This window comes from Pseudomonas sp. GW456-L13 (genome assembly GCF_017350115.1).
Lineage (GTDB): Bacteria > Pseudomonadota > Gammaproteobacteria > Pseudomonadales > Pseudomonadaceae > Aquipseudomonas > Aquipseudomonas jessenii.
The window spans coordinates 346,029-403,699 of the sequence record NZ_JACNAS010000002.1 but is presented as its reverse complement, the minus strand read 5'-3'; the positions used below and the strand labels follow the sequence as shown (position 1 = coordinate 403,699).

The following is a 57,671-nucleotide window of genomic DNA, read 5'->3' as shown; positions in this document are numbered from 1 at the left end:
CCAGCGCTGGCGAAGGGCGTGATGAGAGTCCCTGCAACTGCAAAAAATAGGCTCAGGATGGAAAGACGGATATTCACGCTGGCAGACTCATAAAGTGTTGATAAGCCGTTCTGTAACGGACTGTTTCCTGAAAAGCGCGTCATTCTGGAGTATGGCTGAATAACTGTCGATGGTTGTTCAAGTAACAGGTGAAAGTCCTGAGAAACATGAAAAAAAAGTCATTTTCCGGCGGGCGGTCGGTGTTTCTCGCAGGCAAAAAAAACCCCGCCAGGGCGGGGTTCCTTGTCACGCTGACAGCGTGTGCGTTGAAACTCAGCTGTGCAGGGTTTCGGCGGCGTACAGGGTGTTTTCCAGCAGGCAGGCACGGGTCATTGGGCCTACGCCGCCCGGTACCGGGGTGATCCAGCCAGCGCGGGGCAGGGCGGTTTCGTAGATCACGTCACCGACCAGCTTGCCGTCGTCCTGGCGGTTGATGCCGACATCGATCACGATCGCGCCTTCCTTGATCCATTCGCCCTTGACCAGGCCCGGCTTGCCGGCGGCGACGACGACCAGATCCGCACGGCCGACATGGCCGGCCAGGTCCTTGGTAAAGCGGTGGGTGACCGTCACGGTGCAGCCGGCCAGCAGCAATTCCATCGCCATCGGGCGGCCAACGATATTGGACGCGCCGACGACCACGGCATCCATCCCGTAAAGGTCGACACCGGTGCTTTCCAGCAGGGTCATGATGCCTTTGGGGGTGCATGGGCGCAGCAGTGGAATGCGCTGGGCCAGGCGACCGACGTTATAAGGATGGAAACCGTCGACGTCTTTATCCGGACGAATGCGCTCCAGCAGCCTGGAGGCGTCCAGGTGTTCGGGAAGCGGAAGTTGAAGCAGGACGCCGTCGATTGCAGGGTCGTCGTTCAGGCGATCGATCAGCTCGGTCAGCGCTTCTTGAGTGGTTTCGGAAGGCAGGTCATAGGCTTGGGATAGAAAGCCGACCTCTTCACAGTCTTTACGCTTGTGCGAGACATAAACCTGAGAGGCAGGATCGCTGCCGACCAGGATCACCGCAAGGCCGGGCGTGCGCAGGCCTTGCTGGCGACGCTCGGTGACACGTTGGGCGATCTGCTGGCGCAGGCTGGCGGCGATCGATTTGCCGTCGATAAGTTGTGCAGTCATTGCGCGTGATTAACCATCGAGAGGGGAAAAAAAGAGAACGCATTCTCGCATGTCATGCGGTGAGGGCAAAGGCGCTTGGTCTGCAAATTCCCCTAACTCCTTTAATTAAATGAATTTTTTTTAAAAAGGATTTGACGACCTTCGGGGGGCTCTATACTATTCGTCGCACTTGTCGGGCACAGCCTAGCACTGGTTAGGAAGGTTGAGCAGGATTACGATTCTGCAAGACTGGAAAGCACTTAGTTTGTAGTCCTCCAAGGTTACAGCTAACAAGGCGCCCGTAGCTCAGCTGGATAGAGCATCCGCCTTCTAAGCGGATGGTCGCAGGTTCGAGTCCTGCCGGGTGCGCCATTAGGCAGCTTTGGCACAAGTAGCGCGATATGGTGGGCGTAGCTCAGTTGGTAGAGCACGGGATTGTGACTCCCGTTGTCGTGGGTTCGATCCCCATCGTCCACCCCATATTTCGAAAGGCGCCAGATTAACAGTCTGGCGCCTTTGCTTTAAAGGCTTCATCCGCGGATGTGGTGGAATTGGTAGACACACTGGATTTAGGTTCCAGCGCCGCGAGGCGTAAGAGTTCGAGTCTCTTCATCCGCACCAAATAAAGCTTCATTCAGGCATTTGGCCTGGCTGGAGCTTGATAAAGAAGTTGTTTGGCTTCTTTAACAGGCAATATGGTGGGCGTAGCTCAGTTGGTAGAGCACGGGATTGTGACTCCCGTTGTCGTGGGTTCGATCCCCATCGTCCACCCCATATTTCGAAAGGCGCCAGATTGAAAAGTCTGGCGCCTTTTTTGTTTCGGCGGCCGCAGGTTCCGGGTCGCAGGGGCGGGCGTTTCGTCGTATTTATGTTTCTCGATGATGCTGTCCTGCCCGCCGGCCTTGCTTGCGAGATCGGCTGTCAGGGAGATGATTGGCGACCTTCTCTATATAGGGAAAGGTTGGCGCAGAGCCCTGGCGTGATTGGTTGTATTTGCCATCGGGGCGAGGTGCATTCGTGCATTCGCACCTATAAATTGCCTGCTGCGTTTTTACCCGTTTTCAGTAGGGTGACTTCTTGAGTTTGACCCACTAGAATGCATGCCCTTGATTCTGGGGTCGGAAACGGCCGGCTAACGTCTGTGCAACGAGGAATATCCATGCAAGTTTCTGTTGAAAATACTACTGCTCTTGAGCGCCGCATGAGCGTCACCGTGCCGGCTGAGCGCATCGAGAGCCAGGTCAACAAGCGTCTGCAGCAGACCGCCCAAAAGGCCAAGATTGCTGGCTTCCGTCCAGGCAAAGTGCCAATGAGCGAAATCAAGCGCCGTTTCGGTGCTGACGCTCGCCAGGAAGCTGTAGGCGACGTGATCCAGTCTTCTTTCTACGAAGCTGTGGTTGAGCAGAAGCTGAACCCGGCTGGTCAGCCTTCGATCGAGCCAAAATCCCTGGAAGCGGGCAAGGACCTGGAATACGTAGCCGTATTCGAAGTGTTCCCTGAGTTCACCGTTGCCGGTTTCGAAGGTATCACCGTAGAGCGCCTGAGCGCTGACGTGTCTGATGCCGATCTGGACAAGATGCTGGACATCCTGCGCAAGCAGAACACCCGTTTCGAAGTGGCCGATCGCGCTGCTCAAAACGAAGACCAGCTGAACATCGATTTCGTCGGCAAGGTCGACGGTGAAGTGTTCGCTGGCGGTTCCGCCAAGGGTACCCAGCTGGTTCTGGGTTCCGGCCGCATGATCCCTGGTTTCGAAGATGGCCTGGTTGGCGCCAAAGCCGGTGAAGAACGCGTTCTGAACCTGACTTTCCCAGAGGACTATCAGAACCTGGACCTGGCTGGCAAAACCGCCGAGTTCACCGTGACCGTCAACACCGTTTCCGAGCCAAAGCTGCCAGAACTGACCGAAGAATTCTTCGCTCAATTCGGCATCAAGGAAACCGGTCTGGAAGGCTTCCGCGCCGAAGTTCGCAAGAACATGGAGCGTGAACTGCGTCAGGCGATCAAATCCAAGGTCAAGAATCAGGTAATGGACGGTCTGCTGGCCACCAACCCGATCGAAGTGCCAAAGGCTCTGCTGTCCAACGAAGTTGACCGTCTGCGCGTGCAGGCTGTTCAGCAGTTCGGCGGCAACATCAAGCCTGACCAACTGCCGGCCGAGCTGTTCGAAGAGCAAGCCAAGCGCCGCGTAGTACTGGGTCTGATCGTGGCTGAAGTGGTCAAGCAATTCGACCTCAAGCCTGACGAAACCCGCGTTCGCGAGATGATTCAGGAAATGGCTTCGGCCTACCAGGAACCTGAGCAAGTTGTGTCCTGGTACTACAAGAACGACCAGCAACTGAACGAAGTTCGCTCGGTTGTGCTGGAAGAGCAAGTTGTGGATACTGTTCTGCAGAAAGCTAGCGTGACCGACAAATCGGTCTCTTACGAAGAAGCAGTCAAGCCGGTAGAAGCACCACAAGCCGACTGATCACTTTTGCGGTAAGAAGCAAACACCATAAGCCAGCCTTCGTGCTGGCTTATGCGTATTCAAGACATAACTATTTGGGAGTGACTGCAGAGCATGTTCCGTAATTCGTATATTCAGCAGAACTCTGATATCCAGGCCGCAGGCGGCCTGGTCCCGATGGTTGTCGAGCAGTCCGCTCGTGGCGAGCGCGCCTACGACATCTACTCGCGCCTCCTCAAGGAGCGAGTGATCTTTCTGGTTGGCCCGGTAGAGGACTACATGGCCAATCTGATCTGTGCGCAACTGCTGTTCCTTGAAGCGGAAAACCCGGACAAGGACATCCATCTCTATATCAACTCCCCGGGCGGTTCGGTGACGGCGGGCATGTCGATCTACGACACCATGCAGTTCATCAAACCCAACGTGTCGACCACCTGCATCGGTCAGGCGTGCAGCATGGGCGCGTTCCTGCTGACGGCCGGTGCCCCAGGCAAGCGTTACTGCCTGCCGAACTCGCGTGTGATGATTCACCAGCCACTGGGCGGTTTCCAGGGCCAGGCGTCGGATATCGAAATCCATGCCAAGGAAATCCTCTTCATTCGCGAGCGTCTCAACACGCTGATGGCCCTGCATAGCGGGCGTACTCTTGAAGAAATCGAGCGCGATACCAACCGCGACAATTTCATGAGTGCAGAAGCCGCGCGTGAGTACGGGTTGATCGATGAAGTGATCAGCCAGCGCCCCGCTTAAAATAAGCAGCTCAAAATAAGGTTGGTCGGCGGGTCCGATCACCGGCGGGCTTGAAAAAGCCCGCAATAGCCTTCATCTTGTGTTGCAAGCCTATCGGATTTGGATCGAACGAATGACTGACACCCGCAACGGCGAGGACAACGGCAAGCTGCTCTATTGCTCCTTCTGTGGCAAAAGCCAGCATGAAGTACGCAAATTGATTGCCGGCCCCTCGGTCTTTATCTGCGACGAGTGCGTCGACCTGTGCAACGACATCATCCGCGAGGAGGTGCAGGAAGCACAGGCCGAAAGCAGCGCGCATAAATTGCCTTCGCCTAAAGAAATCAGCGGCATCCTTGATCAGTATGTGATTGGTCAGGAGCGTGCGAAAAAGGTTCTGGCCGTAGCGGTGTACAACCACTACAAGCGCCTGAATCAGCGTGACAAAAAGAATGACGACGTCGAACTCGGCAAGAGCAACATCCTGCTGATCGGCCCGACAGGCTCGGGTAAGACCCTGCTTGCCGAAACACTGGCCCGCTTGCTGAACGTTCCGTTCACCATCGCCGACGCAACTACCCTCACCGAGGCGGGTTACGTGGGTGAAGATGTCGAGAACATCATTCAGAAGCTGCTGCAGAAATGCGATTACGACGTGGAAAAGGCCCAGATGGGCATTGTCTACATCGATGAAATCGACAAGATTTCGCGCAAGTCTGACAACCCGTCGATCACCCGGGACGTTTCCGGTGAAGGCGTGCAGCAGGCCCTGCTCAAGTTGATCGAAGGCACGGTCGCTTCCGTTCCGCCTCAAGGTGGTCGCAAGCATCCGCAGCAGGAATTCCTGCAGGTCGACACCCGTAACATCCTGTTCATCTGCGGTGGCGCGTTCTCTGGTCTTGAGAAGGTCATTCAAAACCGTTCCACCAAGGGTGGCATCGGTTTCAACGCAGAAGTGCGCAGCAAGGAAGAAGGCAAGAAAGTCGGTGAGTCCCTGCGTGAAGTCGAGCCTGACGATCTGGTCAAGTTCGGTCTGATCCCGGAATTCGTCGGTCGTCTGCCGGTACTTGCCACGCTGGACGAGCTCGACGAGGCTGCATTGATGCAGATCCTCACCGAGCCGAAAAATGCTCTGACCAAGCAGTATGCCAAGCTGTTCGAGATGGAAGGCGTGGATCTGGAATTCCGGACCGACGCTCTGAAATCGGTCGCCAAGCGTGCCCTGGAGCGTAAAACCGGTGCCCGTGGCCTGCGTTCGATTCTCGAAGGTGTATTGCTCGACACTATGTATGAAATCCCCTCGCAATCGGAGGTGAGCAAAGTAGTGATCGATGAAAGCGTGATAGAAGGCAAGTCCAAGCCACTGTATATCTATGAAAACAGTGAGCCGACCGCCAAGGCTGCGCCAGACGCATAAGCGTCACGCAGCTTGAATAAAGAAGGGGCCTTCGGGCCCCTTTGCTATTTCGGGATCTGGCCTGCAGGAGCCGGCTTGCCAGCGAAGGCGGTCTTTGAAGGCGTATCCGGCCCGTCACAGCAGCATCCGTATGCTGCAATCTTTCAAGTGGTTCTTTTATCCGCTTGTTTTTTTCCTGGGCAGCCCCCATCTTGGTTTCAAGCTTACTTCCATCTGTTTACGGCCTTATGGCCGCCGTAGAGGCGAAATCATGAAGACAACCATCGAATTGCCTCTCCTGCCATTGCGTGATGTCGTGGTTTATCCGCACATGGTTATCCCGCTGTTCGTGGGGCGCGAGAAATCCATCGAAGCCCTCGAGGCTGCGATGACGGGTGACAAGCAGATCCTTCTGCTGGCCCAGAGAAACCCGGCTGACGACGATCCCGGTGAAGATGCCCTGTATCGCGTTGGTACGATTGCCACCGTTCTGCAGCTGCTCAAGCTGCCTGACGGAACGGTCAAGGTTCTGGTCGAAGGCGAGCAGCGGGGCGCTGTCGAGCGCTTCAGCGAAGTGGACGGCCACTGCCGTGCCGAAGTCTCCCTGATCGACGAAGTTGAAGCACCGGAGCGCGAATCGGAAGTGTTCGTTCGCAGCTTGCTGTCCCAGTTCGAGCAATACGTGCAGTTGGGCAAGAAAGTCCCGGCTGAAGTCCTGTCGTCGCTCAACAGCATCGATGAGCCAGGCCGCCTGGTGGACACCATGGCCGCGCACATGGCGCTGAAGATCGAACAGAAGCAGGAAATCCTCGAAATCATCGATTTGTCGGCCCGGGTCGAGCACGTTCTGGCGTTGCTGGATGCCGAGATCGATCTGCTGCAAGTCGAAAAGCGCATTCGCGGCCGCGTCAAGAAACAAATGGAGCGCAGTCAGCGCGAGTACTACCTGAATGAGCAGATGAAGGCCATTCAGAAAGAGCTCGGCGACAGTGACGAAGGCCACAACGAAGTCGAAGAGCTGAAAAAGCGTATCGATGCCGCCGGCTTGCCGAAAGACGCGCTGGCCAAGGCGACGGCCGAGCTGAACAAGCTCAAGCAGATGTCGCCGATGTCCGCGGAAGCGACCGTGGTGCGTTCGTACATCGACTGGCTGGTTCAAGTGCCGTGGAAGGCCCAGAGCAAGGTGCGCCTGGACCTGGCGCGCGCGGAAGACATTCTGGATGCCGACCACTATGGCCTCGAAGAGGTCAAGGAACGCATCCTCGAATACCTCGCCGTGCAAAAGCGCGTGAAGAAAATTCGTGGTCCGGTGCTGTGCCTGGTCGGTCCTCCCGGGGTGGGTAAAACGTCCCTGGCGGAGTCGATTGCTCACGCCACCAATCGCAAATTCGTGCGCATGGCCCTCGGTGGCGTGCGTGACGAGGCGGAAATTCGTGGCCATCGCCGTACTTACATCGGTTCGATGCCAGGAAGATTGATTCAAAAGATGACAAAAGTGGGTGTCCGCAACCCGCTGTTCCTGCTCGATGAAATCGACAAGATGGGCAGCGACATGCGTGGCGATCCGGCATCGGCGTTGCTGGAGGTGCTCGATCCCGAGCAGAACCACAACTTCAACGATCACTATCTGGAAGTCGATTACGACCTGTCCGATGTGATGTTCCTGTGTACTTCGAACTCGATGAACATCCCGCCGGCGTTGCTGGACCGGATGGAAGTGATCCGTCTGCCGGGCTACACCGAAGACGAGAAGATCAACATTGCCGTCAAATACCTTTCGCCTAAGCAGATTACGGCCAACGGCCTGAAGAAAGGCGAGCTGGAGTTTGACGCAGAAGCGATCCGCGACATCATCCGCTACTACACCCGTGAAGCCGGTGTGCGCGGGCTGGAGCGCCAGATTGCCAAGGTCTGCCGCAAGGCCGTCAAGGAACATGCGCTGGAGAAACGCTTCTCGGTGAAAGTCACCGCAGACATGCTGGAGCACTTCCTGGGCGTGCGTAAATTCCGCTACGGCCTGGCCGAGCAGCAGGATCAGATTGGCCAGGTGACCGGATTGGCGTGGACTCAGGTGGGCGGCGAACTGCTGACCATCGAAGCGGCCGTCGTACCGGGCAAGGGCCAGTTGATCAAGACCGGTTCATTGGGTGACGTGATGGTCGAATCGATCACCGCGGCCTTGACCGTTGTCCGCAGCAGGGCGAAGAGCCTGGGGATCCCTCTGGACTTCCATGAGAAGCGCGACACACACATCCATATGCCGGAAGGGGCGACTCCAAAGGATGGCCCTAGCGCCGGTGTAGGCATGTGCACGGCCCTGGTATCGGCATTGACCGGCATTCCGGTACGCGCGGATGTCGCCATGACCGGCGAGATCACGTTGCGTGGCCAGGTCTTGGCCATTGGCGGCTTGAAAGAAAAACTGTTGGCTGCCCACCGTGGCGGAATCAAGACAGTGATCATTCCTGAAGAGAATGTGCGCGATCTCAAAGAGATTCCGGACAATATCAAGCAGGATCTACAGATTAAACCGGTTAAATGGATTGACGAGGTCCTGCAAATTGCGTTGCAATACGCGCCGGAGCCCTTGCCGGACGTGGCTCCGGAGATAGTCGCGAAGGATGAGAAACGCGACGCAGATTCTAAGGAAAGAATTAGCACGCATTAGTACGTATTTGCCTGGGGGGCTTTCTTGACAGCTTTTTAGAGCCCTTGTTATAAAGCGGCTCTTAAGTGTCTGTAGGCCATTCAGCACTCGTTTTTGCTTTCACCAAAAAAACTTAGAATCATACTCAAATAGATATAAGGGGACTTAGAGTGAACAAGTCGGAACTGATTGATGCTATCGCTGCATCCGCTGATATCCCGAAAGCTGCTGCTGGCCGTGCGCTGGACGCTGTAATCGAATCCGTCACTGGCGCTCTCAAGGCTGGCGACTCTGTTGTTCTGGTTGGTTTCGGTACCTTCTCCGTAACTGATCGTCCGGCTCGCATTGGTCGTAACCCACAGACCGGTAAGACGCTGGAAATCGCAGCAGCCAAAAAACCAGGTTTCAAAGCCGGTAAAGCACTGAAAGAAGCTGTCAACTAAGTTCGATTCAGGTTTTTACCCATCCGGGTCGGGGTCATGCCTGACTTGGCAGCGGAGCGGCAGTCCTGACTGCAGGTCGCCGGTTCAAGACACCGAGGGTCGCCAGTTCGAGCCCCTCGATCCGCTCCGCCAGTTACGAGAAGGCGCATCCTCGGATGCGCCTTTCTTCTATCCGGATTCTACCCACGCTCCACGGTTGCCTAATTTTTGAAGTTCAACCGTTTCTGGGGGACGCATGCTGCAGAATATCAGGGACAATTCACAAGGCTGGATTGCCAAGACTATTATCGGGGTCATCGTTGCACTGATGGCTCTGACCGGTTTCGACGCCATTTTTCAGGCCACGACGAACACGAATGAAGCGGCGAAGGTCAATGGCGAAGAAATCAGCCAGAACGAACTGAGCCAGGCGGTCGATATGCAACGCCGTCAGCTCATGCAACAGCTGGGCAAGGATTTCGATGCTTCCTTGCTCGATGAAAAAATGCTGCGCGAGTCGGCTCTCAAGGGCCTGATCGATCGCAAACTGCTGCTGCAAGGCGCAGAAGACTCGAAATTCGCCTTTTCCGAAGCGGCTCTGGATCAGGTCATCCTGCAAACGCCTGAGTTTCAGGTGGATGGCAAGTTCAGCTCCGAGCGTTTCGATCAGGTGATTCGCCAACTCGGCTATACCCGCATGCAATTCCGCCAGATGCTGGCTCAGGAAATGCTGATTGGTCAGCTGCGTGCCGGTCTCGCCGGTAGCGGTTTCGTGACCGATGCACAGGTACTGGCGTTTGCCCGTCTGGAAAAACAGACCCGCGATTTCGCCTCGCTGAACATCAAGGCCGACCCGGCAGCGGTGAAGCTGACCGACGATGAGGTCAAGGCCTACTACGACGAGCACGCCAAGGAATTCATGACGCCGGATCAGGTGGTCATCGATTACCTCGAGCTGAAGAAGGCTTCCTTCTTCGATCAGGTCAGCGTCAATGACGAAGACCTGCAGGCGGCCTATCAGAAAGAAATCGCGAACCTGTCCGAGCAACGCCAGGCGGCGCACATTCTGATTGAAGTGAATGACAAGACCACCGAGGCGCAAGCCAAGGCGAAGATCGAAGAGATCCAGGCTCGTCTGGCCAAGGGCGAGAAATTCGAGGCGCTGGCCAAGGAATTCTCCCAGGATCCGGGTTCGGCGAACAACGGCGGTGACCTGGGTTATGCCGGTCCTGGCGTCTACGACCCGGCGTTCGAGAAAGCCCTGTATTCGTTGGCCAAGGACCAGGTTTCCGCGCCGGTTCGCACCGATTTCGGGTTCCACCTGATCAAGCTGTTGGGCGTGGAAGCGCCTGAAGTTCCGACATTCGCCAGCCTGAAAGACAAGCTGACCCGCGAGTTGAAGGCCCAGCAGGTCGAACAGCGTTTTGTCGAGGCGACCAAGCAACTGGAAGACGCTTCATTCGAAGCGTCGGACCTGGCGCAACCGGCACAAGACCTGAAACTGAACGTCCACACGTCCAAGCCGTTCGGCCGTGAAGGCGGTGAGGGTATTGCAGCCAACCGTGCCGTGATCACTGCCGCGTTCAGCCCGGAGGTCCTGGATGAGGGTGCGAACAGCACTGCCATCGAGCTCGATCCGGAAACCGTGGTCGTGTTGCGTGCCAAGGAGCACCTGAAGCCTTCGCAATTGCCGCTGGAAAGCGTCTCTGCTGCGATCCGTGTGCAATTGGCCAAGGAACACGCCAGCGCCGATGCCAAGACCAAGGCTGACGCCCTGATTGCCAGCCTGCGCGATGGCAAGACCCCGCTGGATCAGGCGGTCGACGGCCAGGCCTGGAAAGTCACCGAGGCGGCGACTCGCGCTCAGGAAGGGGTCGACCCTGCGGTGCTGCAAGCGCTGTTCCGCATGGCGAAGCCTGCGTCCAAGGACAAGCCGACCTTCACCAGCGTGACGCTGGCGGATGGCAGCCTGATGATCGTGCGCCTCAATGGCGTGAACGAAGCAGCGGCGCCGACCGAAGAAGAGAAAGCACAGTATCGTCGCTACCTCGCTTCCCGCATCGGCCAGCAAGACTTCGCGGCTTACCGCAAGCAGCTGGAAAGCCAGGCGGAAATCAAGCGTTACTGATGCCTGATCAGGTTTAGCGCTGCACAAAAGACCCCGGCCGGAAGGCTGGGGTCTTTTTGTTTGGCCGTACGTCACTTGCCGCGGTGACTTTTGCGTAAAACCGGGGTCAATCAGCCTGTAACCGTTTTAAGACATGATCGATGCTCCGCTAAGCATCGATCTGTTGCACAATATGCCCCGAACCGTTTTCTTCAGGATGTTCAATGTTTAAATCACTTCCCATGCGGGTTGTCGGACTGGCAGCCGTGCTTGCTACTGCGGCCGGTTGTTCATCGAACAAGACCGCCATCTATGAGCATGAGAATTTCGACGACTCCGGTACCTTTTCCCGAAACTATCCGGTCACCGATACCCAGAGCTGTGAAGCCGCTCGTCGTGCCTTGCTCAGCCAGGGTTACATCATCACCAGCAACGATTCGAAGCTGGTCAGCGGTCACAAGAGCTTCCAGCAGACCGGCGAGAACCACATGGAGATCAGCTTCAGCGTGGTCTGTACCGATGACGGCAGCGAAGGGCACCACGCGACCGTATTCGCCAACGCCCTGCAGGATCGTTATGCGCTGAAGAAGACCAACAACTCCGCCAGTCTCGGTGTGGGTGTGTTGGGCTCGGTGTCGATGCCGATCGGCTCCTCCGATGACTCGATGGTCAAGGTCGCCAGCGAAACCGTATCGTCTGCCAAGTTCTACGAGCGTTTCTTCGCACTGGTCGAACTGTTCCTGCCGCCGGAAGCGAAAAAGGCTGCGCACATCCCCGAAAAGCCGAAAACGGACCTGGGCATGCCTGAAGCCCAGGCAGCGCCGGCACCACTGGCACCTGCCCCGGCAGCGGCTCCCGCTGTAGAGCCTGCTGCACCAGCGCCTGCACCTGCACCTGCACCTGCATCCATTGAAGCGGCTCCAGCGGCCTCCGAGCCGGTTGCCCCGCCTCCTGAAGCGGCGCCGATCACGCCGACCGAGCGTGTAGAGCCTGCATCGTTCCAGGAAGTCGTCACGCCACCGTCGAACCCGAGTGACTTGCCTGCGCCGAGCGAACCCATCCCGGCGATGCCTGCCTCAGGCCAGTGATGGATATGCCACGGGATTGGGTCGGATGACCCGATCCCGTGGCCAGCCAAAAGATTGACCCTCGTCAACCAAGACCACTGTTCTGTGGCCTCCCGCGAAAAAATCCGATGATAAATTCCTGACCAGCTGCTACGTTTTATTCAGTAGCGACAGAGTGTCGTGTCCGCGTCATTTTTCTTTCATGCGGGCACTTTATGCTCTGGGAATTGGTCATTTATTCAGACGTTTTTAATATGGGTTGGGGGATTCAAAAATGGACGATTATCAAGAAGAGCTGCTCGAGTACCAGGCTTTCGAACTGGACCCACTGGAGCCGGCGGAAGACGCTACCGAGTTGTAGGCATCAGGCGGATTGGCGATGACTGCGGCGAAATTCGCCGGGGGTCTGTCCGTTCCAGCGTTTGTATGCGCGTTGAAACGCTTCGGCTGAGGCAAAACCCAGCAGGTAGGCGATCTCTCCGAACGCCAGTTCGGTGTCGCGTATGTAGGTCATGGCCAGGTCGCGACGGGTGTCGTTGAGAATTGCACGAAACTGCGTGCCTTCTTCGGCGAGCTTGCGGCGCAGGGTCCAGGTGGGCAGCTTCAGGCGTGCCGCCACCTCTTGCAGGTCGGGTTCCCGGCCACCATTGAGCAGGGGGCCCAGCAGCGCGATGATGCGTTCGCGCAGGCTGCGGGTGCGTGTCAGTTGTTCCAGTTCTCGCTCACACAGTTGCAGCAAATGCCGCCAGGTACTCGGGCAATGCTCGGGGTTGCGCTGGGCGAGACTTTCCAGGCTCAAGCGCAGTTGATTGCGCTCGCCGCCAAACTGAATCGGACAGTCACCCAACACGTCATAGGCCGCGCGGTAACCGGGCTCCTCGAATTCGATCTCGATGCGTTCGGCGCGCAGCGGGGCAGGGCTGACACTGGACAATTGCTGCAACCAGCCGGCGATGATCGAATCCACCACAAAGCGGTTGTAGGCGTTATAGGGGCTGATCGAATAGAAGCGCAGCCAGGCGCCCTGGGCGTCTTCGTGAAAGCTTGATTGACCCCGATAATTGGAGCCATACAAGGCTTCGAATCGAATCAGGCAGCGGGCGGCTTCACGTACCGTCGGCGCCTGGGCCGCAGTGACGCCAGCAAGGCCAGCCTGGCTCAGGCGACTGAGCTGGCCCATGCGCAAGCCAAGGGCCGGGTTGCCGGTCAGTTGAATGGCGCTGTGGCCCAGGCGCATGTAGCGCGGTATCGACAGTCGGGCACCGGCTTCGCTCAGGCGCCCGGCGTCGAGGCCGTATTGATCGAGCAGTGGCTGAGGATCTACGCCATGACTGCGCACGGCATCGGCCAGGCTATGAACAAAGCCCACCGACAGATCGCCCAGGCGCATCGGCTGCGGCTTCATGGCTACAACCAGAGGTTCAGCAAACGCGCACCATGGGCATTGCCGTCGGCAAAATGCTGGCCGTTACTGCTGAGGAAGCTGTGTCCGGCGCTGCCCTGATCCCAGAACTGACCCCGCAGGAACACACTCATGCCAGCGACGGCTTGACTGGCAGGTGTCCGGGTCGTGAGATTCAGGCGCTGCCAGGCCTGGCCTTCACTGACTTCTCCAGGCTGCAAGATGACCGATGTCGGCGCTGACGAGCCCCTGTAGCCACGCCACGGTTGATCCCAGGTGCCACGGCCGGCAACAAAGGCCGGTACCGCGACCAGTTGTACGCTTTGGTCGTTGAGCTTGAGGTAGTTTTCCGGGTACCAGCTGTCGTGACCGATCAATACGCCCAGCCTTCCGGCGGGGGTATCAACGACATTGAGCGAGTGCTCGCCGTTCGCCTTGATCCCGTTCTGTTCTGCGAAGAACGGGTGTATCTGGCGCTGGGGCTGGCCGATCGGCAGGCCCTCGCTGTTGAACACCACGCTGCTGTTGTACAGCGCGCCGCGGCCGATTCTCAAGGTGCCGTCGATGATGCTCGGTTCGGGCAGTACGATGGAACCCGCCACCAGCGTCACGTGGAATTCCCTGGCCAGCCCTCCGAACAATGCCTGGTAGTCTCTGGCCATCGCCTTGGCTTTCATACGCAAGTGGGCATCGTCCAGACGGTTGCCGCCCTCGGCGCTGATCAACGCCTTGGCGAACTTCAGGGGATTGCTCACCGCCAGCCAGTTCATGGCCTCCTTGAGGGTGCTGGCTTGGTACAACTCATCCTTCTCGCCGCTGACCATCAGCCAGGTACCGACGTGCTCCGGCAACACGACGACGGTCTTGTCGTTCAACAGACCCTGGTCCCGGGCTGCTTGCAGATAGGCCGCGAGCTTGCGGTGCAAACGCTCGGGGCTTTGATAATCGGTGGGAAACAGTTCGGGCTGAATGCCCAACAGATTGCCACGGTCCGCAGGCGTGCCCTGGTCGACAGCCAGGTTGATCCGCAGATCCGAAAGGTAATGACCCACCGGCCGGTCTGCGGCCCACATCGCGTAGGTCGTGAGGGCGGCGAGCAACGCCATGGAAAATGTCAGGTACAAAAGTTTGCGCATGGGGAAACAGTTTACAGCCTGGAACCGGTTCGAGCATAAAGGGAATCAAGGCCTTAGTGGGCAAATTTCAAGCGTTGGCTGTTTTTTTCGCTGGCGGCTGCCTTTCTGCGCCGCGACGCGGCCATGAATGGCTGGATGGGGATCATGGGAGGAGGGGCGCCGGTCTGCCATCATTTGGCTTGACCGACCGGCAGGTGAGCGTCAGTTGGTGACCAGCAGTTCCGGGCCGAGGTAGTTGTTGATCTGGTCGATATCGTCGTCGCCCAGGCTGCCCACCGAGGAGGCCAGGCGCAGGCGCGACATCAAATAGCGCAACTTGGCATCGAACAGATCGTGGCGCGCAACGAAAAGCAGCTCTTCGGCATTGAGGACGTCCGAGTTGGTGCTGGTGCCGCCTTCCTTGAAGCCCTTGCGTGACGATGCCAGTGAGCGTTCGTTGGACGCTACGGCCTTCTCCAGCGCGCGAATGCGTTTGGCACCGCTCAGAATGCCTTGATACTCACGGGTGGTTCCAGTGATGACCTCCTGTCGTGCAGCGTCGAGCTCGTCCGAGGCCTTGTCGCTGTTGGCGCTGGCCTGGCGTGTCAGCGCGCTGACGCCGCCACCGCTGTACAGCGGGATATTGACTTCCAGTCCGATCGAACCGTAGCGGTTGCGTTGATTCAGCTCGGAGAGTGATTGGCTCTCACCCGCGGTGTAGCCGGCAACGAAATCCAGGGTTGGCCAGTGGCCGGCCCTGGCGCGCTTCACTTCTTCCTCGGCGAGGTTGCGGCTATAGCGGCGCGCATGGAGCAGGGGGCTGTCGGTCTGGGCTTTGACCAGCCAATCCTGCAGGTTGCTCGGCTGCAGCGGTGGTGTATCGAAGCTCGGACGCAAGGTGGTCAGCGATTCGGGGGTTTCACCGATGTATTCCTCGAGCTTGCGGCGCGCGTTGACCAGGTTGTCTTGCGCTTCGATCAGTTCGGCTTCGGCGAGGTCGCGGCGAGCGGTCGACTCGTCGACGTCGGTGACGGTGCCGGCCCCCAGTTCCAGGCGCCGTTTCGCCGAGGCGAGTTGTTCGTCGAAGGCGTTCAGCTTGGACTTGGCCAGGGTGATGGTTTCGCTGGCCAGGAGCACATCGAAATAGCTTTCGGCCAGGCGCACCGCGGCGTCCTGGCTCTTGGCGTCGAATACTGCGTTGCTGTAGTCGGCACGCTGCTGACCCTGGCGGTATTCGGCCATTTTCTGTTTGTTGAACAGTGGTTGGCGCAGGCGCACGTTAGCGCCCTTGGAGTCGTAGTCGAGATCTCTTTCGATACCGCTCTGGCGTTGTGTGCCGTTGACCTTGTTGTCGTAGGCCGAGGCATTGATCTGCGGTAGCAGGCCGGCCTTGCCGATAGCGCGGTTTTCCCCGCCGGCCTTTTTTTCATGCACGGCGGCCTGATAGATAGGGCCCTGGAACTGCAACAGGTCCCAGGCTTGCTTGAGGTCCATCGCGTCGGCCGGCAAGGCCAACCCCATCAGGCAGAAGAGCAGGCAATGACGGTCCATTTCATTGTTCCTTGAATGAGCTGTCCACACGTTCGAGCATTGGTTTAAGAAGATAGCTCAACATATTGCGTTCGCCTGTCTTGATGGTGACGCTGGCGGGCATGCCGGGGCGAATGTGATTGGTGCCAAGCAGGCTCATGCCATCGGGGGTGACTTCCACTTGGGCCAGATAGAACGGCTGCTTGCTTTCCTCGTCCATCAGACGGTCGGCGGAGATGGTCATCACGCGGCCGGGGATGTTTGGCGTCTGGGCATGGTTGAAAGCCGGGAAGGAAATGTCCACGGGCAGGCCGGGGAACATCTTGTCGATGGCCTGCACGGGAATCATCGCGTCGACCTGCAACGGTTCGTTGACCGGAACGATTTCCATGATCTTGAAGCCGGGCTGAATGATCCCGCCGACGGTGGCGATGCTCAGGGCCTGGACCATGCCGTCGATCGGCGAACGAATCACCGTGTGGGTCACTTCGTAGTCGAGGGCGCGCAAGCGGTCGGCCAGGGTAGTGTTTTCCTTGGCGGTTTCCGTCAGCTGCGACTCGACTTCCTTCAGGTAATCGTGCTGGCGCTGCAGGATGCGCAGCTTGATTTCGGTGGTCTGGCTACGCACCCGGGCGATGTTGTTGAGGTTCTCGGCCTGGCCGGCGGCGAGGTCGGCGTTGCTGCGCTCCAGCTCAAGCAGGCGGTTGCGCGGCACATAGCCTTCGGCCGTCAGCACGCGGGTGCCTTGCAGTTCCTGGTTGAGGAAACTGATCTGAGAGGCGCGGGCGCTATAGACCTGCTGCAGGCCCTTGAGCTGCACTGCCGACGCCGCCAGGTTCTCCTGCAGGATGCTGATTTCGCCAGCGAGACCGGCGCGCCGGGTGTCGAGCAGGCGCTGTTGCAGGTCCATGGCGGCTTCCAGGCGGTGGTCATCCTTGAAGCGCTTGAGCAGTTCAGGATCGAAGTTCACCACATCGCGGTTGTCACGTTCCGCTTCCAGACGGTTTTCCACCGTCTTGCTGACGATGTACTGGGCGCTGACCGCCCCCTGTTCGGCAGCGGCACGCAGTGAATCGAGGCGGACCACCTCCTGGCCTTTTGTCACCAGATCGCCTTCGCGAACGAGAATGGCCTCCACGGTACCGCCGCTCAGATGCTGCACGGCTTTGCGATTGCTGGTGACCTTGACCGTGCCTGTCGCTACCACGCCGGCATCCAGTGGCGCCAGCCAGGACCACAGGAGGAAGCCGCCGAAGCCGGCAAGCACCAGCCACACGCCCCACCGCGCGGGTTTGCCGACGTCCAGGTCTACCACGCTCCTGGGATCGGCTGTAATCATCTCGGTATGTTGGCTCATTTGCATGATCGGTCACTCCCGTGCTTTGACGGAGGCCAGCGGAGTTGATGCGCCTGCAGGGATCACACTGGCCTTGCGCAGCGCTGCGAATACTTCATCGCGCGTACCTAGCATCTGCACGCCGCCGTCGCGCAGCATCAGCACCTTATCGACGGCACAGAGTACGTTGGGACGGTGAGAAATCAGAATGACGGTGGCGCCACGGCCCTTGAGTTCGGCCAGAGCATCGACCAAGGCCTTTTCGCCGACGTCGTCGAGGTTGGCGTTCGGCTCGTCCAGCACGATCAGATTGGGCTCGCCATACAGCGCGCGGGCCAAGGCAATGCGCTGCTTCTGGCCGCCGGATAGCGGGCTGCCATCGGTGCCCAGGCGGGTGTCATAACCCTGCGGAAAACGCAGGATCATCTCGTGCACGCCAGTGATCTTGGCGGCGCGGATGACCGCTTCGCTGTCCACTTCGCCAAAGCGCGCAATGTTGTCGGCGATGGTGCCCTCGAACAGCTCCACGTCCTGTGGCAGGTAGCCGAGCCAGGGACCCAGTTCGCCCTTGTTCCAGTTGAAGATGTCCGCGCCGTCCAGGCGCACCTTGCCGGCCTGCGTCGGCCAGACGCCAACCAGCAAGCGGGCGAGGGTGGATTTGCCCGAGGCGGACGGACCGATAATGCCAAGGCTTTCGCCGGGGACAAGGCTGAAGCTCACACCGCGCAGAATCGTGTTGGTGGTCCCTGGGGCACCGGCATACACATTCTCCACCGCCAGCATGCCCATTGGCCGCTGCAGCGACATGCTCGGTGGCCGGCGCGGAAAGTCTTGCAGCATCTCGTTGAGACGGCCCCAGGCCGAGCGGCAGCCGAGCAATTGCTTCCACGACGCGATGACCTGTTCCACCGGACCCAGTGCGCGGCCGGTGAGGATCGAGCAGGCAATCATCATCCCCGGGGTGATCTTGCCTTCGATCGCCAGAAGCGCGCCGGCGCCGAGGATCAGCGACTGCAAAGTGATCCGCACGAAGCGCCCGGTGCTGCTGATCACGGCGGCACGATCGGAGGCCAGGGTTTGCATTTCCAGAATGCGCAAATGGCTTTGGTACCAGCGCTTGCTGATCGACGGCAGCATGCCCATGGCCTCGATGACCTCGGCGTTGCGCAGGTTGTTGTTGGCGTACTGGCCGGAGGAGAGGGCGGCCTGATTGGCTTCGGCCAGCGGCTTCTGCGTCGCCTTTTCAGTGAGCCAGGCCAGGGCCACCAGAATCAGCGAGCCGATCAGCGTGATCAGTCCGAGTATCGGGTGAATCAAATAGGCGACCAGCAGGTAGATAGGCGTCCAGGGTGCATCGAAGAAAGCGAACAGAGAGTTGCCGGTGACGAACTGACGAACCTGCGCGAGGTCCTGCAGGGCCTGGGCCGGGTTACCTCCGGCGCGGTTCAGGTTGCGCTCGAATGCAGCAGTGAAAATGCGTCGGTTGAGGTCCATGTCGAGGCAGTTGCCGACCCGGATCAGTACGCGGGTGCGGACCATTTCCAGTGTGGACATCAGCAAGAACAGACCTACTACCAGGACAGTCAGCATCGTCAGCGTCGTGACGTTGCGACTGACCAGGGCTCGATCGTAAACCTGCAGCATATAAATAGCTGGCGTCAACATCATGACGTTTATGACACCGCTGAAAGCAGCCAGCGAATAAAAACTGCGGCGCAGGCGAAAGAGCGCGTCGGCCAGTTCTGAACGGATGCTCGACTGCTTGGGCATTTTGATCCTCCCACTGCGAAAAGCCGATTGCCCTTGGAGCGCAACAGCTAACAGTAAATGTAGTCCTGTAAACAGCTTATGGACACGCAGGCTGGTCGCTCTATGGATGGCGAGTCTTCCGAAATCGCTGCGTTGCTCCCTTATGCAGCAGCGTAGGTGGCGCTGAATCACTCCGAAATAACATTTCGCTCTATACCAGCACACAACTTTCTATATGTCCTTAAAAAACAGATAGTTGTGATGCCTGCCACCAGTCGTCTGTTTTAACGACGTAATATTGACAAAGTTTTGCTATGGAACTTTAGTCTTAGTTATCGGGGGGGCCGCCCGCCTGAAGCTTGCCATCGCTTTGGCAACGCAAGGCGCGGTGATTTCCCGGGAGGAGCAGAACCATGTCGATCATTTCGTTGTTTTGCAGAGGGAAGGGACTGTCCAGGACGTTCGCCTTCACTTCCAGATTCCATGGCCCGCCCAAGGCTCGAATCCGCTCTGCCTGATCGCCCGGCGAGCAATTCATATCGCGAATTCCAGGCGCGAATCCCGGGTCCCGGGTAACGCCAGCTCTCGCAAAAAAACATAACCAACAAACTGCGCAAGCCATCACTTGACTTGGCGCGGGAGGATTTTCTCGTCCCGCGCCTTTAACCAGACAGATCGAGGGCAATCCAAAATGGCCAATTTCAGCAAGTCGGACCTGGAATTCATCCTCAAGCAAATCTTTATCGCCGAGGCGAATGCCGCCGGCACCAGCCTCATTGATTTGCTTCCCAATACCCAGGTGCCGTTCGGCCTGCGTACCGTCGATGGCAGCTTCAATAACCTGGTCACCGGCCAGAGTGATTTTGGCGCCGCGGACGCTGACTTCCCACGCCTGCTCGATCCTTCCTTTCTATCGGCGCAGTACGCCGGAACAGGGACGGTGATCGACCCGCAACCACGGATTATCAGTAACCTGGTCGTCGACCAGACCGCCAACAACCCGGCGGCCTATGCCTCTGCGTTCGACCCGGGCCTGGACGGTGTACTCAACTTCGGCACGGTGGGTAATGACGACGTACTCAAGGATGGCGTACAGATAGTCACCAGCCCCGGACTGGATGGCGTGTTCGGCACGGCCGATGACAAGGACGTGTTCTTCATGCCCAACGTGTCGCCGGACGTCGGCCTGACCGCCAGCTTCAACTCGTGGATGACCTTCTTCGGCCAGTTCTTCGATCACGGTCTCGACCTGGTCACCAAGAGCACTACCGACGTCGTGTTCATTCCGCTGCAGGCGGACGATCCGTTGTTCGTCCCGGGCAGCCTGACCAACTTCATGGTGCTGTCACGCGCAGTGCATACCGCCGGCGCGGACGGAGTAGTCGGCACGGCCGATGATGGCCAGACCAACACCACCTCGCCGTTCGTCGACCAAAGCCAGACCTACGCCTCGCACCCTTCGCACCAGGTGTTTCTGCGCGAGTACGTCATCAATGCGGCGGGCGATCCTGTTGCAACGGGGCGCTTGATTACCAACCGCGACCTCGGCCCGGATGGCCGGTTCGGCACGGCCGATGATGGCGACGGCGAAAATGGCGGCATGGCGACCTGGGCAGTGGTCAAGGCCCAGGCCCGTGACATTCTGGGCATCAACCTGACTGACGCCGATGTGCACAACGTGCCATTACTGGCAACCGATGCGTACGGCAACTTCATCCGCGGGCCGAACGGCATGCCGCAGGTGGTGATTCGCATCAGTAACGGTGCTGACGGCATCGCCGGGACCGCTGATGACGTTACTCAACTGGTCGAAGGCAACCTGGCAGCTCCCATCAGTCTGGCCAATGCCGTGAGCACCGGGCATGGTTTCCTCGACGACATCGCCCATAATGCCGCGCCGGTCGTCGTCGGCGGGGTTCTGCAGGCGGATGCCGACATCGCTATCGGCAATGCGCAGCCCGTTGGCCCTGGCGGCAACAACCTGACCTATGACAACGAACTGCTCGACGCCCACTATATTGCCGGCGACGGCCGGGTCAACGAGAACATTGGCCTGACCACCGTGCACCATGTGTTCCACTCCGAGCACAACCGCCTGGTCCAGCAATCGAAGGACACCATCATTGCCGCAGGCGATCTGGCCTTCCTCAATGAGTGGCTGGTGGACGACGTGGCTGCAATACCGACTACACCTGCCGAGATTGCGGCATTGGTGTGGGATGGCGAACGCCTGTTCCAGGCCGCCAAGTTCGGCACCGAAATGCAGTACCAACACCTGGTGTTCGAAGAGTTCGGGCGGACCATTCAGCCGCAGATCGACGAATTCCTTGCACCCAGCGGGTATGACACCTCGATCAACCCGGCAATCCTCGCCGAGTTCGCCCACGTGGTGTATCGCTTCGGTCACTCGATGTTGACCGAAACTGTCGATCGCTTCGACCCCGCGTTCAATCCGCTGCTCACTGACCCCACCAACCCGGACTCGCAACTGGGTCTGATCGCGGCCTTCCTCAACCCGCTGGCGTTCGCCAGCAGCGGGGTGACTGCGGACCAGGCGGCAGGGGCGATCATTCGCGGTGTGACCCGCCAGGTCGGCAACGAGATCGATGAGTTCGTCACCGAAGCGTTGCGCAACAACCTGCTCGGTCTGCCGCTCGATTTGCCGAGCCTGAACCTGGCACGTGGTCGCGACACGGGCATCCCCACCTTGAATGAGGCGCGTCGCGAGTTTTACGCATCCACCGGCGACAGCCAACTCAAGCCGTACATCAGTTGGGCTGACCTGGCAGACAGCCTCAAGCACCCCGAGTCGCTGGTCAACTTCATCGCGGCCTATGGCACGCATAGCACGATCACGGCGGCGACCACGCTGGCAGACAAACGCGCTGCAGCCTTTGCGCTGGTATTCAACGGTGCGGGTTCGCCGGCTGACCGCCTGGACTTCCTCAACAGCACCGGTGCCTATGCCAACGTAACGCTGGCCGGCGCGGATGGGGTACTGGGTACTGCCGATGACCTGACCGGTGTGACGGTCACGGGCGTCGACGACATCGACTTCTGGGTCGGTGGCCTCGCCGAACAGAAGATGCCGTTCGGCGGCATGCTCGGCTCGACGTTCAACTTTGTGTTTGAAACCCAGATGGAGGCGTTGCAGAACGGCGACCGCTTCTACTACCTGGCGCGTACCGCGGGCCTGAACTTCGGCGCCGAGTTGGAAAACAACTCCTTTGCCAAGCTGATCATGCTCAACACCGATGTCACCCACCTGTCGAACACCGTGTTCCTGACGCCGACGTTCACCCTTGAGGTGGATCAGACCGCCCAGTTCACCGGCCTTGGCGTGGATGGCCGCGCCGATCCGACCGGCGGTATCATGATCAACGGCGTGGAAGTCGTGTCGCTGGTGATTCGCGACAACCCTGACACCGTGGGTCCGGACACCAATTATCTGCAGTACACCGGTGAAGACCATATCGTCATGGGCGGCACCGCCGGCAATGACATCATCATTTCCGGTGAGGGCGATGACACCCTTTACGGCGACGGCGGCAACGACCGCCTTGAAGGCGGTGCCGGGAACGATGCGGTACTGGGCGGCGCGGGCGATGACATCATCAGCGATTCGTTCGGTGACAACCGTCTGGAAGGCAATGACGGTAACGATGTGATCGTGGCTGGCAGCATGCTTGCCGGAGGCAACCTGATCCTGGGTGGCGACGGCCAGGACTTCATCATCACCACTGAAGACATCTCCCTTTCCTTCGGCGGCCAGGGTGACGACTTCATTCTCGGTGCCAAGACCAACCTGCCGGCTACCGGTGGCGAAGGTGATGACTGGATCGAGAAGGGCACCCAGGACGGTGCACCTGGCGATAACGCCTCGCCGTTGCTCAATGACGATGTGATCGGCAACGACATCTTTACTGGTGGTGGCGGTTTCGACGAAATGATCGGCGAGGGTGGCGATGACATCTTCGTTGGCAGCGATGCCCAGGACAAGATGGACGGCATGTCCGGCTTCGACTGGGTGACCTACAAGAACGACAGGGTCGGCGTGACCGCTGACCTGAGCATGGCCGCGCTGGCTCAGCCCCATGGCAATACACCAAGCCAGAATGCCGGCATATTCAATCCGGTCGGTGCCTCGCCAGCCTCGATTCTCGACCGTTTTGCCGAGGTCGAAGGCTTGTCCGGTTCGAGTTTTGGCGATGTACTCAGAGGTGATGATGTCGATGCGGACACTATCATCAACCACGGCGGTACCACGGGCAGTGCGCTGACCAATGTCGCATTGATCCGCGGACTGGACCAGTTCCTGGCCGATGCCGGACTGCCGGTCACCGGCTTTGCCACTGGCAACATCATCCTCGGCGGTGATGGCAGCGACCTGATCGAGGGCCGCGGTGGCGATGACCTGATCGACGGCGACAAATGGATCAACGTCAGGATTGCCGTTTATGATCCGGCTGACGTCAACCATACCGGCCCTGAGATCGCCAGCTTCGACAGCATGGTCGATATGATCCCGTTGATGCTGGATGGCACCATCAACCCTGGTCAGCTCAAGGCCGTGCGGGAAATCATGCCCGGCACCTCGACGGGCGGGGCGGCCTTCGATACCGCCATTTTCTCCGGGCTTGAAGCCGAGTATGCGGTGACTGTCGACGACCGTGGCACGGACGATGTGTCGGACGATGTCTGGACAGTGGCCGATAGCGTAGCGGGTCGCGACGGCACCGATACCCTGTTGAATATCGAACGCCTGCAGTTCGCCGATAACCAGCAAGTGCTGGTGGCGGGGGAGAATGCCCAACCGGATGGCAGTCCGACTGTCTCGGATGGCAACGGCGGCGCGATCACCGTGGGCGATTTACTGACTGTCAGCGTGGCCGGGGTGAGCGATGACGACAACGTCGCGGCGGGTAATCCGCAGGGGTTGATCACCAACTCCTCTGTGTCCTACATCTGGCAGTTCGAGGCCGATCCAGGCAGTGGCATATTTGAGGACATCATTCTGTTGCCGGCTGGCGACCTGGCGTTCCAAAGCGCCAATGGTACCGCATTCAAGGTCTCTCCTGATCTCGCCGGGTTGTCGTTGCGGGTCAAGGCTATCTATCAGGACGGTCACGGCACCACGGAGATCCTGTTCTCCACGCCGACGGCTGCCGTTGTTGCCGGTGCACCGGTTACGCCAACGGCGCAGGTACCTGTAGTCGATGCCACTGCGGGTGGCGCGGGCCTGCACATGGTCCGCTCCGACCTCAACTTCATTCTTGACCAGATCAAGATTGCCGAGGCTGATGCGGCCGGTCAGGACATCCTCTCGCTGCTCCCGAACATCCGCGCGCCGCTGGGCCTGCGTACGGTCGACGGGTCAAGCAACAACCTGATGAACCTCAACGGCATTGACAACACCGAGTTTGGCGCCGCCGATAACCTCTTCCCGCGCGTGGGCGATCCGGTCTTCAATCCGGCGGAAGGGGGAACGTCGTATGCGCAGAACAACGGCATTGTGATCGACTCGCAGCCGCGCACCATCAGTAACCTGATCGTCGATCAGACAGCGAACAACCCGGCGGCCTATGCCACGGCATTCGACCCGGGCCTGGACGGTGTGCTCAACTTCGGCGCGGTGGGTAACGACGATGTGCTCAAGGAAGGTGTACAGATTGTTGCCAGCCCCGGGCTGGATGGACAGTTCGGTACTGGCGACGACCGCGATGTGTACCTGTTCGAGAACACCACGTCGGATGCGGGATTGTCCGCGCCGTTCAACGCCTGGATGACCTTCTTCGGGCAGTTCTTCGATCATGGTCTGGACCTGGTGACCAAAGGTGGTTCGGGCACCGTCTTCATTCCGCTTCAGCCGGATGATCCACTCTTTGTCCCAGGTAGCCTGACGAACTTCATGGTTCTGACCCGCGCGACCAACCAGCCAGGGGCGGATGGCGTTCTTGGCACGGCCGACGACATCCATGAGCACACCAACACCACCTCGCCGTTCGTGGACCAGAACCAGACCTATAGCTCGCACCCGTCGCATCAGGTGTTCCTGCGCGGTTATGAACTTACCGCCAGCGGCCCCGTAGCGACAGGCCGGTTGATCACTAACCGTGACTTGGGGGTGGATGGCACGTTTGGCACCGCTGACGACGTTGAAATCGGTGGTATGGCAACCTGGAAGGTGGTCAAGGCCCAGGCACGCGACGTGCTGGGTATCAATCTGACCGACGCCGATATCGACAGCGGTCCGCTGCTGGCGACTGACGCCTATGGCAACTTCATCAAGGGGCCGAACGGCTTCCCGCAGGTTGTCATTCGGGTCAACAATGGGGCGGATGGCATTGCCGGCACCGCCGATGATGTCACTACGCTTGTCGAAGGCGATCCGGCCAATCCGGTAAGCCTCGTGAACGCGGTGCGCACCAGCCATGCCTTCCTCAACGACATCGCCCACAACGCCGTGCCCGTCGTTACCGGCGGGGTTCTGCAGGCGGATGCCGACACCCTTGTCGGCAATGCGCAGCCCGTTGGCCCGGGCGGCAACAACCTGACCTATGACAACGAACTGCTCGACGCTCACTACATCGCCGGCGACGGCCGGGTCAACGAAAACATCGGCCTGACCGCGGTGCATGCGATCTTCCACTCCGAGCACAACCGGCTGGTTGCGCAGACCAAGGACACCGTGCTCGATTCGGGTGACGTGGCCTTCCTCAACGAGTGGCTGTTGACTCCGGTGGCCGCGTTGCCAACTACCCAGGCTGAGTTCGATGCGCTGCAGTGGAATGGCGAGCGCTTGTTCCAGGCTGCCAAGTTCGGCACCGAGATGCAGTATCAGCACCTGGTGTTCGAGGAGTTTGCGCGGACCATCCAGCCCAACATCGACCTGTTCTTCGCACCGACCCAGGTCTATGACGTCGACCTTGATCCTTCGATCGTCGCCGAGTTCGCCCACACCGTGTACCGGTTTGGCCACTCGATGCTGACCGAGACTGTCGATCGCTTCGATATCGACTTCAACGTGATAGGCGATCCGAGCAGCGCCAATCCCGATCAGCAACTGGGCTTGATCGCGGCGTTCCTCAACCCGTTGGCGTACGCCGCCAGTGGCGTGTCGCCAGAGGATGCGACCAGTGCGATCATCCGTGGGGTGACCCGGCAAGCCGGTAACGAAATCGACGAGTTCGTCACCGAGGCGCTGCGCAATAACCTGCTCGGCCTGCCGCTCGACCTGCCGGCGATCAACATCGCCCGTGGCCGCGACGTGGGGATTCCTTCACTCAACGCGTTCCGCCGCGACATCTACAGCCAAACCGGTGACACCCAACTCAAGCCTTACAACAGCTGGGTCGACCTGGTGCAGCACCTCAAACATCCGGAGTCGTTGATCAACTTCATCGCGGCCTATGGCACGCATGACACCATCACGGCGGCGACCACGCTGGAAGGCAAACGCGCTGCAGCTATGGCGCTGGTATTCGGTGGTGTGGGGGCGCCGGCTGACCGCCTGGACTTCCTCAACAGCACCGGTGCCTTTGCCAACGTAACGCTGGCCGGTAGCGATGGGGTACTGGGTACTGCCGACGACCTGAGGAACGTGACGATCACTGGTGTCGATGCCATCGATATGTGGATTGGCGGCCTTGCCGAACAGAAAACTCCGTTCGGCGGCATGCTCGGCTCGACCTTCAACTTCGTGTTCGAGAACCAGATGGAAAAACTGCAGGACGGCGACCGCTTCTACTACCTGGAGCGTACCGCTGGCCTGACGATGAATGCGGAACTTGAAAGCAACTCGTTCGCCAAGCTGATCATGGCCAACACCTCGGCCACGCACTTGCCGGGCGTGGTGTTCACGGATCCGGGGTTCTATCTGGAAGTGGACCAGGGCAGGCAGTTCAACGAAGGTCTGCTCGCCGTCGATCCGCTCGGCCCGAATGGCGCGCAGGTGGTGTTCCGCGACAACCCGCTGACCGTGGGGGCGGACACCAACTACATCAAGTACACAGGTGACGAGCACATCGTGCTGGGTGGCACCGAAAACGCAGACATCCTCATCGCCAGCGAGGGCGATGACACGGTCTGGGGTGATGGCGGCAACGATCGCATCGAAGGCGGTGACGGCAACGACCAGTTGCGCGGTGGCGCCGGCGACGACATCATCACCGACACCGGCGGCGACGATAACGTCCAGGGTGGCGACGGCAACGACGTACTGCACGGTGGCAACGGCGTCAACCTGCTCATTGGTGGGTTCGGCAACGACTTCATCATTACCGGTGAGGACGCCTCCGAGGCCATTGGTGGCCAGGGCAACGACTTTATCCTGGGCAGCAAAGCCAACGAACAGGACATGGGTAACGAAGGCGACGACTGGATCGAGAAGGGCACTTCGGACGGTGCACCTGGCGACAACTTCGACCCGCTCGGCAACGACCCGGTAATCGGTCACGATGTCTACATCGGCGGTAGCGAGAACGATAAGTTCAACGGCGAAGGCGGTGACGACATCATGGTCGGCAGTCTCGGCTTCGGTGACCGCTATATCGGCGGCTCGGGCTATGACTGGGCGACCTTCAAGGGGCTGGCCCAAGGTGTGAGCGTTGATTACACCGACCGCTTCTTCGATGTGCCACCGATGCCGGGTTCAGGAGCTTCGGCGCTGGTGCGCTTCGACATCATGGAAGGTCTGTCGGGTTCGTCCCATGGTGACTTCCTGCGCGGTGATAACGAAGATGCGACATCGCTACCCACCGCGGGTGCAACTGGCAGTGTGCTGACCAACATCAGCCTGATCAACGGCCTGGCGGGTCTGCTGCCAGCTGGAGCGACATTCTTCGACGGCGGCAACATCATCCTCGGTGGCAGCGGCAGCGACCTCATTGAAGGTCGCGGTGGTGACGACATCATCGACGGTGACAAGTGGCTGAACGTGCGCATCAGCGTACGGGCAAACGCTGATGGCACCGGCGCGGAAATCGCCACGTTCGACAGCATGGAACCGATGGTCCAGGCGATGTTGAACGGTACTTACAACCCGGGCCAACTGGTCATCGTGCGGGAGATTCTGACCGGCACTGACAACTTCGACACCGCGCTGTACTCAGGTAATGCGTCGGAGTACACAGTCGCTGTCGACGGCAACACTGTCATTGTGACCGACCTGGTTGCAGGGCGTGATGGCGTCGATCGCCTGACGGGCATCGAGCGCCTGCAGTTCGCTGACCAGGCGCAGGCCTCCGGTGTTGGCACCGTCTCGAACAGCGCTCCTGTGGGGCGTCTGGCGATCCTCGATGCTACCACCGGTGCGCGTGTCGATTCGCCTGTCGCCGGCCAGCTGCTGCGTGTCAGCAGCCAGTCGATACGCGACGCGAACAGCGTCAGTGCGGCCAATCCGACCGGCGCGGTTACCGGTCCCGTGTCTTACTACTGGCAGGCCGAAACCATTGCCGGTTCGGGCATCTTTGAAGACATCACCGTTCTCGCCGCCGGCGAGGCATCGCGGGTAACCGGCGCCACCTACCTGGTGGCGGACGATGTCGCCGGTCTGAACCTGCGCGTTCGGGCGGTGTATCAGGATGGCAGCAGTACGCTGGAGATCGTCGACTCGTCGGCGAACAACGCACCGACCGCAGGGCCGGGCATCCTCGGGTTTGCGTTTCTGAACCAGGTGTTGACCGCCGACCCGTCGACCATCGTCGACGTCGATGGCCTCAGCAATCCGCAGTTCACCTTCCAGTGGCAGGAGACCAATGGGGTCACCTTCGTCGACATCGTCGGAGCCACCGGCAGCACGCTCACGCTTGGCCAGAATCAGGTCGGCGATCAAGTGCGTGTGGTGGTCAGTTACGTGGATGACTTCGGTGTGGCCGAAAGCATTGCGTCCGACGCCACGGCCCCGGTGACCGTCGGTGTAGTGTTTGTCGGTACCCCCGGTGTCGACATTTTTATCGGCACGCAAGGCGACGACGTGGCCAGCGGAGGTGATGGCAACGACATCCTGAACGGGCTGGGCGGCAACGACATCCTCAATGGTGACGCGGGCAATGACGTTCTCATCGGCGGTGGTGGTGCCGACACGATGGCCGGCGGTGTTGGTGACGATATCTTCGAAGTCACCGACCTTGGGGATGTGGTGACTGAGCTCGCCGGTGCTGGAAGCGACTCGGTCTGGACCTCGCTCGCGAGCTATACCCTGGGTGCCGACGTCGAAAATCTGTTTTTCGGCGGCAGCGGCAACTTTGCGGGCACAGGCAACGCGCTCGGCAACACGCTCGTGGGCGGTGCGGGTAACGACGTCCTCATTGGTGGCGCAGGTGCCGACACGATGACCGGCGGTGTCGGTATCGATATCTACGAAGTCACCGACCTTGGGGACGTGGTGAGCGAGCTCGCTGGTGCCGGCAGCGACTCGGTCTGGACCTCGCTCGCGAGCTACACCCTGGGTGCCAACGTCGAGAATCTGTATTTCGGCGGTAGTGGCAACTTTGCGGGCAGCGGCAACGAGCTCAATAACACGATCGCGGGCGGTGCGGGTAACGACGTCCTCATCGGCGGCTCAGGCAACGACGTTATCATCGGTCGCGCAGGTGCCGACACGATGGCTGGCGGTATCGGCAGCGATGTCTACGAAGTCACCGACCTCGGGGACGTGGTGAACGAGTTTGCCGGTGCCGGCAGCGACTCGGTCTGGACCTCGCTCTCGAGCTACACCCTGGGTGCCAGCGTCGAGAATCTGTATTTCGGCGGTAGTGGCAACTTTGCGGGCAGCGGCAACGAGCTCAATAACACGATCGTGGGCGGTGCGGGTAACGACGTCCTCATCGGCGGCGCAGGCAACGACGTTATCATCGGTCGCGCAGGTGCCGACACGATGGCTGGCGGTATCGGCAGCGATATCTACGAAGTCACCGACCTCGGGGACGTGGTAAACGAGCTTGCCGGTGCCGGCAGCGACTCGGTCTGGACCTCGCTCGCGAGCTACACCCTGGGTGCCGACGTCGAAAATCTGTTTTTCGGCGGTAGCGGCAACTTTGCGGGCACCGGCAACGGGCTGGCCAACACGATCGAGGGGGGGGCAGGTAACGACGTTCTCACCGGCGGTGGCGGTAACGACGTGATGAGTGGCGGCGTCGCCGGTAACGATACGTTCGCGTTTGCTGCGGGTTTCGGCAGCGATACGATCCTGAACTTCGGAGCCAATCCGGCCGGGCAAGACTTGCTCAATATCACGGCGCTGGGGATCAACAGCGCGACGTTCGCTGCTAACGTGACCATTACGGCCAACGGGGCGGACACGGTGGTAGGGATCGGGGCGGACACGATTCACCTTGTGGGTGTCAACAGCGCAGCCGTTGATCAGACGGACTTCATTCTGACCACTTGAGGTCCTGGTCAGTACTGTCGCAGGGAGCGTGGACAGCGGAGGGGAGGGCAATGGATGCCCTCCCTTTCTCCTTCCATTCAATTGCCCATCAGCTATCGGGGGTGCCAGCAGCGTACTGGAACTCATCAAAGCAGGTTGGAACCGAACTGCGAAATCAAAGAAACAATGAAAAAGGAAACCCGGCCTTGAACACTTCAGCCATCTGCCTCTTGAGCAGTCTATTGGTTTCGATCGCTGCTTCTGCTACCGGGATTAATCCGGTGTTCGACCTGGATTTCACCAGGTCAGCCACGGAAACGCTGAAAAAACTGCACATCAACGACGCTTGTATTATCGCCATCTCAAGTCCTGCTGCGTTTACGTTCTGCCGAGAAGGGTCATCAACGCTCTGGAAGTATCAGGCGCTGGATCTGGAGCAACAGGCGCTGATCCAGATTGGCCAAAAGCGGTCTTCGACGGACTTTCAGCAAATAACCCTTGTGGAAGTCGACAGCGTTGCTTGCGAACAGGATCACCTTGTGGAATGGGTTAAACCAACTATCAGGCATGGACTTGTCCTTGGTCTGATTACCCTGTTTCTGTTGGCCGGCCTGCGATATACCTACCGGGCGATCATGCATTGCTGTTATGACGAGGCTGGCTTTTCGAAGTTCGGCTTACAGCGATTGGACGAATCCTGGTCAGCGCACAATTCAACGGTAATGGCGTTGGTCGCATGGGGTATGGCGGCAGCTATGGCATTTGTTTACTTCGGGTTTTGAGCATGACCACAATTAGCGGATGTGCCGTTTCAAGATGTTCGCCATTCGATGTACTTTGACTCCGTGCAGTTCCACTCGCTGACGATTGATTGATTGATTGACTTGCTTGATATCCTGTTTTTCAGTTAATCCTGAGTTTCTGTCTACCTGAAAGGGTGGCTGGATCACCGTGAAATTCGCAATTGGAGTTTGCTCTGGATGAGAGCTGCTCGCTATTGCGCGAGTTGTGGGATGTATAACAGCTATTGATTCTGTTGATGGCTTATCCGTTGCTGATTGCGTTCGGGTTCCTGACGATGCTGGCGCTACTCCTTCCTGGATGCAGATGCTCCCTATCTTTCGATACAGAGCATCTTCGTTGAGCATCACCCTTGTTGATCGGTTTTCATACAGTCTGCAGGGCACCATTCTTTAATTACAGAACGGCCGTAATGGGGGTGATAACCATACGAGCGGCCTCGCTTACCAACTCACCCTCACCCCCGCATTGCCACTCACGCCTTCCAGGGCATTGGTGTCCAGATTGGTGTTGTAATCCGCCGCCAGGTACACGCTGACCGTTGACGATAACCGCGCCACCACACCCACTCCGAGATCGGCAGAGGACGATTTGTGATCACTCTTGATCCGGTCCACGTCATCATAGGTCACAGTGTCACTACCGCCAAAGGTGCGCCAGGCGTTCGCCCGGACGTAGGGCTCGATGGGCGTGTTCTGTACCAGGTAGCGCCCTTTCAGGCGTGCACCGAGGCGACCGGTCCAGTAGTCCTGGGAGTCGAACGAGACCTTGGAAATACCGTCGTTCTGGCTGTCCATATCGATCTGCTGGTTGATCACCTGGACCTGTGGCTCCACCACCCAGTGCTCGGAAATTGCAATCGGATAGCCGGCTTCGGCGGACAACGCCAATGCATGGCCCTTGCTGTCCATTTTCACCCCACGGTCGGATTTGTTATCGCCATCCAGGCGCGTGCCCATGGCCACAAGGTCAACGTACCAGCCCACGGTTGGATCGGTGAGGGTCCAATAGGCGCCGAAGTTGTCGCCGTCGAGTTCGGCCCGCCCCGAACGACGGTCCTGGAAGCCCTCGGCGAAACCTTTGACATCGCCCTGCAAGCGGCTCTGGCCGACGAACAGGCCGAAGCGTTGGATCTGCCCGCCGCTGGTTTCGGAGGCATACAGGTCATGGCCCACTTGATAGCCCTTGGTAGAACCGTCGAAGCTGGGGGACACGGTGCCGGTCCAGCTCTTGTTGAAATCGCGGCCATAGGCACGACCCCAACCGGCCGGGACGGCACCGGTTTCGCTCAACAGGCTTTGTTCGCCCTGGCGGTCGTGGAACGTGCCCAACGCTTGCAAAGTCATCAACTGCGCGGCTGGCACCACCACCGAATACACGGGCACCTCCAGGCGGTACAGTGGAATAGGATCGGCACCTGCCATCGCTGTCGGTAATGGCGGGGTACTGACAGCAGGTTCCGGAGAGGTTTCGGCCGGGATTTGGTTGAGCGGAGGTGCAGTGGGTTCGACCGGAGCAACGGGCCTTGAAGTTGGCGGCTCCACGGGCGGTTCATCGGGCGTAACCACCGGCGGTGTCGGTGGAATCGGTGGTACCGGCACCACTACCTGCGGCACCGGTGTCGGCGGTGGTACCACCGGCGGTTGTACCGCTGCCACTGACGAGCGCAGGTACCAGTTGTTTTCCGAGCCTGCCGTTACACCCCCCTTGAACAGATAGTACTCATAGGCCCCGGCAGAAACCGAGCCTTTCAGGGCAAAGGCATCGGTAGTGCTGACTGCGCCGTTGAGCGCCTGCACCACTTCGATCCCGTTGTTTTGCGTCAGGCCGCCCAGGCCACTGAGATTGGTCACCGCCAATTGGGTATTGCCGCTGATGGTGCCGTCGGAGACCACCAGTTTGTCAGTGGCGGAAGTGTCGTCGCCGAGCACGGTTTGCAGCCACAGCTGGCCGTTGTTGCCGACGTAGTTGCCGTACACCGTCAGCGAGTCCGCGGCGCTGTTGCTGCCGGTGGTCATGTCGATGGTGCCGGCGTTGATGAGGGTCGCCCGCTGGCCGGCGGTGTAGGGTCGGATGCTGCCTTGGGTCACCGCCAGCACGCTGGTGTTGTCGATGGAAACCGTGCCGGCATTACTGGCGCTGTCGCCGAGGAAAAAGTCGCCAGCCAGGTCAAAGTGCGAATTGTTGTTGAGGCTGACGGTTTCCCAACCGATGTAGCGGGAGGCCGTGTTGGAAGTGGTGTTGTCGAAGGTCAATTGATCATTACCCAGGCCGCCGTCGATCGATGGGGTGGCGCTCAACAGGCTTTCGGTCAGGCCGCTGAGCAGCGCGGTATCGTTACCATCACCCATCAGCACGGCGGACTTGATCTGGCCGCCATTGAGCCAGTTGAAGGTGTCGTTGCCGAGGCTGGTGCGGATCTCGCCGTTTATCACGCCGCCGCTGACAGTGATGCGGTCGTCGCCGCCGCTGACACTGATATTGCCGCCAATCGTACCCCCGGTGACGATAATCCAGTCGGTACCAAATCCGGTGACGAGGTTGCCAAGGATCGAGCCGCCGGACATGTCATAGATGTTGTTGTCCAGTTTCATGTCGACGCGGCCGATGGTGCCGCTGGTTTGCTGCGCCACGTCGCCATCTTCAAAGGCGCCGACGATGGTGCCGCCGGTCATCAGGAAGGTGTCGCGGCCGTCGCCTTGAGCCAGAGACTGGATCTGCCCGCCACTCATCACAAAGTCATCGATGCCATTGCCTTGGGAAACCGCACCCGTGACCGCACCGGCACTGATACGGAAGCGATCGGCACCATCACCCTGAGTGATGCTGCCGACGATTCGTCCGGAGATCATGTCGACGAGGTCGGTGCCAGCCCCGGTAACAATGTTGCCGTTGATGGTACCGGTGCCGTCAATCGGGAGGGTCAGGATGTTGTTGCCCAGCAGGTCGGTCAGGCCGACAGGGCTGCTGCCACTGTCGCAGACATACGCATCGACGCCGGGGCCGGGAGTGAGTACGCAAGCCGCTTGCGCCTGTTGTACTGCCAGACTTAAAAGCGACAACGCCCCCACTTGAAGAAGTCCATTTTTTCCTGCACGAAGCGCAAGGTGCATAAGATCCCTCTTATTTAATGTCATTCTGATATTGTGTGGAGGTTTTATTTTGTAGTTATATCTAGACCATCAATACGATATCTACAAGGAAATGGGCTTGTGGTCCTTTCGTCGATTGCCCAGGACCTCAGCAGGGTGTTGCAGGCGAATAGAAAGTTAAAATCCACAACGCTGAGCTGGGAAAAACGGATGAGTTCCGCTCTTCGATTTAGTACCTCTGCTGGGTATGAGTGAGACAATTCCTGTTTTTTCGCCATAAGTGGGTGGTTATATTGTCTTCCAGTTAGTTTAAATTGTTTTTTCTGGAATATATCGTGTCAAAGATTGCGTTGTTTTTACTTTTTGGTTTTGTGTTGTCGGATTACGTGCTCGCGTCACCCAAAAAACAAATGCTTCTACAAGTGCGTCGTACATGAATTGCGGTTCAGGTCTGGCCACGGCCAAGCGTGTAGCCCAGCTGGAGGTGTGCTTCAGAGTGCCGCCATTCAGCGCCGCACCGCGAAAACTCCTCTGGCAATGGCCCGACATCACGACATAAAACATTTCACACACGGCGTCCATGCTGGTTTTTAACGTTCCCGCGACACGGCTGGCTATGGCTGGCTGATTCCATTCTTAATGCAAATAATTCCAATCGAAGTGAAAACTCATGACCGCAGGTCGTTTTTGTTTTGAGTCATTCCCGTTAGCCCAATGTCGCTGCTCATTTCGATCAATAAGTTGTCATTTACGGTCATTGAGGGATGACGGCACGACTCTTAGTCTGTCGAACATGACTGATGGGGGCCGCAGAGCTCCCGCACTTTCCGTGATCGCTCGATGTGGAGTTACCGATGACCGCCGCTCAATACCCGCACCTGTTGGCTCCGCTGGACCTGGGGTTCACCACGCTGCGCAATCGCACCCTGATGGGGTCGATGCACACTGGCCTTGAAGAGAAACCGGGTGGCTTCGAGCGCATGGCGGCGTACTTTGCCGAGCGTGCCCGTGGCGGTGTCGGCCTGATGGTCACCGGCGGTATCGGCCCGAATGACGAGGGTGGCGTGTATTCCGGCGCGGCCAAGCTGACGACCGAAGAAGAGGCGCTCAAGCACCGTATCGTCACCCGTGCCGTGCATGACGCGGGCGGCAAGATCTGCATGCAGATCCTCCATGCCGGTCGTTATGCCTACAGCCCGAAACAGGTTGCGCCAAGTGCGATCCAGGCACCGATCAACCCGTTCAAGCCCAGGGAACTGGACGAGGAAGGCATCGAGAAGCAGATCAGCGATTTCGTCACCTGCTCGGTACTGGCGCAAACCGCCGAGTACGACGGCGTGGAAATCATGGGTTCCGAAGGTTATTTCATTAACCAGTTCCTCGCCGCCCATACCAACCACCGTACCGACCGCTGGGGTGGCAGCTATGAAAACCGCATGCGCCTGCCGGTGGAGATCGTTCGTCGCGTGCGTGAAGCGGTAGGCCCGAACTTCATCATCATTTTCCGTCTGTCGATGCTCGACCTGGTTGAAGGCGGCAGCACCTGGGAAGAGATCGTTCAACTGGCCAAGGCCATCGAGCAGGCCGGCGCGACCATCATCAACACCGGTATCGGCTGGCACGAAGCGCGGATTCCGACCATCGCCACCAAAGTGCCGCGCGCGGCGTTCAGCAAGGTTACGGCCAAGTTGCGGGGTTCGGTCAATATTCCGCTGATCACCACCAACCGTATCAACACCCCGGAAGTCGCCGAGCAGATCCTGGCCGAGGGCGATGCCGACATGGTGTCCATGGCACGGCCGTTCCTCGCCGACCCGGATTTCGTCAACAAAGCCGCTGAAGGTCGTGCCGATGAAATCAACACTTGCATCGGTTGCAACCAGGCCTGCCTCGACCACACGTTCGGCGGCAAGCTGACCAGTTGCCTGGTGAACCCGCGTGCCTGCCACGAAACCGAGCTCAACTATCTGCCCGTGCAGCAACTGAAGAAAATCGCCGTGGTCGGTGCCGGCCCTGCCGGTCTGTCCGCCGCGACCGTGGCCGCCGAGCGTGGCCATCAGGTGACGCTGTTCGATTCGGCCAGCGAAATCGGCGGTCAGTTCAACATTGCCAAGCGCGTTCCGGGCAAGGAAGAGTTCTACGAAACCATTCGCTACTTCAACCGCAAGTTGCAGACCACCAACGTCGAGGTGTGCCTGAACACCCGCGTCGACGTGGCCGGGCTGGTCGAGGGCGGCTACGACGAAATCATTCTGGCCACCGGCATTGCGCCGCGTCTGCCGGCCATTCCAGGGGTGGAAAACGCCAAGGTGCTGAGCTACCTGGACGTGATCCTGGAGCGCAAGCCGGTCGGCAAGCGCGTCGCGGTGATTGGTGCAGGTGGTATCGGTTTCGACGTTTCCGAGTTCCTTGTGCATGAAGGTGTCGCCACCAGTCAGGATCGCGCCGCGTTCTGGAAGGAATGGGGCATCGATACACACCTTGAAGCGCGCGGCGGCGTCGCCGGTATCAAGGCCGCGCCCCATGCGCCGGCCCGCGAGGTGTTCCTGCTGCAACGCAAGACGTCCAAGGTCGGCGACGGCCTGGGCAAGACCACCGGCTGGATTCATCGCACGGGCCTTAAGAACAAACAGGTGCAGATGCTCAACAGCGTTGAATACCTGAAGATCGACGACGAAGGCCTGCACATTCGCATCGGCGAAACCGGCGAAGCTCAGGTGCTGCCAGTGGACAACATCGTGATTTGCGCCGGGCAGGATCCGCTGCGCGAGTTGCATGACGGCCTGGCGGCGGCGGGGCAGAGCGTGCACCTGATCGGCGGCGCGGATGTCGCGGCAGAGCTGGATGCCAAGCGGGCGATTAATCAGGGGTCGCGGTTGGCGGCGCAGTTGTAACAGACCGGTCAAGCGTGCCAACGGCCATCGCGAGCAAGCTCGCTCCCACACTGAATCTGTGTCGTTCAGCAGATCGAAGGTGGGAGCGAGCTTGCTCGCGATGGCTGCCTTTGAGCGACTAGAATGTACTTTCTTTTTTAGCTCAATCAGGCGCCAATGCTTCTCCCACCCTCCACCTGGTTACCCCAGGCCCCCCTCGACCCCCTTCACCTCGACTGGCTCACTCAAGCCGGCATCGAAGTGGCAGTCCTGCGTCTGGACCGGATCGACCCGCTGATCAGCGGCAACAAATGGTTCAAGCTCATCGAACACCTGAAGACCGCCGACCGCCTGGGGGCCGAAGGCATCATCAGTCTCGGTGGCGCGCACTCCAATCATCTTCATGCGTTGGCGGCGGCGGGCAAGCGATTGGGCTTTTCCACCGTCGGCCTGTTGCGCGGGCATCCTCAGCAAACCCCGACGGTCGAGGACTTGCAGGCGTTCGGCATGGAGTTGCACTGGCTGGGCTATGCAGGCTATCGAGCGAGGCATGAAGCGGGTTTCTGGCAACCCTGGCAAACCCGCTATCCGACGTTGCATCCGGTGCCTGAAGGGGGAGGTGGATTACCCGGTGCTGAAGGTTGCATGCAATTGCGGGCCAGGGTTTGTACCCAATTGACGGGCTTGGGCTGGAGTGACTATGACGGCTGGTGGCTGGCCTGCGGAACCGGCACGACCCTGGCCGGCCTGGTGCTGGCCGAAGCGGGGGATCATCCGGTATATGGTGCCCTGGCGGTGCCTGATGACCACGGGGTGGCGCAGCAGGTCGAGCGGATCGTGCAGGAAGCGGGGGTGGTCGATGCAGTGTATGAGCTGTTCGAGGCCAGTCGCGGCGGGTTTGCCAAGGTTGATCCGTTGCTGCTCGACTTTATTGAAAAGACGGAGCAGGCGGGAAATATTCCACTGGAGCCGCTGTATACCGGCAAGGCACTGCTGGCACTCAAGCACCAAGTGGAAGCGGGCAAGTTCGCCCGAGGCACGCGGCTGATCTTCGTCCACACTGGCGGCTTGCAGGGGTGGCGGGGATTCAATTCACAAACCTGAAAGTCACCGAAAACCAATGTGGGAGCGGTCAAGTTCAGGCGTCGCGGTTTACCCGCTTGGGCATCATCCGCAGCAATGTGTTATCGCCCACCACATAATGGTGATACAGCCCGGCCACGGCATGCAGGCCGATCAGCCAATAGCCGATAGTGCCGCCGAGCTCATGCCAGCCCTGGAGCTGTTTGGCCAGGTCCTTGTTTTCCGCTACCAGCATCGGCAGGTCGACACCGTAGAACATCACCTGATTGCCTTTGGCGCTGGTGACCAGCCACCCGAGAATCGGCGTGACGATCATGAAAATGTACAGCGCCCAGTGCATCAGCCTGGCCAGTGTCGTTTGCCAGTGCGGCGAGGCCGGGAAGATCTGCGGCGCCGGGCCGAGGCTGCGTGCGAACAATCGCAGCCAGACCAGAACGAATACGGTCAGGCCGAGCATGAAGTGTGATTCGACGATCAGCGTGCGCGCGCCACTGCCCTTGGGAAAGAATCCGCGAAACTCGATACAGGCGTAAACCAGCACCAGCAGGACCAGCATCAGCCAATGCAGCGTGATCGATACGGTGCTGTAGCGCGACTCAGAGTTTTTCCACGGCATAGGTGTTCCTCAGAGGTCCGGTTTAAAGCCACCGTTCTTGTCCGACGGTGTGCGTTAACTGTAATCCTGTTTCACCGGATTTGCCTGAGGCGATTGGTCGCTGGATGCTCGGGTTCGGGTAAAGGCAGAGAAAAACCTTGTAGGAGCGAGCTTGCTCGCGATGGTCGCCAACGATGACGCATACCCACTGGGTAACCGCGGCATTCTTGAGACCATCGCGAGCAAGCTCGCTCCTACAGGAGGGGGGGCGTTGCGGTATTTAGCTCGACTGTGGCATTTCGCCGTTGGCCAGGCGCTTGTTGATGTCGGCGATCACTTCCGGCAGATCGGTGATGGTGTCGATCATGTAATGCGGGCGTGAACCTTCGAACATTCCGTGGATGCGCTTGCGCTCGCTGTCCAGTTGGTCGCAGCCCAAGGCGCGATAGCCTTCGTAGTCCAGGCCCAGGGCGTTGCCCGAGCAGATCAGTGCCACGGTCCACATGCCGGCGCGGCGGCCTTCGAGAATGCCCGGCACGGTGTCATCGATCTTCACGCACGCGGCGACATCGTCGATGCCCAGGGCGATGACGTTGGCCAGCGCCTGGGCGGGCCATGGGCGACCATTCGGGACTTCGTCGGTGGCGACCACGTGGTCGGCCACGTAACCGTTGGTGGCGGCCAGTTCGACCACCTTGTCCATGACCTGTTTCGGGTAACCGGAGCAGGAACCGATCTTGATCCCTTGCTCGCGCAGGTTGGCGATGGTCTCCAGTGCCCCGGGAATCAGCGCCGAGTGCTCGGCGATTTTTTCGATCTGCAGCGGCATGAAACGCTGGTAGATCGCAGTGACGTCATCGTCGGTCGGCGTGCGGCCGAACACTTTGCGATAACGCTCGGCAACTTCCGGCAGGTCGCACAGGGTGCGGATGTGGTCCCACTTGCCCATGCCCATCGGGCCACGGGCTTCTTCGATGGACACCTGGACGTCGAACTCGGCGAAAGCCTCGACGAAAATCTGCGTCGGGGCGAAGGAGCCGAAGTCGACCACGGTGCCGGCCCAGTCGAGGATGGCGGCTTGCAGTTTGGTTGGGTTGGCGTAGTTCATGGCGTTTGGATTCCTGTGATATCGATCTATTCGGACATTCAGCTTTTCTGTGGGAGCGAGCTTGCTCGCGATAGCGGTCTTACATTCAACATGTGTGTCGACTGATCGGGCCTCATCGCGAGCAAGCTCGCTCCCACAGGGAATGTGGTGTGGTTTAGATGTCGAGCACTTCCATCTCGCGCAACACTTCGGCAATCGCCGCCACGGCTTCACGCATTTGCGCCGGGTTGACATGGCCGATGCAGCCGACGCGGAAGGTTTCGACCTGGGTCAGTTTGCCGGGGTAGAGGATGTAGCCCTTGGCCTTGACCCGCTCGTAGAATTCTTTGAACGCGTAACGCGGATCTTTCGGGGCGTGGAAGGTGGCGATGATCGGCGCCTGGATAGCCGCCGGCAGGAAGCTGCGCAGCCCCAGTTTGCCCATCTCTTCCATCAATGCCTGGCAGTTGGCGGCGTAGCGTTCGTGCCGCGCCGGCAAGCCGCCTTCTTCGTTGTATTGCAGCAGGGCTTCGTGCAGCGCCGCGACCACATGGGTCGGCGGGGTGAAGCGCCACTGGCCGGTCTTGGCCATGTAGGCGTGCTGATCCTGCAGGTCCATCGCCAGCGAATGCGAGTTGCCGGCGGCGCTGGCCAGGGATTCTTTGCGAGCGAAGACAAAACCCATGCCCGGTACGCCCTCCAGGCATTTGCCCGAGGCGGCGATCAGTGCGTCGAACGGCACTTGCTGTGCATCCACGGGCAGCGCGCCAAAGGAACTCATGGCGTCGATGATCAGGCGCTTGCCGTGTTGCGCCACTACTTGGGCGATCTCTGGCAGCGGATTGAGGATGCCGGTACTGGTTTCGCAGTGAATCAGGGCGACATGGGTAATGTCTTGATCGGCACGTAGCAGGCGGTCGACGTCGGCGGCGGTGGTCGGCTCATCTTCTGCGGTTTCGAAGGTACTGAAGGAGCGGCCCAGTACTTCGCAGATTTTCGCCAGGCGTTTGCCGTAGGCGCCGTTGATCAGGACCAGAATCTTGCCGTCCCGAGGCACCAGCGTGCCGATCGCTGCCTCGACCGCGAAGGTGCCGCTGCCTTGCAACGGCACACAGTGGTGGGTGGCAGCGCCGTTGATGATGGCCAGCAGTTGCTCGCAGAGGCTGGCGGTCAGTTGATTGAAGCGGTCATCCCATGAACCCCAGTCGATCATCATCGCCTGACGGGTGCGGGGCGACGTGGTCAACGGGCCGGGGGTGAGCAGGATGGGTTCGGCAGTACTCATTCTCGTGTCCTCGCAATCGATGGGATGAAGCTACGGGGCCTAAATTGCAATTTGCCGTGTTATCAATCAAATTGTTTATTGTTATGCCAGCCATCAGTGAGGGTTATTCATGAACCTGTTTCAGCTCCGCGCCTTCGATGCCGTGGCCCGGGAAGGCAGTTTTACCCGGGCGGCGGCGCGGCTGTTCATCAGCCAGCCGGCGGTCACCGGGCACATCAAGGCCCTGGAGGAGCACTACCAGATCACCCTGCTGCGCCGCACCGCCCGACGGGTGGAACTGACGGAGGAGGGCACCAAACTGGCGGCAATCACCCGGGCGATGTTCGGCCTGGCCGAAGAGGCGCAGGTGATGCTCGAAGCCAACCGGCAATTGCTGACCGGGCGTCTGGAGGTGGCGGCGGACGGCCCGCACATGGTCATGCCCATGCTCGCCAGCTTGCGGGCGCGCTATCCGGGGATCACGGTGAACCTGCGCCTGGGCAACGCCCAGGAAACCCTGGGGGCGCTGCTGTCCGAGCATGCCGACGTGGCGGTGCTGACCGAGGTCGAGCCGCGCAAGGGCCTGCATCTTCAGGCGCTGAACGAATCGCGGATTTGCGCACTGGTGCCCGACGGGCATCCTTGGGCGCAGAAGACTAAAGGCGTGCAGCTCAAGGAACTGGATCAGGTGATCATGGTGCTGCGCGAACCGAGTTCGATTACCCGGCGCACCTTCGATGAGGCTTGCGCCCAGGCCAAGGTCAATCCACGGGTGTTGCTGGAACTGGACAGCCGCGAAGCGGTGACCGAGGCGGTGGCCGCCGAACTGGGCGTGGGGGTGGTGTCGTCGGTGGAGGTCAGCCACGATCCACGGGTGGCGGCGGTGCCGATCATTGGCGAGGGGTTGGTGAATCGGCACATGATTGGTTGTATGGAGCGGCGGCGGGACTTGCGCTTGATTCAGGCGTTTTTCGGGTTGGCGCCAATCAGGTAGACCAAGTTGCCTGCATCGCGAGCAAGCTCGCTCCCACAAGGGATTTGCGTCGACCACAGATTATTCAGACGATACACCACCACTGTGGGAGCGAGCTTGCTCGCGATGGGGCCGGACCTGCCTACACAAGACTCTCGCGCACCATCTCAAGAAACGTCGCCACCACCCGCCGCGAACTCTGCTCGCGCAAGCACACCAGGGTTTCCGTCAGCCTGCGTTTGCAATCGATAATCGGCAGCGCACACACCCGCGAATCCGCGCCAAACTCGGCAGCCGATACAACGCCCACGCCAATCCCCACCACCACCGCCTCCCGAGCTGCCTCGCGACCTTCAACCTGAATCGCCGGCCGAATGCGAAACCCGGCCCCCGCCATTTCCTCCTCCAGGGTCTGCCGGGTCACCGAACCGATTTCCCGCAATACCAGTGGCGTGTCGTCGAGGTCGGCGAGGGTGATGGATTCGCGGTCGGCCCACGGATGATTGCGCGACACGAACGCCACCATCGGGTCGTTGCGCAGGGGCAGTGAAATCAGGCGTTCATCGCTGACATCACGGCCCAGCAATGCAAGGTCGGCCTGATAGTTGAACAGTCGAAACAGCGACTCATCGGTGTTGCCGGTTTCGATCTTCACGCTGATCCCGGGGTAGCGTTCGCAGAACCGGGCAATCTGCGGCAGCACGTGCACCGGTGCATCCACCGCCAGAATCAGGCTGCCGGTCTGCAGGGCCTGGGATTCCTGAAGCAGTTCCTGGGCTTCCGCCTCGATCACAAAAAGCCGCTGGGTAACGCTCAACAGACGCTCACCCAGATCAGTCAGGCGCACCGAGCGCTTGTTGCGGTGAAACAGCAAAACACCGTAGCGCTCTTCGAGCTTGCGCACCTGATCGGAAATCGCCGGTTGCGTCAGAAACAGGCGTTCGGCGGCCTTCGTAAAGCTTCCATGGACCGCCACGGCGTGGAAAGCTTTGAGCTGGGCGTGGGACACCGACATGGGAATCTCCAGTAACAAGCTGAACTTATATTTGAAATACGATAAATCGATTTCACTTATTAATCAGTAATTGTTTTTATCCACCTCAGCCCCGCTGACTGGTCAGTCGAACAGCAGCGGGTGCCATGAGCCTGTGCGTGCAACTACAGGACTCATCTGACCGGTATCCGCCGTAGGGACAGGGCGATATCGCAGTGCTCAACAATAAAAACACAGGCGTTTTCTTCCAATTCTGCCGGCACACTCACACCCTGAGGTCAGAACCACAATGAACAAGCACATCGGCACCATCAAGCGTTGGCGCGTGCAGATCTTCGCGATCACCTGGCTCGCCTACGCCGCTTTCTACTTCACTCGCAAAGCCTTCTCGGTGGCCAAGCTCGGTATTGGCGAAGACCCGACCTTCATGCTCGACAAAATGGCCATGGCCAACCTCGACGCCATCTACCTGACGGCTTACGCCGTCGGTCAGTTCACCTGGGGCATCCTCGCAGACCGTTTTGGCCCGCGAGTTGTGGTGCTCGGCGGGTTGCTGATTTCCGCCGCCGCGGCGCTGGTGATGGGCAACTTCGCAACGTTACCGATTTTCGCTACCTGCATGCTGATACAAGGCCTGGCGCAGTCCACCGGTTGGTCGGGGCTGTGCAAGAACCTCGGCAGCTTCTTTCCCTCCGAGCAACGCGGACGGGTATTGGGCCTGTGGAGTTCCTGCTACGCCTTTGGCGGTCTGGTAGCCTCGCCGTTTGCCGGTTGGTGGGCGTACACGCTCATCGGCAGCTGGCATGCGGCGTTCATTTCCAGTGCGGCGGTGGTTGGGCTGGTCGCCGTGCTGTTTTTTATTTTCCAACGCAACAAACCGGAAGACGTCGGCTTGCCGGCGGTGGAGCCGGAGCCTGAGCTGACCGCCGAACAAGCCGAGGCGCAAAGCAAAATCAGCATGTGGGAGCCTTTGAAGGAAATCCTGCGCAACCGCACGGTGCTGGTGCTGGGGTTGGCGTACTTCATGCTCAAGCCGGCGCGCTACGCGATTCTGCTGTGGGGGCCGGTGATCGTCTTCGAACAGATGCCTTCGGTGGGCAAGGTCGGCGCGGCGATCATTCCGACTGCGTTCGAGCTGGCCGGGTTGCTCGGGCCGATCCTGATTGGCCTGGCCTCGGACAAACTGTTCGGCGCCCGGCGCATGCCGGCCTGCGTGATCAGCCTGTTGGCGCTGACGGTGTCCCTGGCGTTTTTCATGGGCGCCCTGCATACCGGCAGCGTGCTGCTGGTGGTGGCGCTGCTGTTCGTCATGGGCCTGACCCTCTACGGACCGGACTCGATGATCAGCGGCGCGGCCGCCATCGACTTCGGCACCGCCAAGGCCGGCGCCACGGCAGCCGGTTTCGTCAACGGCTGCGGTTCGGTCGGGGCGATTCTCGGCGGGCTGCTGCCAGGCTACTTCGACACCGTTACCGTGTTCATCGTCTTCGCCGGCTGCGCCATGTTCTCGGCGCTGGTATTGATCCCGCACTGGAACAGCCGCCCCGGTGGCCTGGGCACTCACTTCGCCTATGTGCCCAATCAAGCGATGACTATCAAACCCTTGCGTACCTGAATCCTGTCCCTCGTCGCCTGCTGCACCTGCGGCAGGCCGGCGTGTGGGCCACTGACCGGAGATTGACCCCATGAGACCCTTTTGGCTGGACCAGGCCTTGAAGGCTGATGCATCCGAAACCTGTCCGCCACTGGAAGGCGACGCCCGCGCCGATGTCTGTATCGTCGGCGGTGGTTACACCGGGTTGTGGACCGCGATCATGCTCAAGGAGCAGAACCCCGAACTGGATGTGTTGCTGATCGAAGCGGACATCTGCGGTGCCGGGGCCAGTGGACGCAATGGCGGTTGTGCGTTGTCGTGGTCGGCCAAGTATTTCACCCTCGAACGTTTGTTCGGTGTCGAAGAAGCCGTGCGTCTGGTCAAGGAGTCGGAGCGCAGCATCCATGCCATCGGCGCCTTCTGCGAACAGTATGGGGTGGACGCCGATTACCGCCTCGATGGCACCCTCTACACCGCGACCAATCGCGCGCAGGTCGGCTCGACCGACGCTGTGATCGCGGCGCTGGAGCGCAACGGCATCAACTCGTTCACCCAGCGGCCAGTGGCCGATGTGCAGCGCATGGCCGGTTCCAGCAAACACCTGGAGGGCTGGTTTTCCCCGGCCGCGGCCAGTGTGCAGCCGGGCAAACTGGTGCGTGGCTTGCGCCGGGTAGCCCTGCAACTGGGGGTGAGGATTCATGAAAACACCGCGATGACCGGGCTGGAGGAGGGCCGGCCGGCGGGCATTCAAACCCCCAAGGGCACCATTCGCGCCGACCGCGTGGTGCTGGCGATGAACGCCTGGATGGCCCGGGCGTTTCCGCAGTTCGAACGCAGCGTGGCGATCGTTTCCAGCGACATGCTGATCACCGAGCCTCGGCCGGATTTACTCGACGAAATCGGCCTGACCAGCGGCGTCACGGTGCTCGATTCGCGGATTTTCGTGCACTACTACCACAACACGCCGGACGGCCGGATCATGCTCGGCAAGGGCGGCAACACCTTTGCCTACGGCGGGCGCATGCTGCCGGTGTTCGATCAGCCATCGCCTTATGCCGGCCTGTTGCAGAGCAGTCTCGCGGATTTCTTCCCGGCGTTTGCCGACGTCAAGGTCGAGGCGACCTGGAACGGTCCATCGGATCGATCGGTGACCGGGCTGCCGTTCTTCGGGCAGATGAGCGCCAGTGGCAATGTGTTTTACGGTTTCGGCTATTCCGGCAGCGGCGTCGGCCCCTGCCACATGGGCGGGCAGATTCTGGCGTCGATGGTTCAAGGCCTGGACAACCCCTGGACCCGTTCGCCGCTGGTCAATGGCCCACTGGGCTTTTTCCCGCCGGAGCCGATTCGCTACATCGGCTCGCTGATGGTGCGCAACGCCATCCGCCGCAAGGAGCGCGCGGAGGATCACGGGCATCGGCCACGGCATCTGGACGTGCGTCTGGCGAAGTTCGCTGCTGCAGCCGGCAAGGCTGACAAAGGCTGAGCGTCAGGGTGCAGGGTCCGAGCGGGTGAGCAGCCAGTCGAACAGCAGGCGGGTATCGCCACGGGGCTCATGCGGGCGAGGGCGGTGAGGTTGTGGCCGAGGGCCCATGACCGTACAAAGCACCGGGCGATCCGGGTCACTGTCGAGGAAAATCACCAGTACCTCGCTGCCAGCCACGGGCAAGCGGGCCGGATCGATCCAGTCCTCGGCGGTGGTCAGCGCCAGCGGAAGCCACAGGCCGTTGGACTCTTCAGCGTCTGGTTGCGTGGCGGGCCAGAGGTTCACCTGAACCCGGCCATCCTCGTCCACTGCCGCCGGTTGCCCGACCGGGCCGCACACGCGACCGGGCTGATACCCGGGGATATTCGGCCTGGGTTGTTTGAGCGCGGGCCTGAATACCGTCGACCAGGGAATGGCGCTGAATTGATTGCGGTAACCCGAGGCCGTGCCCGGTGTGTCGTCGAGCAGAATGGATGACTGACACCCCTGATGGCGGATTTCGGTAACCAGCCATTGATCATTGAAATTCGCCAGCGGGTGCTCGGCCACTTGCAGGATCCGGCCACTGCGTAATGCCCCCTGGCTACTTTGACCGTGGATCTGCTGGTGACGGCAGCGCAGGCGTTCCAGTTGTCGACGGCTGAGCTGGTCGCGATGTTGTTGCTCGCCAGCGGGACAGTGCCTCGCCGTGGCGAACGAGTGATTGGCTGCGCCTTCGCTGATGTCCGCTGCACCCGGATTCCTGGCGCCTGGACGCACAGGGGAGAGCGTGGCGTCATGGCGCTGGAACAGTTCGCTGATCACCGGTTCCTGGTGTTCGCCGGGGGCGCCGCCGCTCATCGACATGAGCAGTGGCTCCTGGGGAAAACTCAGACTGTCGTCGGCCAGCACCAGCACATGGCCGTCGCGTTGATGCTCGAAGTGATAGTGGATGCCTTCTTCCTCGCACAGCCGTTGCAGCAACGCCAGGTCGGATTCTTCGTACTGAATGCAAAAAGGTCGCAGGGGATAGTGCCTGGTTGCCAGTTCAAAGCGATAACTGCTGGCGGGCAACCCATGTTCCTCCAGCAATTGGCGCAGGATCATTGGCACGCTGGCGTGCTGGAAAATACGTCGGCATCGTTGCTGTTCCAGCACCTGGACACGAGGCACCAGCACCAGCTTGTAAGCGACCCGGTGCCCGCTTCGATGTTCACAACTGGCGCTGTCCAGCACGCCATGAATGCCTTGATCGTGGCCGAATTCGAGGAACGCCGGTTGGTGCAGCAATCGCTCAAGGTTCAGGGCTGGTGCCAGCCCGATCACCTCGATGTCGAATCGATAGGGCTGGTTGAGAGCTTCATGACCACTGAACCGAACCACCTGGAAGCTCAGGTCGTCTTCGAGAAGCGTCAGGGTGGTGGGACTATCCTTGTCGTTGTGCATCGAACGCGCTACCGCTGTGGAGTAGGGTGCAAAGCGTACGAAACCCCGGCGCATTGCGGGTACGGTAAAGCGACATTTCCGAATTGCCCTACAACCGCTGGTGAAGATGTCGATGCAAGTCGGGATTTTTTGGTCGATTGCCAACTTTAGGCCGTATAAACTTGTGCAAAGCGTCGGCCAATAGATGTCTCGGCGCCACAGATGCCACAGATAAGAGAGTGAGAAATGGGCGCACAGTGGAAGGTTAAACACAAAGAAGCGGCAGCCAATGCCAAGGGCAAGATCTTCGGCAAACTGGTGAAAGAAATTACCATTGCTGCGCGCAACGGCGCTGATACTGCTACCAACGCGCACTTGCGCCTGGTGGTTGAACAGGCCAAGAAAGCTTCGATGCCCAAGGAAACACTGGATCGTGCCATCAAGAAGGGCGCGGGCCTGCTGGGCGAAACCGTGCAATACCATCGCGTGACCTATGAAGGGTTCGCCCCGCATCAGGTGCCGTTGATCGTTGAGTGCGTGACCGACAACATCAATCGCACCGTCGCCGAGATCCGCGTGGCGTTCCGCAAGGGTCAGCTGGGGGCTTCCGGTTCGGTGGCCTGGGACTTCAACCACGTCGGCATGATCGAAGCGTCGCCGGACACCCCGGATGCCGATCCGGAAATGGCCGCCATCGAAGCCGGTGCACAGGATTTCGAGCCGGGTGAAGAGGGTGCAACCCTGTTCCTGACCGAACCGACCGACCTCGACGCGGTGCAGAAAGCCCTGCCGGAACAAGGCTTCACTGTGCTGTCGGCCAAACTGGGCTACCAGCCGAAAAACCCGGTCAGCGGCCTGAGCGATGAGCAGATGGCGGAAGTCGAAGCGTTCCTCGAAGGCCTCGATAACCACGACGACGTGCAGGACATGTTTGTCGGGTTGGCGGGTTAAGTCTTTGTGTCAATGACGGTCATGTTGTTTGACAGACCGTCATCGTCGGATCGCCGCCCGGAGCAAGCTCGCTCCCACAGGTTTAGCGCTACCCTGTGGGAGCGAGCTTGCTCGCGATTGACCGCGCAGCGGTCACAGACTTTCCAATTGCCGCACGATTTCGCTGAACCCCGGCCGTAGCAGCACTTGCGGCTGGCAGCAACGCTGTTCCAGATCTTCCAGTACCCCACGCTGTTCGTCGCTCAACCCCGAATTAACCCGCTCCAGCAGTTCGCCCAGCAACACCCCGAACGCCCGCACCTCGATCCGCTGCAAGGCGCGGCTTTCCAGGCTGTCGGAAATCCCGTGGAACGACGCCGCGCCAAAATCCCCCAGCAAGCAATCGCCCTGTTCATTCCACAGAATATTGTGCCCGTAGAGATCGCCATGGGTGATGCCGTGGTTGTGCAAGTGTTCGGCCACCGAGGCAATGCCCGAGGCAATGCGCAGCGCCACCGCCGCACTGAAACGCAAGCCTTCGGCATAAATGTCGCGGCTGCACGACGCCAGGCTCGGCAGGCTGGCGAGGTTGCGAAAACTCGGCGGGACCAACTGCATGGCCAGCCCGGCGGTTTGTTGCGGGTGATCGACAATCCGCCCTTCGACGCGAATCAGATTCGGGTGCAGGCCGGCGGTGATGCAGGCGTTCATCTCGTGCAGCGGCGAGCCATCGCTGGTCATTTCGCCCTTGTAGAGCTTCACCGCAACGGGCATGGCCGGTTGGTCGGTCGGTTGCCAGACAGCTTGATGAATCACTCCGGACGCCCCTTCGCCGAGTTTTTTCTCCAGATGCAATGCCGACCAGTCAATGCGCGGTGTGGCATTGAGGGCGGCGGCATCGGCTTCGGTTTCCAGCGGATTACCGGCGTAGGCCAGCCAGGTCAGGCTTGGCAGCGTCAGCAGCCATTGCGGCAAGTCGGTGAACTGGTTGGCGGCGATGCGGATCAGCTCCAGCCGATGACAATTGTGCATCGACTCCGGCAACGCCTGCAGGCGGTTACCGGCAAGCATCAGCTTTTGCAGGTATGGCCGCTCTCCCAACGCGCTCGGCAGCGTCTCGATGCAATTGTCGGTCAGGATCAGCCAGCGCAGCAGTGGTGGCAGTGCCGCTGCGGGCACGTGGGCTATACGGTTGGCCTTGAAGCCGATCATCGTCAGTGCAGCGCATTGGCCAACACAGGCCGGCAACTCGGTGAAACGGTTATCGGAGCAGAACAGCACGCGCAAACGGGACAGGCGATGCAAGTCCTCTGGCAACGCGCTCAGAGCATTGCCGCTGAGGTTGAGCACTTCCAGCGAATCCGCCAGATCGAAGATCTCCCGGGGAAACTCGGTCAGGCCCTCGGCCAGATCCAGCCGCGTGATGCCCGACAACTCGCCGGCGCGCAATTGAGCAAGGGTATGCATGAACAGATTCGCCATTAACCTAGAGGAGGGCGCGGGGCCCTGGAAATGGGCGACATGATAGCGGGAAAGATGTGGCGACTGTCAGGCCGCCTTCGCGAGCAAGCCCGCTCCCACATTTGATCGGTGTAGATCAAAAATTCTGTATCCGACACAAATCCATTGTGGGAGCGGGCTTGCTCGCGAAGAAGTCAGTCAATGCAACAAAAAGCTATCGATCAGACCGGTTCGCTGACTTCGACCAGTTGTCCCAATCGGCTGCGCGTGCGCGCCAGATCAATGGCATCGCCACCCAGGCTTTCGCGCAATGAGTGCTGCCCGAGCAACGTCAGGTGCTTGTCCTGGTCGTACAGTACGTCGATGAGGTTGATAAAACGCTGCTGGGCGGCAATCGTGCAATCGCCCAGCAGTGGCAGTTCATCGATGATCCAGCGGTCGAACTGGCGGCACAGCTCCAGATAATCCATCACAGCCGTGGGCTGATCGCACAAATCGGTGAAGGTAAAACCGACGCCGCGCCCTTCGCAGAAACGTGCTCGCAAATGCCGGGTACCTACCGGCAACGAAACAGGCGGGGCATTGTGCCTGGGCAGGTTCAGCGATTGTCGTTGCGCCACGCTCGCCGGCCAGACGTAGTGACCTTGAGTGAACAACTGATGCGCATGGGTTCGGGCCTGGCTGCGGTAGTCGTGGGGCCCGCCGACCTCCATCACCTGCATGCGCGTATTGATCAAGTCGATCACCGGTTTGAAGCGGGCGTGGTACAGCGGATTGGGCAACAGGCCTTCGGGCGGATAATTGGAGGTGACCAGCAACAGGATGCCGCGCTGGAACAGTGCCTTGAACAACCGGGTGATGAGCATCGCATCGCCGATGTCGTGCACATGGAACTCATCGAAACACAGCACCCGGCAATCGCTGAGCAGTTCATCGAGGGTGATCGCCAGGGCGTCGGTCTGATCGCGGTGCTCGAACATGCCCTGGTGCAGTTGGGCGAAAAACTGATGGAAGTGCAGGCGTTGTTTTTGCGCGAGGGGAATGGCCTGGAAAAACCCGTCGAGCAGCCAGCTTTTGCCGCGCCCCACGGCACCATGCAGGTAAAGGCCGGGAAGGGGTTTCGCCGCAGTGCCCATCAGCATGCAGGCATGCCGGGCCATGCAGTCGATCACCCGCTGTTGGCTGTGACTGAGGGTGTAGCCCCGGGCATGGGCCTGATGGCGAAAGTAGTCGTGGATGACTTGGCCTGTCGCGGCGCTACCGGGCGCCGGTGCCTTGCCGAGAAGGCGACGCAACGTTTGCCAGCGCGATTTGATTCGCGAACGGCTGGGCGGTCGAACGGCCACTGGGATATCACCTCTGGTGTACGGGCAGGCTCTTTGTGCTGCGGCGCCATAGTGTAACCAGAGCAGGGAATCTGCTTCCAGCAGTGTCGGCATATTCCGGGCCACCGTCACTGGGCTCTAAAGGAACACCGCAAACTCCCACAAAAAAAGCAGCTGGATGGCGATCAGAATTGAGTGGTCTGTTTGAGCATCCGCGCCGCCGGTGTATCCGCCGGGCTGACCATCGCATAGTTGTAGCCACTTCCCGACCAGTACTCGGCCTGCAACTCGCCATCACTGCGACTGCCCCTGGGCAGCAGGAAGTTTTTCGGCCCTGGCGGGCGCACGTAGAAACTGATTTTCTGCCCGCTCTGGCTCTCGTAGACCACCATCGCCGCCGGGCCTTGCTCGGTGCTCAGCAGGCGCCCGCTGACCGGTTTGAAACCGGCATCCGAAAGGTCGGGCAGGCGATTGGCCTGTGTGAAGTAGCGGTCGAGCCAGCCTTGCATGTCACCGTCGTCGCCGACTTTGAAATCCGCCGGCAGGAGGCCTTGCTGGGCAATCAGGCGATACGCCTGCAGCGCATCGGTCATTGGAAGCTGGGGACTCGCCAGTGTCATCTCCCGCGCTTGCCAGCCGCTGAAACCGCCGACGCTGACGGCGATGAACAACATCGCGGCACTGGCCAGGTGTCGACGGGATTGGCGTTTAAGGCGCTGGCGTATAACCGCCGGATCCAGGTCCGGGTTCGCGGGTTGTTGCAAGGCACCACTCAGCGCTGCGCGCAGTGCCTGGGCATCCTGTTGCCAGGCGCGCACTTGCGCGGCCATCTGCGGGTTACCGGCCAGAAACGTCTCCACCTGGCGTCGGTCGGCGTCGCTCAGTTGGTGGTCGACGTAGGCATGCAGGTCACGTTCGCTGGGGGGCATGCTGATCATTTGAGTCTCCGCAGGGAAGGGCGGTTGATTTCGCCATCGCTGAGTTGGCGCAGGGCCTGGCGAGCTCGGGACAGGCGGGACATCACGGTGCCGGTGGGTATGTCGAGAATCTCGGCGACCTCTTTGTAACTCAAACCTTCCACCGACACCCAGAGCAGCAGCGCGCGCTGCTCGGTGGGCAGCCGGTCGAAGGCGTTGAGGGTCGATTGGGCAATCACGGTGCGCTCCACCGAGGGCTGGGCATCGTCACGCCCGGTGAAGAATTCGAGCATGCGCGCGTAGCGCCGGGAGCGACGGTGAGCATCGAGAAACTGCCGATAGAGAATCGAGAACAGCCAGGCGCGCAAGTCGCCCTCGGCGCGTTTGCCAGCCCAACTCGAGAGTGCCCGCTCCAGGCTCGCCTGCACCAGGTCGTCAGCGCTGCTGGTGTTGCGCGTCAACGACACGGCGAACCGTCGCAATCCTGGAATGATTTCCCTCAGTTGTTCGTCGATATCGTTCATGAAGTTCTGACTAGTCACTACGCTTGGGACTAGGAAGACGTCCGGTACCGGAGGTTATTCCACGTCAGAAAAAATAAACACCGCGCGTGGGAATAAACCTGCATGCGGTGCGTCTGCTTGATTCTTCTCACTTGTGGCCGATGGCCCTGGAGTCTTTCATGGTAGATCGATCATCACCGCCAACCCGGCCACCCTTGAATGCGGCAAGCCTGACGTTGCGTCTGGCTGGCATTGCCGTGGTCGTTGCCGCCGTGGCTGGGGCGTTTGCCTACGTCAACGGAACCTTTGACCCACAGCGCCTGACCCCGAAGAAACTGATCAACGTGCTGGAAACCAACAACGGCGTGCATCCGGGTTTCCGTCGCAACCATTCCAAAGGCGTGTGCGTGATCGGGCATTTCGAGAGCAGCGGTGAGGCGCGCAGCTATTCCACCGCCCAGGTGTTCAACGAAGCTCGGACGCCGGTGGTCGGGCGTTTCGCCTTGCCGGCCGGCAACCCTTATGCTCCGGACAGTGCCGTGCCGATCCGCAGCATGGCCTTGCGCTTCACCCAGGCCAACGGCCAGCAGTGGCGCACGGGGATGAACAGCATGCCGGTGTTCCCGGTAGGCACGCCCGAGGCGTTCTATCAATTGCAGCAGGCGCAGTCGCCGGACCCGGCTACGGGCAAGCCGAACCCGACCGCGGTTCCGGCGTTTTTCGGTGCGCATCCGGAAGCTGCACCCTTTCTGGCCTGGATCAAGACCGCCAAACCGTCAGCCAGTTACGTCACCGAGACATATAACAGCGTCAACGCGTTTTATCTGGTGAACGCTGCCGGACAACGCCAGGCTGTGCGCTGGAGCATGGTGCCGGTAGCGCAGGATGCGTCGGGTGTCATGGCGCCCGAGGGCAGCGGCTTTCTGGAGAAAGACCTGGTTCAGCGTATAGCCGCAGGACCGTTGCGTTGGCAGTTGAATATCATCCTGGCCAATCCCGGCGATCCCGTGAACGACGCCAGCAAAGCCTGGCCTGAAGGGCGCAAAGTGTTGAACGCAGGCACGCTGGTGCTGGAAAAAACCCAGCCGCAACTCAATGGCGAATGCCGTGACATCAATTACGACCCGCTGGTTTTACCCGCCGGTATCGAAGCATCCGACGACCCGTTGCTCGCCGCTCGTTCAGCCGGTTACGCCAATTCCTACCTGCGTCGCACCAGCGAAGTCAGCCAGTTGCCCGCCGCCAAACAGGAGGCCCAGCAATGAGCACCCAACCCAACCACTTCGCTCCATTGGCACGACTGCTGCACTGGCTGATGGCACTGATGATCATCGCCATGCTGTTTATCGGTGCCGGCATGGTCGCCTCGGTGTCCGAACGGCATGAATGGCTGATCAATCTGCACAAACCTTTGGGTGTCGCGATTTTGCTGCTGGTGATCGTGCGGCTGGTGGTGCGGTTCTCCACCACGCAACCACCGCTGCCGGCGGATTTGCCGGGTTGGCAAGCGATGGCGGCCAAGGCCTCGCATGTATTGCTGTATGCCTTGATGCTGGTCTTGCCGCTGCTGGGCTGGACGATGATTTCGGCGTCGGGCGAACCGGTGATGCTCAGCAGTTCGCTACAGTTGCCGTCGATTGTGCCGGCGAACGCCCAGCTGTTTGCGTTTTTGCGCAAGGCCCATGGGTATCTGGCGTATCTGCTGTTTCTGACCGTGTTGCTGCATTTGGCGGCCGCGTTGTTTCACGGTTGGGTGCGGCGGGATGATGTGCTGGACAGCATGTTGCGGGGTAAGGATCGCGGCTAGTTGCAATGGAGAAAAAGATCGCAGCCTGCGGCAGGCGGCGATCTTTTGATCTTGAAGGGAGATCAGCGCAGGGTATCGACCATATCCGCAATGGTGGTGAGCACATCCTTGCCCAACTGCTTCGACCGCTTGCCTGACCAGCCCGTCAACGGGTTCGGATGATCATCGTGATCCTTGAACGGCATTTCCAGGGTCAGCGAAAGGCAGTCGTACTTCTGGCCCACGCTGTTGCAGGCCAGCGTCATGTTGGCTTGACCCGGCTCGTCGCGGGTGTAGCCGTGTTTGGTCTGGAAATCCTTTGTGGTGTGTTTCAGGTGGTTGCGGAAGTGTTCTTCGAGTTTTTCGATCCGTGGTGTGTAACCCGGATTGCCTTCGCAAGCAGCTGTGAACACATGAGGGATTTCCTCGTCACCATGGACGTCGAGGAACATATCGACGCCGTATTTTTCCATCTGCTGCTGAACGAACAGGACTTCTGGGCTGATTTCCTGGCTGGCGTTCTGCCAGGCGCGGTTCAGGTCCTGGCCCATGGCGTTGGTGCGCAGGTGTCCGTGGAAGGCGCCGTCCGGGTTCATGTTCGGTACCAGGTACAGATCGGCGCCGGCCAGTAGTTTGTTCAGCACTGGGTCGTCGTTTCTTTCCAGGCGTTCGATCACGCCTTCCATGAACCACTCGGCCATGTGCTCGCCCGGATGTTGCTGGGCGATGATCCACACTTTGCGCTGGCCTTCGGCGCCGGTGCCTTTGCGCAATAGCTGGATGTCGCGACCTTCGACACTCTTGCCGGTGGCCAGCAGTTCGGTGCCGGCCTTGGTCAGCGCCTGCTCGATCAGCCAGTCGTGGCGACCTCGGCTGTAGGGTTCGAAGTAGGCGAACCAGGCATGGGTCTGCTCGGCTTCGAGGCTGAAGCGCAGGCAGTCGCCTTCGAAAATGGTCGGTACGCGGAACCAGTTGACGTGGTCGTAGGACGCCACCGCCTGATAGCCGGCCCAGGCCTTGTTGTAGGAGGATTGGCTGGCATTGTTCAGGCGAAACCAGTGCTCCTGGCCGACATGCAGGCCGCTTGCCTTGAAGTGGAACCATTGGAAATGGTTGCTTTTGGTATCGGGGCGGATCGCCAGCAGGGGCTTGAGCGGGTCGCTGACATCGATTACCTGGATATTGCCGCTGTCGAAGTTGGCACTGATGTCGAAAGAAGATTTAGCCACGGCCATAATCGGGTCCTTGAATATGATTTTTATGGTGGCTACTTTACACGCAAGAGTGGGGTGAAACCGAGGGGAATTGCGGGGTGCGAGGGTGGGGGCGTCCTCCTTGACGCCGCCGCAGCTTAGAGACTATGCGATTGATTCTCAAGTGCTATCTGTCGCTGGTTTTAGCCAATGATGCCGGGCTTCTCTTGCCAACTGGAATTCTTTTGATATCATCCGCGCCATCGAATTTGCGGCACCCAAAGACTTCATTAGCCTGAAGCCAAAGCCAGAAAAACTGGCAAAAAAAAGACCCGGCAAAAAGCCGGGTCAAAAACCGTGATTAGCCTGATGAGGAGATAGTCCAGGAGACCGACCTAAGGTCACCTGGTCCATCGACTGATCTCGCGACCAGTTGATGCAATAATAATCATTCTCGTTTGCAAGTCAAACGTTTTTACCTGCGCGACAGGAAAATTCTTTCCTGCCCTCTCGATTTGTCTTCTCACCTCAACCGTTTTCATACTTCTCCAGCGATCGATCGACCATCGCCTTGGCCATGTCGATCATGTGTACGGTCGAAAATGCCAGGTCGCGGCTTGCGCCTTGCAGGTGATTGGTGGACTCGTACGCGGTGGCGGCAGCACAGCGCAACAGGTCCAGGGCATGGACCAGCGCCTCTTCGCCGCTGATATTGCGGTTTACATCAAAAAAACGCGGCTCGGCCACTCCCTCCGAAACAGCTGGTTTCAAGTAATAGTCCAGCGCGCGTTGTGCCGCCGCTGAGTCCAGGGGCGAGGCAAAGGTGGTGTCGATGTGCATGTCCGGCAGGTCATTGGTGGGTTGGTTCATGGCGATGGCAAGCTCCGTGTTAGATTCAGATCCGTGAACCGATCCTAATACGAACTGTATTTGTGACGACGATTTAAATACTACATTTTGTGTTTTGATGGCTGGAGTCGCCCACGTATCGTGCCGCACATGGATAAATGGATTGAATTGGTCAAGGCCAAGATGAGTGAACTCAAAATCACTCAAGAGATACTCGCCGAGCGCCTCGGGATGTCCCAGGGCGGCATTGGCCACTGGCTCAACAAACGTCGTGAACCCGGCATCGAAGACATGAACCGTGTGCTGCAGGCGCTGGGCCTTGAGTTTCTCGAAGTGGCGCTGGTGATCCGGGAGCCGCAGGCGTCAACGGACGACGAAATCCCCCTGACACAGAAGTACAACCCGTACTTTCGCTACCCGGTCAGTGACTGGCGCGAACCTGCCGTAGTGCGTGACGGCGAGGTTCCGGTATACGGAAAAGGACACTTTGAACTGTCCGATTACCACGCCCGGGGGCCGGCATTCTGGTTGAGAGTGGCAGGCGATGCGATGACCGCACCCAATGGCATCAGTATCCCGGAAGGCATGCTGATCCTGGTGGACCCTGCGGTGGACGTCGAACCTGGCAAACTGGTCATTGCCCAGTGGCCGGGCAGCAACGAAGCCACGTTCCGCAAGCTCATCGAAGAGGGCGGGCAGCGTTATCTGGTCCCGCTCAATCCGACGTATCCGAAAGCCTTGTACACCGAAGAGTGTCGAATCATCGGTGTAGTGGTTCAGGCAACAGCCAGGTTCTGATCAGATCGGTCCTCGCGATGCGTAGGACCGATCTTCATTTCACGCTTCTTCCAGTTCGACCAGCGCACTGCCTTCGCTGACCATTTCGCCTTCCTGGCAATACAGCGCCTTGATCACCCCGGCGTGGGGCGCGCGGATGCTGTGCTCCATCTTCATCGCTTCCAGTACCACCAATTGCGCTCCGGCCTCGACCGATTGCCCGG

Annotated in this window: 39 protein-coding genes and 4 tRNA genes (2 of these 43 cut by a window edge); 22 read left to right on the top strand and 21 right to left on the bottom strand. The window is 59.7% G+C overall.

Going from position 1 to position 57,671, the window contains the following annotated elements:
• Positions 1-77, bottom strand: partial view of a D-alanyl-D-alanine endopeptidase gene (pbpG, locus tag J4D25_RS15940; RefSeq protein WP_057714091.1) — the 5' end (the start) only. The gene continues 862 nt to the left of window position 1, outside the view; the window shows 77 of its 939 coding nt (coding positions 1-77); its start codon is at positions 75-77; the stop codon falls past the left edge of the window.
• Positions 78-312: 235 nt separating this feature from the next.
• The gene (folD, locus tag J4D25_RS15935) at positions 313-1,167 is read right to left on the bottom strand and encodes a bifunctional methylenetetrahydrofolate dehydrogenase/methenyltetrahydrofolate cyclohydrolase FolD (protein ID WP_046043051.1); all 855 of its coding nucleotides are present in this window, start codon (positions 1,165-1,167) and stop codon (positions 313-315) included.
• Between the two features lie 274 nt (positions 1,168-1,441).
• Here folD and J4D25_RS15930 point away from each other — a divergent pair.
• The 11 genes from J4D25_RS15930 to J4D25_RS15880 all read left to right on the top strand — a co-directional run bounded on the left by J4D25_RS15930 (position 1,442) and on the right by J4D25_RS15880 (position 11,984).
• Positions 1,442-1,518 (top strand) — tRNA-Arg (locus J4D25_RS15930).
• Between the two features lie 32 nt (positions 1,519-1,550).
• Positions 1,551-1,626 (top strand) — tRNA-His (locus J4D25_RS15925).
• A gap of 56 nt (positions 1,627-1,682) precedes the next feature.
• Positions 1,683-1,767: transfer RNA gene (locus J4D25_RS15920), tRNA-Leu, on the top strand.
• A gap of 77 nt (positions 1,768-1,844) precedes the next feature.
• Positions 1,845-1,920: transfer RNA gene (locus J4D25_RS15915), tRNA-His, on the top strand.
• A 385-nt stretch (positions 1,921-2,305) separates the two neighbouring features.
• On the top strand, positions 2,306-3,616 hold the full coding sequence (gene tig, locus J4D25_RS15910; RefSeq protein WP_057714092.1) for a trigger factor: 1,311 nt from the start codon (positions 2,306-2,308) through the stop codon (positions 3,614-3,616).
• Between the two features lie 93 nt (positions 3,617-3,709).
• Positions 3,710-4,345 (top strand): ATP-dependent Clp endopeptidase proteolytic subunit ClpP, encoded by a 636-nt coding sequence (gene clpP / locus J4D25_RS15905; protein ID WP_057714093.1) that lies wholly within the window; start codon positions 3,710-3,712, stop codon positions 4,343-4,345.
• A 112-nt stretch (positions 4,346-4,457) separates the two neighbouring features.
• Positions 4,458-5,741 carry an ATP-dependent Clp protease ATP-binding subunit ClpX gene (gene clpX / locus J4D25_RS15900; RefSeq protein ID WP_008048848.1) on the top strand — a complete coding sequence of 428 codons (1,284 nt, stop codon included), beginning with the start codon at positions 4,458-4,460 and terminating at the stop codon, positions 5,739-5,741.
• 250 nt (positions 5,742-5,991) lie between these two features.
• Positions 5,992-8,388: an endopeptidase La gene (lon, locus tag J4D25_RS15895; RefSeq protein WP_056722330.1), complete on the top strand. Its 2,397-nt coding sequence runs from the start codon at positions 5,992-5,994 to the stop codon at positions 8,386-8,388.
• A 149-nt stretch (positions 8,389-8,537) separates the two neighbouring features.
• Complete coding sequence (locus J4D25_RS15890) at positions 8,538-8,810, top strand: HU family DNA-binding protein (RefSeq protein WP_002552737.1); 273 nt, start codon at positions 8,538-8,540, stop codon at positions 8,808-8,810.
• 235 nt (positions 8,811-9,045) lie between these two features.
• A complete protein-coding gene (locus J4D25_RS15885; RefSeq protein ID WP_057714094.1) occupies positions 9,046-10,917 on the top strand; it encodes a SurA N-terminal domain-containing protein in 1,872 nt (623 codons plus the stop codon).
• 203 nt (positions 10,918-11,120) lie between these two features.
• Positions 11,121-11,984, top strand: a complete 864-nt coding sequence (locus tag J4D25_RS15880) for a DUF2242 domain-containing protein (protein ID WP_057714095.1) — start codon at positions 11,121-11,123, stop codon at positions 11,982-11,984.
• A 343-nt stretch (positions 11,985-12,327) separates the two neighbouring features.
• Here J4D25_RS15880 and J4D25_RS15875 read toward each other — a convergent pair whose 3' ends face one another.
• From J4D25_RS15875 to J4D25_RS15855, 5 genes are all read right to left on the bottom strand, one after another.
• Positions 12,328-13,368, bottom strand: a complete 1,041-nt coding sequence (locus J4D25_RS15875; RefSeq protein WP_057714096.1) for an AraC family transcriptional regulator — start codon at positions 13,366-13,368, stop codon at positions 12,328-12,330.
• 2 nt (positions 13,369-13,370) lie between these two features.
• Positions 13,371-14,501: a carbon-nitrogen hydrolase family protein gene (locus tag J4D25_RS15870; protein WP_057714097.1), complete on the bottom strand. Its 1,131-nt coding sequence runs from the start codon at positions 14,499-14,501 to the stop codon at positions 13,371-13,373.
• Positions 14,502-14,702: 201 nt separating this feature from the next.
• Positions 14,703-16,031 carry a TolC family outer membrane protein gene (locus J4D25_RS15865; protein WP_057714098.1) on the bottom strand — a complete coding sequence of 443 codons (1,329 nt, stop codon included), beginning with the start codon at positions 16,029-16,031 and terminating at the stop codon, positions 14,703-14,705.
• Between the two features lies 1 nt (position 16,032).
• Complete coding sequence (locus J4D25_RS15860) at positions 16,033-17,373, bottom strand: HlyD family type I secretion periplasmic adaptor subunit (RefSeq protein WP_057714099.1); 1,341 nt, start codon at positions 17,371-17,373, stop codon at positions 16,033-16,035.
• Positions 17,374-17,379: 6 nt separating this feature from the next.
• On the bottom strand, positions 17,380-19,116 hold the full coding sequence (locus J4D25_RS15855) for a type I secretion system permease/ATPase (RefSeq protein WP_057714100.1): 1,737 nt from the start codon (positions 19,114-19,116) through the stop codon (positions 17,380-17,382).
• A 670-nt stretch (positions 19,117-19,786) separates the two neighbouring features.
• Between J4D25_RS15855 and J4D25_RS15850 the strand changes: the two genes are divergently transcribed.
• Together J4D25_RS15850 and J4D25_RS15845 are read left to right on the top strand one after the other, a co-directional pair.
• Positions 19,787-30,484, top strand: a complete 10,698-nt coding sequence (locus tag J4D25_RS15850) for a peroxidase family protein (protein ID WP_057714102.1) — start codon at positions 19,787-19,789, stop codon at positions 30,482-30,484.
• A 50-nt stretch (positions 30,485-30,534) separates the two neighbouring features.
• On the top strand, positions 30,535-31,245 hold the full coding sequence (locus tag J4D25_RS15845; RefSeq protein WP_157858922.1) for a hypothetical protein: 711 nt from the start codon (positions 30,535-30,537) through the stop codon (positions 31,243-31,245).
• Between the two features lie 462 nt (positions 31,246-31,707).
• Here the strand turns inward: J4D25_RS15845 and J4D25_RS15840 are convergent, their stop codons facing one another.
• Complete coding sequence (locus tag J4D25_RS15840) at positions 31,708-34,377, bottom strand: autotransporter outer membrane beta-barrel domain-containing protein (protein WP_057714104.1); 2,670 nt, start codon at positions 34,375-34,377, stop codon at positions 31,708-31,710.
• A 288-nt stretch (positions 34,378-34,665) separates the two neighbouring features.
• Positions 34,666-34,938 (bottom strand): hypothetical protein, encoded by a 273-nt coding sequence (locus J4D25_RS15835; RefSeq protein ID WP_131726854.1) that lies wholly within the window; start codon positions 34,936-34,938, stop codon positions 34,666-34,668.
• 272 nt (positions 34,939-35,210) lie between these two features.
• On the opposite strand from J4D25_RS15835, the gene J4D25_RS15830 reads away from it, so the two are divergent.
• Both J4D25_RS15830 and J4D25_RS15825 read left to right on the top strand, forming a co-directional pair.
• Positions 35,211-37,250, top strand: a complete 2,040-nt coding sequence (locus J4D25_RS15830; protein ID WP_057714105.1) for an FAD-dependent oxidoreductase — start codon at positions 35,211-35,213, stop codon at positions 37,248-37,250.
• Positions 37,251-37,406: 156 nt separating this feature from the next.
• Positions 37,407-38,333, top strand: coding sequence for a 1-aminocyclopropane-1-carboxylate deaminase/D-cysteine desulfhydrase (locus tag J4D25_RS15825; protein ID WP_057714106.1), 927 nt, complete (start codon positions 37,407-37,409; stop codon positions 38,331-38,333).
• 34 nt (positions 38,334-38,367) lie between these two features.
• On the opposite strand, the gene J4D25_RS15820 is transcribed toward J4D25_RS15825, so the two are convergent.
• The 3 genes from J4D25_RS15820 to J4D25_RS15810 form a co-directional block, all read right to left on the bottom strand.
• Positions 38,368-38,928, bottom strand: a complete 561-nt coding sequence (locus J4D25_RS15820) for a cytochrome b (RefSeq protein WP_057714107.1) — start codon at positions 38,926-38,928, stop codon at positions 38,368-38,370.
• 259 nt (positions 38,929-39,187) lie between these two features.
• Positions 39,188-40,015: a phosphonoacetaldehyde hydrolase gene (gene phnX, locus J4D25_RS15815; protein WP_057714108.1), complete on the bottom strand. Its 828-nt coding sequence runs from the start codon at positions 40,013-40,015 to the stop codon at positions 39,188-39,190.
• A gap of 154 nt (positions 40,016-40,169) precedes the next feature.
• Positions 40,170-41,279, bottom strand: coding sequence for a 2-aminoethylphosphonate--pyruvate transaminase (locus J4D25_RS15810; RefSeq protein WP_057714109.1), 1,110 nt, complete (start codon positions 41,277-41,279; stop codon positions 40,170-40,172).
• Positions 41,280-41,388: 109 nt separating this feature from the next.
• Here J4D25_RS15810 and J4D25_RS15805 point away from each other — a divergent pair, with 109 nt between their 5' ends.
• On the top strand, positions 41,389-42,252 hold the full coding sequence (locus J4D25_RS15805) for a LysR substrate-binding domain-containing protein (RefSeq protein ID WP_057714110.1): 864 nt from the start codon (positions 41,389-41,391) through the stop codon (positions 42,250-42,252).
• A gap of 121 nt (positions 42,253-42,373) precedes the next feature.
• Here the strand turns inward: J4D25_RS15805 and J4D25_RS15800 are convergent, their stop codons facing one another.
• Positions 42,374-43,246, bottom strand: coding sequence for a LysR family transcriptional regulator (locus J4D25_RS15800; protein ID WP_057714111.1), 873 nt, complete (start codon positions 43,244-43,246; stop codon positions 42,374-42,376).
• 268 nt (positions 43,247-43,514) lie between these two features.
• Here J4D25_RS15800 and J4D25_RS15795 point away from each other — a divergent pair, with 268 nt between their 5' ends.
• Both J4D25_RS15795 and J4D25_RS15790 read left to right on the top strand, forming a co-directional pair.
• On the top strand, positions 43,515-44,840 hold the full coding sequence (locus tag J4D25_RS15795; RefSeq protein ID WP_057714112.1) for an MFS transporter: 1,326 nt from the start codon (positions 43,515-43,517) through the stop codon (positions 44,838-44,840).
• 70 nt (positions 44,841-44,910) lie between these two features.
• A complete protein-coding gene (locus J4D25_RS15790; RefSeq protein WP_057714113.1) occupies positions 44,911-46,302 on the top strand; it encodes an FAD-dependent oxidoreductase in 1,392 nt (463 codons plus the stop codon).
• A 3-nt stretch (positions 46,303-46,305) separates the two neighbouring features.
• On the opposite strand, the gene J4D25_RS15785 is transcribed toward J4D25_RS15790, so the two are convergent.
• Positions 46,306-47,727 carry a type VI secretion system Vgr family protein gene (locus J4D25_RS15785; protein ID WP_057714114.1) on the bottom strand — a complete coding sequence of 474 codons (1,422 nt, stop codon included), beginning with the start codon at positions 47,725-47,727 and terminating at the stop codon, positions 46,306-46,308.
• Positions 47,728-47,952: 225 nt separating this feature from the next.
• Between J4D25_RS15785 and J4D25_RS15780 the strand changes: the two genes are divergently transcribed.
• A complete protein-coding gene (locus J4D25_RS15780; protein ID WP_056854673.1) occupies positions 47,953-48,657 on the top strand; it encodes a YebC/PmpR family DNA-binding transcriptional regulator in 705 nt (234 codons plus the stop codon).
• A 132-nt stretch (positions 48,658-48,789) separates the two neighbouring features.
• On the opposite strand, the gene J4D25_RS15775 is transcribed toward J4D25_RS15780, so the two are convergent.
• The 4 genes from J4D25_RS15775 to J4D25_RS15760 form a co-directional block, all read right to left on the bottom strand.
• On the bottom strand, positions 48,790-50,103 hold the full coding sequence (locus tag J4D25_RS15775; protein WP_057714115.1) for a leucine-rich repeat-containing protein kinase family protein: 1,314 nt from the start codon (positions 50,101-50,103) through the stop codon (positions 48,790-48,792).
• 215 nt (positions 50,104-50,318) lie between these two features.
• Complete coding sequence (gene zapE, locus J4D25_RS15770) at positions 50,319-51,443, bottom strand: cell division protein ZapE (RefSeq protein WP_057714116.1); 1,125 nt, start codon at positions 51,441-51,443, stop codon at positions 50,319-50,321.
• 164 nt (positions 51,444-51,607) lie between these two features.
• Positions 51,608-52,360, bottom strand: coding sequence for an anti-sigma factor (locus J4D25_RS15765; RefSeq protein WP_057714117.1), 753 nt, complete (start codon positions 52,358-52,360; stop codon positions 51,608-51,610).
• On the bottom strand, positions 52,357-52,863 hold the full coding sequence (locus tag J4D25_RS15760) for a sigma-70 family RNA polymerase sigma factor (RefSeq protein ID WP_057714118.1): 507 nt from the start codon (positions 52,861-52,863) through the stop codon (positions 52,357-52,359). Before J4D25_RS15760 ends, J4D25_RS15765 begins: the two co-directional genes overlap by 4 nt.
• Before the next feature lie 158 nt (positions 52,864-53,021).
• On the opposite strand from J4D25_RS15760, the gene J4D25_RS15755 reads away from it, so the two are divergent.
• Positions 53,022-54,107 carry a catalase family peroxidase gene (locus J4D25_RS15755; RefSeq protein ID WP_057714119.1) on the top strand — a complete coding sequence of 362 codons (1,086 nt, stop codon included), beginning with the start codon at positions 53,022-53,024 and terminating at the stop codon, positions 54,105-54,107.
• Positions 54,104-54,649, top strand: coding sequence for a cytochrome b (locus J4D25_RS15750; RefSeq protein WP_057714120.1), 546 nt, complete (start codon positions 54,104-54,106; stop codon positions 54,647-54,649). The genes J4D25_RS15755 and J4D25_RS15750 overlap by 4 nt, the downstream gene beginning before the upstream one ends.
• Positions 54,650-54,711: 62 nt before the next feature.
• Here the strand turns inward: J4D25_RS15750 and J4D25_RS15745 are convergent, their stop codons facing one another.
• Complete coding sequence (locus J4D25_RS15745; protein ID WP_057714121.1) at positions 54,712-55,863, bottom strand: M14-type cytosolic carboxypeptidase; 1,152 nt, start codon at positions 55,861-55,863, stop codon at positions 54,712-54,714.
• A 486-nt stretch (positions 55,864-56,349) separates the two neighbouring features.
• A complete protein-coding gene (locus tag J4D25_RS15740) occupies positions 56,350-56,691 on the bottom strand; it encodes a DUF6124 family protein (RefSeq protein ID WP_057714122.1) in 342 nt (113 codons plus the stop codon).
• Positions 56,692-56,820: 129 nt separating this feature from the next.
• Here J4D25_RS15740 and J4D25_RS15735 point away from each other — a divergent pair, with 129 nt between their 5' ends.
• Positions 56,821-57,468, top strand: a complete 648-nt coding sequence (locus J4D25_RS15735; protein WP_057714123.1) for a LexA family transcriptional regulator — start codon at positions 56,821-56,823, stop codon at positions 57,466-57,468.
• Between the two features lie 39 nt (positions 57,469-57,507).
• Here the strand turns inward: J4D25_RS15735 and J4D25_RS15730 are convergent, their stop codons facing one another.
• Positions 57,508-57,671, bottom strand: partial view of an acetyl/propionyl/methylcrotonyl-CoA carboxylase subunit alpha gene (locus J4D25_RS15730; protein ID WP_057714124.1) — the 3' portion only. Its footprint extends 1,792 nt past the window's final position; 164 of the gene's 1,956 nt are visible here — the last part of the coding sequence; the start codon falls outside the window, past its right edge — the gene reads right to left on this strand; it ends in the stop codon at positions 57,508-57,510.

What these genes read in the sequence shown, in the direction of transcription:
- clpX (WP_008048848.1), top strand. Translation starts at nt 4,458, where the DNA reads ATGACTGACACCCGCAACGGCGAGGACAACGGCAAGCTGCTCTATTGC.
- J4D25_RS15880 (WP_057714095.1), top strand. Translation starts at nt 11,121, where the DNA reads ATGTTTAAATCACTTCCCATGCGGGTTGTCGGACTGGCAGCCGTGCTT.
- folD (WP_046043051.1), bottom strand. Translation starts at nt 1,167, where the DNA reads ATGACTGCACAACTTATCGACGGCAAATCGATCGCCGCCAGCCTGCGC.
- J4D25_RS15740 (WP_057714122.1), bottom strand. Translation starts at nt 56,691, where the DNA reads ATGAACCAACCCACCAATGACCTGCCGGACATGCACATCGACACCACC.
- J4D25_RS15775 (WP_057714115.1), bottom strand. Translation starts at nt 50,103, where the DNA reads ATGCATACCCTTGCTCAATTGCGCGCCGGCGAGTTGTCGGGCATCACG.
- J4D25_RS15840 (WP_057714104.1), bottom strand. Translation starts at nt 34,377, where the DNA reads ATGCACCTTGCGCTTCGTGCAGGAAAAAATGGACTTCTTCAAGTGGGG.
- J4D25_RS15885 (WP_057714094.1), top strand. Translation starts at nt 9,046, where the DNA reads ATGCTGCAGAATATCAGGGACAATTCACAAGGCTGGATTGCCAAGACT.
- J4D25_RS15755 (WP_057714119.1), top strand. Translation starts at nt 53,022, where the DNA reads ATGGTAGATCGATCATCACCGCCAACCCGGCCACCCTTGAATGCGGCA.
- J4D25_RS15750 (WP_057714120.1), top strand. Translation starts at nt 54,104, where the DNA reads ATGAGCACCCAACCCAACCACTTCGCTCCATTGGCACGACTGCTGCAC.
- J4D25_RS15795 (WP_057714112.1), top strand. Translation starts at nt 43,515, where the DNA reads ATGAACAAGCACATCGGCACCATCAAGCGTTGGCGCGTGCAGATCTTC.
- clpP (WP_057714093.1), top strand. Translation starts at nt 3,710, where the DNA reads ATGTTCCGTAATTCGTATATTCAGCAGAACTCTGATATCCAGGCCGCA.
- J4D25_RS15790 (WP_057714113.1), top strand. Translation starts at nt 44,911, where the DNA reads ATGAGACCCTTTTGGCTGGACCAGGCCTTGAAGGCTGATGCATCCGAA.
- J4D25_RS15825 (WP_057714106.1), top strand. Translation starts at nt 37,407, where the DNA reads ATGCTTCTCCCACCCTCCACCTGGTTACCCCAGGCCCCCCTCGACCCC.
- J4D25_RS15845 (WP_157858922.1), top strand. Translation starts at nt 30,535, where the DNA reads ATGGATGCCCTCCCTTTCTCCTTCCATTCAATTGCCCATCAGCTATCG.
- J4D25_RS15785 (WP_057714114.1), bottom strand. Translation starts at nt 47,727, where the DNA reads ATGCACAACGACAAGGATAGTCCCACCACCCTGACGCTTCTCGAAGAC.
- J4D25_RS15810 (WP_057714109.1), bottom strand. Translation starts at nt 41,279, where the DNA reads ATGAGTACTGCCGAACCCATCCTGCTCACCCCCGGCCCGTTGACCACG.
- J4D25_RS15830 (WP_057714105.1), top strand. Translation starts at nt 35,211, where the DNA reads ATGACCGCCGCTCAATACCCGCACCTGTTGGCTCCGCTGGACCTGGGG.
- tig (WP_057714092.1), top strand. Translation starts at nt 2,306, where the DNA reads ATGCAAGTTTCTGTTGAAAATACTACTGCTCTTGAGCGCCGCATGAGC.
- J4D25_RS15735 (WP_057714123.1), top strand. Translation starts at nt 56,821, where the DNA reads ATGGATAAATGGATTGAATTGGTCAAGGCCAAGATGAGTGAACTCAAA.
- lon (WP_056722330.1), top strand. Translation starts at nt 5,992, where the DNA reads ATGAAGACAACCATCGAATTGCCTCTCCTGCCATTGCGTGATGTCGTG.
- J4D25_RS15745 (WP_057714121.1), bottom strand. Translation starts at nt 55,863, where the DNA reads ATGGCCGTGGCTAAATCTTCTTTCGACATCAGTGCCAACTTCGACAGC.
- J4D25_RS15805 (WP_057714110.1), top strand. Translation starts at nt 41,389, where the DNA reads ATGAACCTGTTTCAGCTCCGCGCCTTCGATGCCGTGGCCCGGGAAGGC.
- J4D25_RS15860 (WP_057714099.1), bottom strand. Translation starts at nt 17,373, where the DNA reads ATGCAAATGAGCCAACATACCGAGATGATTACAGCCGATCCCAGGAGC.
- J4D25_RS15780 (WP_056854673.1), top strand. Translation starts at nt 47,953, where the DNA reads ATGGGCGCACAGTGGAAGGTTAAACACAAAGAAGCGGCAGCCAATGCC.
- J4D25_RS15820 (WP_057714107.1), bottom strand. Translation starts at nt 38,928, where the DNA reads ATGCCGTGGAAAAACTCTGAGTCGCGCTACAGCACCGTATCGATCACG.
- J4D25_RS15855 (WP_057714100.1), bottom strand. Translation starts at nt 19,116, where the DNA reads ATGCCCAAGCAGTCGAGCATCCGTTCAGAACTGGCCGACGCGCTCTTT.
- J4D25_RS15870 (WP_057714097.1), bottom strand. Translation starts at nt 14,501, where the DNA reads ATGCGCAAACTTTTGTACCTGACATTTTCCATGGCGTTGCTCGCCGCC.
- J4D25_RS15765 (WP_057714117.1), bottom strand. Translation starts at nt 52,360, where the DNA reads ATGATCAGCATGCCCCCCAGCGAACGTGACCTGCATGCCTACGTCGAC.
- phnX (WP_057714108.1), bottom strand. Translation starts at nt 40,015, where the DNA reads ATGAACTACGCCAACCCAACCAAACTGCAAGCCGCCATCCTCGACTGG.
- J4D25_RS15865 (WP_057714098.1), bottom strand. Translation starts at nt 16,031, where the DNA reads ATGGACCGTCATTGCCTGCTCTTCTGCCTGATGGGGTTGGCCTTGCCG.
- J4D25_RS15850 (WP_057714102.1), top strand. Translation starts at nt 19,787, where the DNA reads ATGGCCAATTTCAGCAAGTCGGACCTGGAATTCATCCTCAAGCAAATC.
- J4D25_RS15875 (WP_057714096.1), bottom strand. Translation starts at nt 13,368, where the DNA reads ATGAAGCCGCAGCCGATGCGCCTGGGCGATCTGTCGGTGGGCTTTGTT.
- J4D25_RS15800 (WP_057714111.1), bottom strand. Translation starts at nt 43,246, where the DNA reads ATGTCGGTGTCCCACGCCCAGCTCAAAGCTTTCCACGCCGTGGCGGTC.
- J4D25_RS15760 (WP_057714118.1), bottom strand. Translation starts at nt 52,863, where the DNA reads ATGAACGATATCGACGAACAACTGAGGGAAATCATTCCAGGATTGCGA.
- J4D25_RS15835 (WP_131726854.1), bottom strand. Translation starts at nt 34,938, where the DNA reads ATGGACGCCGTGTGTGAAATGTTTTATGTCGTGATGTCGGGCCATTGC.